Here is a 57,671-nt window from a genome sequence, read left to right as displayed (position 1 = left end):
CGGAGTGAGGGTGTAGGTGCGGCCGTCTTCGAGTTCGGTGTGCAGTTCGCCTTTGATGCACAACAGAATGTGGCCTTTGACGCACCAATGATCGGCCAGATAGCCCGGTGTGTATTCGACCATCCGCACGCGGATGCCGCCAAATGTGCAGGTGCGCCAATAAGCCATTCCGGTGTCGCCAGCGTGCTCGGTAGGCGTGATCTGCGACCAGTCGGTCGTGCCGAATGGAATGTCTGACATCTGCATGGTGTACGTTTCCCGGTGCGAAAAAGGCATCACATTCGCGGAGATTGGCGTGTGCGTCAAGCGCCGTCACGGGTTGCCATCTGGATGACGGTTCCAATCCGCCGCATTCGATCCATCGAAGTTCGACAATGCAGAACGGCATCCCGGGTGTACACGATTCGGTTGAGAACGCGCAACCGGGTGTAGTCAGAACGGCGTCACGCGTTGCAACGCTTGTGGGCGTACTCGGTCGTTTGCGGCATTATCGGGTGATGGACACTACACCTTCCGCAGTCGGCCCGATGGCGAAAGCGACAACCTGCTTCGTGTTGCTGGGTCCCATCCTTGCCGTACTCCCGATGATCGCGTCTGCGATCGGATCGGGCGAATGGGGCGCGGTGCCTCGCCTGGCGTTGATGGGCTATTTCCTGGGCGCCATCCCGGCTGTGCTGGCCGGCGGGGTCTTCGCCGGCACGTTGGCGGTGCTCAAGCGCCGCGGGTTTCTGCCGTCGATGGGCGGCGCGATGCTGGTGGGGGCCATTGCCGGCGTGGTGGGCGCTGCCGCCGTGACGGTCGTGATGATGGCACGGTTTGGTGGGCCCACGGGCGAGGGCGCCATCATGGGGCTCGTGCTGTTGATGCTGCCCGCCCTGTTTGCCGGTGCCCTGACTGCCATACCGGCCTGGATCGGCGTGCGTCGCAGCGCTTACTTCACCGATAACCCTTCCGCGGACGACGTGGACGCCGACGCGCGTGCTGTGGATGCGATCGCGGCCGGTATCTGGCGTCCGCCACCGCCGCCCGAACCCGGTCCGATCCCGCAACCTCGGCGGCGCACCGCGACGTCCGTGCGCGTGAACGATCCCGCGTCCGTTTGAGCGAATGAGGCGGCCGCTTTCAGTTGCGACCCGTCGCCCTGCAGGTGGCGGTTAGCGTCCCAGCATCTTTTTGACCAGCATTACGACTCCAAGAACGAGGCCGCCGGCCACGATGCCGAAAAGCGCATTGAGCAGGGTGGGTACGACGAATTGCACGACGGCGCCCATGCTGTCGGCGCCGCCCATCGAGGCGGTGATGCTTTCGATGGCGTGATGTACCGGTGGGATGCCGTGCGTGAGGATCGACCCGCCCACCATGAACATGGCGGCGGTCCCCACGATGGACAGCGTTTTCATCAGGTAAGGAGCGGCACCTACGATGCCGCGTCCGATACCGCGGGCGACCGAAGATGCTTTCGTCGTGAGATACAGACCCAGGTCGTCGAGTTTGACGATGCCGGCCACCAGGCCATATACGCCCACCGTCATCAACAGCGCGATGCCCGAGAGCACGATGGCCTGCTGCGAAAAAGGGGCGCCTGCCACGGCACCCAGAGTGATGGCGATGATCTCGCCCGAGAGAATGAAGTCGGTACGCACCGCCCCTTTGATCTTCGTCTTCTCGAATGCCACCATGTCGACTGCCGGATCTTGCAATGCCTGCGCCCGCTCGGCGTGCTTGTCGTCGTCTCGGTGCAGAAATTTATGCGCGACTTTTTCGAAGCCCTCATAGCAAAGGTAGGCACCGCCAACCATCAGCAATGGTGTGATGAGCCACGAGGCAAAGGCACTGATCAACAGGGCTGCGGGCACCAGGATCAGCTTGTTGATGAAAGACCCTTTGGCCACCGCCCAGACCACCGGAATCTCGCGGTTGACGGGCACTCCCGAGACTTGTTGCGCATTTAGCGCCAGATCGTCGCCAAGCACACCGGCGGTTTTCTTGACCGCCACTTTCGTCATGATCGAGACGTCGTCGAGCATCGTGGCGATGTCGTCGAAAAGTGCGAAAAAACTGCTGCCTGCCATGATGGGATCCCCGGGGGTTGGTCGTGCGTGGGCGCGAGTTTACGCCGTGTAGTGTTTCAAATAGGCCGCTGTACGGCTCTCGGTGTGATTGGCGATGAGGGTGGGGGCGCCGCAGGCGACGGTCGTGCCGCCCGCCTCACCTGCGCCCGGGCCGATATCGATGATCCAGTCGCTCTGCGCCGCGACGCGCATATCGTGTTCGACCACAATCACCGTGTTGCCCAGGTCCACCAGCCGCTGCAACTGCAGCATCAGGCGGTCGACGTCGGCCGGGTGCAGGCCGGTGGTGGGTTCATCCAGCACATACAACGATGCCCCGCGTTGCGGCCGTTGCAGTTCGGTGGCCAACTTGATGCGCTGGGCTTCGCCGCCCGAAAGCTCGGTGGCCGGTTGCCCAAGGCGCAAATAGCCGAGGCCGATATCGCGCAGCACATCCAGGGCGCGCATGACCTGCGGTTCGCCGGCAAAGAAGTCGCATGCGGCATCGACGGTCAAGGCCAGCACATCCGCGATGTTCTTGTTGCGCCAGATGATTTCCAGCGTTTGCGGGTTATAGCGCGTGCCGTGGCATGTGGAGCAGGGCGCATACACACTGGGCAGGAACAGCAGCTCGACGCTGACGAAGCCTTCGCCCTCGCAGGTGGGGCAGCGGCCTGCTGCCACGTTGAACGAAAAGCGGCCTGCGCTGTAGCGCCGCTTCTTCGCGGCGGGCGTGTCGGCGAACAGCTTGCGCACGTGATCGAAGAGGCCGGTGTAGGTGGCGAGGTTCGAGCGCGGCGTGCGCCCGATCGGCTTTTGATCCACGCGCACCAGGCGGCGGATGTCGTCCATGCCGCTTTCGATATGGCCCGACACGGTTTGCGGGCCCGCGGCGAACAAGGGATCGCGGTCTTCGTCGTCGTCGTTCTCGAGCGTGCGGCCCAGATGAGCGGCCACCAGTTCCGGCAGGGCCTGGCTCACCAACGACGATTTGCCGGACCCCGAGATACCGGTCACGGCGGTGAAACAGCCGAGCGGGAACGCTGCGGATTGTTTGTGCAGGTTATTGCGCGTCACATTGGCCAAGCGCAGCCATCCGGTGGGCGTGCGGGCGGCGTGCGCGATCGGCGCGTGCTCGGCGAATAGATGCCGCCGCGTTTGCGACGCCTCGATATCCGCCAGCCCTTGAGGCGGGCCGCTGTACAGCACGTACCCGCCGGCCTCGCCGGCTGCCGGGCCCACGTCCACAAGCCAATCGGCGCGCCGCATCGTTTCCAGATCGTGTTCGACCACGAAGAGCGAGTTGCCGTTGGCCTTCAATCGTTGCAGGGCCTCGAACAACGCTTCGCCATCCGCTGGATGCAGGCCGGCCGAGGGCTCGTCGAGCACGTACACCACGCCGAACAACTGCGACGCGAGTTGCGTGGCCAGACGCAGCCGTTGCAGTTCACCCGACGAGAGTGTTGGCGTGGCGCGATCGAGCGCCAGATAGCCCAGACCGAGATCGATCAAAGCGGCCAGACGGTCGAGCAGCTCCTGGGCCAGGCGTTGCGCGGCCAGCCGCTTTTCTTCGGACTGCACGGGTGTGCGCCGCACGTCAGGCGCGGCGGCATGCGCCGATCCGCCGGCGGCCACGCGTTTGTCGGTTGCCGCCTTGATATCGGCGCGGCTGAGCGTGGCCGAAGCGGTTTGGGCCGTGCGTTTCGCAGCGGCGCGCCCCGACGCGCCTTTGACCTTGGCGCTACGGTCGTCTTCAGACGCGGCCGGTTCGCCGCGCGCGATGGGGCGCAGCAGGTCGGCCAGACGCGCCATCGGCAACTGCAGGAATTCGCTGATGTCCAGACCCGCAAACGTGACCGACAAGGCTTCGCGCTTGAGCCGCTTGCCATGGCACTGCGGACAGTCGCTGGAAACCAGAAACTGCGACACGCGTTTTTTCATCAATGCGCTTTGCGACGTCGCGAACGTTTGCAGCACGTAACGCTTGGCGCCCGTAAACGTGCCTTGATAACTGGGGGCCAGTTTGCGCTTGAGCGCCGTGCGGGTTTCGGCCGGCGTGAACCCGGCGTAAACGGGTACGGTGGGTTGCTCGTCGGTGAATAGAATCCACTGGCGATCCTTCTTGGGCAGATCCTTCCACGGTGTATCGACGTCATAGCCGAGCGTGACCAGGATGTCGCGCAGGTTCTGGCCGTGCCATGCCGTGGGCCAGGCCGCCACGGCCCGTTCGCGGATGGTGAGGCTGGGATCGGGCACCATCGAGGCTTCGGTGGCGTCGTACACGCGGCCCAGGCCATGGCAGGTGGGGCAGGCACCCTGCACCGTGTTGGGCGAGAAGTCTTCGGCATACAGCATCGGCTGTTTCGCCGGATAGGTCCCCGTGCGTGAATACAGCATGCGCACCAGGCTCGACAGCGTGGTCACGCTGCCCACAGAGGACCGCGCGTTCGGGGTGCCACGTTGCTGCTGCAAGGCCACAGCGGGCGGCAAGCCTTCGATGCTGTCGACTTCGGGCGCACCCACCTGATCGATCAGGCGCCGTGCATAGGGCGCCACGGATTCGAAGTAACGGCGCTGCGCTTCGGCATACAGGGTGCCGAATGCCAGCGACGATTTGCCCGAACCCGATACGCCGGTGAACACCACCAACGCATCGCGTGGGATATCCACAGCGACGTTTTTCAGGTTGTGTTCGCGCGCACCCCGCACGGTGACGAAGCCCTCGCGGCTTTTTGCGTGGTGTTGCGGATGCGGTGCGGCAGGCTTGCTCACGACGCGGTCTCCCCGTTGATGATTGGCTAAGGGGCTGCCGATGCACGGCGCGTGCCCATCGCACGCCGCGTGTATTCCCCAATGACCCTCGCCCTGCGTTTGTCGATATTATTTGTTCATCCAGAATATTGGATCCATAGCGCCATACCGCTTCCCCTCTACAATCGATGTTGCGGGCAAGGGCCAAAGGTTGGCCTGCAGGCCTGGGGCGGCGCGGGCCGCTTCCTGAACGGCTGCACCGATATTTCCCGCCCGGCCACACCAATAAATAAGACGTCCACGAGACACGGAATCAACATGCCTGCCCTTCAGCCTGAAAGAGCCAGCCTGCGCATCAAGCGCAAAAGCCTACCTGAAACCCTGGCGGATTCCCTGCGCGAACGCATCCTTAACGGCGAGTTTCGCGAGGGCGATCAGCTGATTCAGGAAACCATCGCCGAAGAGTACGAAGTCAGCCGGATGCCGGTGCGCGAAGCCCTGCGGCAGCTCGAGGCGTCGGGTTTGATTCAATTGAAGGCGCACAAGGGTGCCGTGGTGACGTCGATCCCGCTGGCGCAGATCGAAGAGCTCTTCGAATTGCGGGCCCTGCTCGAATCCGACTTGCTGGGGCGTGCGATTCCGCATATGACCGAGGCCAGTCTGGCCGAGTCGGCCACGATCCTCAAGCAGCTTGAGGATGCCTATCACGCCAAGAATGTGGCCATGTGGGGTCAACTGAATTGGGCGTTCCACCGCAGCCTTTACCTCCCGGCCGGGCGTGTGCAGACCATGGCGGTCGTGCAGGGGATCAACCTGCAAACGGATCGCTATATTCGACTGCAGTTGCTGGTAACGGGCGACTTCGCCGATGCTGAAGGCGAGCACCGCGAAATCCTCAGGCTCTGTCACGCGGGTGATGTGCCGGCGGCCACGGCATTTCTCAACACCCATATCCTCACCGCGGCCGCACATCTGATCCAGGCGCTGGAAGCGCATCAGCAGGCGTAGCAGCTGCCCCACAGGTACCGAAACATGGGCATGCCGCGATAGGTGTGCCACTGACCAGTCGGGCATCCTCGGTCGCCCGGCTAGGGCAAACCCGTATTCAATGTATATTGGATCCAGGATAATGTGTCCCACATGAAACGCACCGCGACCTCGAGCGCCTCACCCCACGACGTCGTTGTCGTGGGTGCCGGCCTCATCGGCCTGGCCTGCGCACATGCGGCGCTGCGCGAGGGGCTGTCGGTGGCCATCATCGATCGAGATTTTGAGGGCGACCGGGCCTCGCACGGGAATGCCGGCGGCATCGCGGTCAGTGAAAGCACCCCGATTTCCGTACCGGGCCTGTATTTCAAGGCCGCCAAGTGGTTGATCGATCCGCTGGGGCCGTTGCGCCTGAGTCCGGCCCATTTGCCGCGCGCGCTGCCATGGTTTCTCGCCTTCAATCGGGTGAACCGGCCGCAGCACTATGCGGCCATCTCGCATGCGCTGGCCGCGTTGAACAATCGCGTTTATGACGATCTTTTGCCCGTGCTGGACGACCTTGGCATGCGGAACGCGCTCTACCGCCGCGGTGCGCTGACGGTGTACGAAACCGATGCGGCGTTTGCCGCCGACGCCCGCGAGTGGGCGTTCAAGCGCGAACTGGGCGTGCGCTGGCATGCGCTCGGGGTAGCCGATCTGCGCACGCTCGAGCCGGCCTTGGCGCCAGTGTTCAAGCACGCGGTGATGCTGGAGGATTGGGCGCACCTGAGCGATCCCCGAGCACTGGTTACGCAATGGCGTGCGCGCGTCGTGGCCTTGGGTGCCACCTTGATTCAGGGCGAGGCGGCACAGCTCGATGTGCTGGTGGGCGACGCACCTGCCGCCGTGCTCGCCGGCGGCCAGCGTGTTGCAGGCCGGCAGATTGTGGTGGCCGGCGGCGCATGGTCCGCCACGCTTGCACGCAGCCTGGGCGATCGCGTGCTGCTCGATAGCGAGCGCGGCTACAACACCACGTTGCCTGCGGCTACCGCCATGCTTGCGCGCGAAGTGATCTTCGCTGAGCGCAAGTTCGTGGCCACGCCGTTGGATATCGGCTTGCGTATCGGCGGCGCGGCCGAATTTGCCGGACTTCGTGCCCCACCCAACTATCGGCGCGCCGATGCGCTGTTGGCGTTGGGCCGCCGGTTCATTCCAGGGATGAACGAGCAGGGCGCTTCGCGTTGGATGGGGCACCGGCCCGCCACGCCGGATTCGCTGCCGGTGATTGGGCGCTCGCCTCGGGCCAACGCAGTGGTGTATGCCTTTGGCCATGGCCACCTGGGGCTGACGCAGTCGGCCACGACCGGGGCGCTCGTGGCGGACGTACTGATGCGCCGCACGCCCCGCGTCGACCTCGCGCCCTATGCCATATCCCGATTCTCACGATGACCGACGCCTCACCCGCAACGCCGTTCCTCGATGGACGACGTTTCCGATTCGATGTTTGCGCTTTTCTCATAGGACGATGCCATGAACGTTAACTGGAGCGGCGTGTTTCCCGCCGTCACGACCAAGATGAAGGCCGACGGCTCGCTGGATGAGGCGGCCATCAAAAAAGGCCTGCAACGCCTGCTCGACGGCGGTGTCGGCGGAGTAGTGATGATGGGGATGGTGGGCGAGAACGCCTCGCTCAGCCCGGAAGAAAAGCGCCGCGTGTTGACGATTGCACGCGACACCGTAGGCGGTCGTGTGCCCATCGTCTCAGGCTGCGCCGAGACGAGTACGGCAGCCGCGATGCAATTCGCGCGCGATGCCGAAGCGATCGGTATCGATGGGCTGATGGTGTTTCCCGGGCTCACCTATAAATCCGATGGCCGCGAAACGGTGGCCTTCTATCGCAGTGTGGCGCAGTCGACCAAGCTGGCGATCATGCTCTACAACAACCCGCGCGGCTATGGCGTCGATCTCACGCCTGCCTTGCTGGAAGAACTCAAAAGCGAACCCAACATCGTCTGCATCAAGGAAGAAACCTACGACACCACCCGCGTGACCGATCTGTTCAACCAATTCGGCGATCGCTTCATCGTGTTCTGCGGGGTGGACGACCTCGTGCTGGAAAGCGTGGCGCTGGGTGTGAAAGGGTGGGTGTCCGGCATGGCCAATGCGCTGCCTGAAGCGTCGGTCGAGTTGCTTAACCTGGCAGTGGCCGGAAAGTACGATGAGGCACGTAAGCTCTACCGCATTCTGACGCCGCTGTTCCACCTGGATACGCACGTCAAGCTCGTGCAGTACATCAAGCTGGCTGAGCAGGAATACGCCGGATTTTCCGAGACCGTGCGCGCGCCGCGCTTGCCGCTCGAAGGCGAGGAGCGGGCACGCGTGCTTGCGGTGATCAATAAAACGCAGGCGGATCTCGCGGCGCGCAGTCGCTGACCCGAGGCGCGCGACGGTGAGCCTGACGGCGCCGGTTGGAAGCAGCGGCGCTGAGTGGCGTCGTATTGCCTGAAACTGAAAACAGCGGCGCTGAGTGGCGTCGTGTTGCCTGAAACTGAAGCATCATTTCGGAGCAAAGATGGTCGACACGTTTTTCTGCATCGACGGACATACCTGCGGCAACCCCGTGCGTGTGGTGGCAGGGGGCGCACCGCGGCTCGAAGGCGCCGACATGATTGCGCGGCGCGCTCACTTCGAGCGCGAGTACGACTGGATCCGCACCGCGTTGATGTTCGAGCCGCGCGGCCACGACGTGATGTCGGGATCGATTCTGTATCCGCCCACTCGCGCCGACTGCGACGCCGCCATTTTGTTTATCGAAGTGAGCGGCTGCCTGCCCATGTGCGGGCACGGCACGATCGGCACGGTGACCGCCGCCATCGAGCACGGGCTGGTGCGCCCACGGGAGCCCGGTACGATCCGGCTCGATACACCCGCCGGTCTGGTGGTGGCGCGCTACAAGATGGACGGGCGTTTCGTGTCGTCGGTCACGCTCACCAACGTGGCCTCGTATCTGCACGATACCGACCTCGACGTGGAGGTGCCTGGTCTGGGGAACATCCGGTTCGATGTGGCCTACGGCGGCAATTTCTACGCCATCATCGAGCCGCAACCCGCGTACGTCGGTTTGCAGACGCTCACGCCCGCCGATATCCAGCGCCTGAGCCCCGAGATCCGCCGGCTTGCCAACGAGAAATACAGCTTCGTCCATCCCGAGCAACCCAGCATCAAGGGTCTGTCGCACGTGATGTGGACCGATCGCGCCACACTCCCCGAGGCCGATGCGCGCAACGCCGTTTTTTATGGCGACAAGGCCATCGATCGCTCGCCCTGCGGCACGGGTACGTCGGCAAGGCTGGCGCAACTGGTGGGCCGCGGCCGACTGGACATCGGCGTGCCGTTCGTGCACGAAAGCATTATTCATACGCTCTTTACCGGCACCGCGATCGAACGCACGACGGTCGGCGGGCGCGACGCCATCGTGCCCACCATCGAAGGATGGGCGCGCGTCACCGGGCACAACACGATCTTCGTCGACCCCCGCGATCCGCTCGCGATGGGCTTCGTCCTCAAATGATCGATCTCTCGCCTGCCGATATCGCGATGCGCGACGGGGCGCACGGCGACGCAGCTGCACTTGCGATGCGGGTGCTGATCCGGTCGGCCGCCGTGATGGGCGCTCCGCAACTGATCGACGTGAGCAGCGCGCATATCGACGGCTGCCTGTATCACGGGCAAGCCAGTCTCGATTTCGTCGATCGGCTCGTGGCGGGCCAAGGCCGCGTGGTGATTCCCACGACGCTCAATGTGGGCTCGATCGATCTGATTCATCCCGAGCTGTTTCGTGGCGACGACGCATTGCGCACCAACGGGCGGCGTCTGATGGAAGCGCATCTGGCGTTGGGCTGCGAATCGACGTTTACGTGCGCGCCTTATCAACTGGCGCATCGCCCTGTGCTCGGCCAACAGATCGCCTGGGCCGAATCGAACGCCATCGTGTTTGCCAATTCGGTGCTGGGCGCGCGCACCAATCGCTATGGCGATTTCCTCGACCTGTGCGCGGCCCTCACCGGCCGTGCGCCGCACTGCGGCTTGCATGTGACTGAAAACCGCTATGCCACAGTGCGCATCGATGTGTCCGGCATCGCGGTGGGACAAGCCGGTCGCGACATGCTGTACGCCGCGTTAGGCATGATCGTAGGCGCCCGCGCCGGCAGCCACGTCGCTGTCATCGTGGGGTTGCCGCTCGACACCACCGAGGACGAGTTGAAGGCACTGGGCGCGTCGGCCGCGTCCAGCGGCGCGGTCGGCTTGTTTCATGCCGTGGGCATCACGCCGGAAGCGCCTACCCTCGAGGTCGCGTGTGGCGGTCGCGCCCCGCGCACCGCATGGCAGGTCACGGCAGGCGATCTCGACGCGGTACGGCGCACGCTCAATACCGCCCAGGCCGGCGATCCGCTCGCGGCCGTGAGCGTTGGCACGCCCCATTTCTCCCTGGCCGAATTTGCAGCGCTCGAAGCGCTGCTGGGCGATGAGCCGACGCCATTGCGAACCGACTTTTACGTCAATACCAGCCGCTACATCCTTTGGGAGTTGGAGCAGGCGGGACGCGCAAGTGCATTGGCGCAGACAGGGGTGCAGATCGTGACCGATACCTGTACCTACATCACACCCATCATGAAACAGACGCGCGGCTTGGTGATGACCAACTCCGGCAAATGGGCGCACTACGCACCTGCCAATATCGGGGTCGAGGTGGCATACGGCAGTTTGCGCGAATGCGTGCGGTCGGCAGTGCTTGGGGAGGTCTGGTTCGATGCCGCGATCACCCACTGAATACGTGGCCACGACGATGGTCGCCGGCCATGGCCACGGGCCTGCCGCATCCATTGCGCCGCTCAGTTTCTGGGGCGGCTACGACGCCGCCACGGGATTGATCGTCGAGCAACGCCATCCGTCGTGCGGGCAATCGCTTGCCGGCCGCGTGATGGTGATGGCCACCGCCAAAGGTTCGAGTTCGAGCAGCAGCGTGTTGGCCGAAGCGATACGCAACGGGCAGGCGCCGGCTGCCGTGATCATGCGCGAGCGCGACATCATCGTCGCGCTCGGCTGCATCGTGGCCTCTGAGCTTTATGCGATCGACGTGCCGGTGGTCATTGTCGATGCGGCCGCATGGGATGCCATCGGCCAGGCGGGTGACGGCTGCGTGATCGCGGTCGACGCCGACAGCCGGGCCGCGCGGATCACGATCGATTTACCTTGAAGCAGGAGCGAAACGTGTCGAACATCACGGCTAGGCTCGAACGGCTGCCCTTCAGCGCCTTTCATTTCCGCATGCTCATCATGGGCGGGTTGGGCTTCGCGTTCGAAGCGCTGGACGCGGGCATCATCGCGTTCATCCTGCCGGTCATCCGCGAGCAGTGGGGAATGACCAGCCTGCAGACGGGGCTGGTGGCCAGCAGCACCTATATCGGCTTTCTGGTGGGCGCGTTGCTGTCGGGCCTCCTGGGCGACCGGTTTGGCCGGCGCGTGGTGATGATGTGGGCGCTCTTCATCTTCTGCGCGATGACGATGGCCAATGCCTTCGTGCATAACTGGCAGTTGTTCTTCTTCTTTCGTGTGCTGGCCGGCATCGGCATGGGGGCGGAAGGCGCCATCATCGCGCCGTATCTGTCCGAGTTCGTGGCGAGCCGCTACCGCGGCCGCTTTACCGGTGCGCTGGCGGGGTTCTTCTCGTTCGGCTTCGTGGCCGCAGCCTTGCTGGGCTATTTCATCATCCCCAATGGTGTCGATCACTGGCGCTGGGCATTGGTGATCACGGCGGTGCCCGTGGTGATTCTGCTGTGGTGGCGCCGTGCATTGCTCGAGTCGCCGCGCTGGCTGGATAACCAGGGCCGCCATCGCGAAGCCGATGCGGTGGTGAGCGCAATCGAGCGCGAGATCACCGATCGCGGCGTCACGCTCGAATCGGTGCCCGCATCGGCCGGACCGGGCGACGATGTGAGCAAACCCCGAGGATCTTTTCTGAGTAATCTGGGCGTGTTGTGGGCCAAGCCCCTGCGCCGTATTACCGCGATGACGTGGGTGTTCTGGCTATCGATCACGTTTTGCTCTTATGCATTCTTTACGTGGATCCCGGGCCTGCTCGTGCAGCAGGGCATGACGATCACGAAGAGCTTTTCGTACTCCATTGCAATCTACGTGGCGCAGATTCCGGGTTACTACTCCGCAGCCTACTTCAACGACAAGATCGGGCGGCGCGCCACCATCGTCACGTATATGTTTTTGGCATGCCTTTCGGCGATCGCATTGGTGTTCGTGAAAGAACCCATGTGGGTCATCGTGGCGAGCATTTGCCTGTCGTTTTCGATGAATGGCGTCAATGCCGGGCAGTACGCCTACACCCCCGAGCTGTATCCCACCGCCGTGCGCGCCACGGGCATGGGCGCGGCCTCGTCGTTTGCGCGCCTAGGCGCGATTGCATCGCCAACGCTGGTGGGCTTCATTTATCCGATCCTGGGCTTTGCCGGCGTGTTCGGCATGACCACGCTGGTGCTGTTGACCGGCGCGTTGGCGGTGCTGTTTTTCGGTGTGAACACCACCGGCCGCACCCTTGAAGACATCACCGGCGAGGGCGCCTCATCCGGCGCTGCCGCCGCACTTTCACCCTCCACTGCGCGGACCTCCCGATGAGCAACGATCTTTCGAATACCCTTGCCACCTTGGCCAAGACGCTCCAATCCGGCGCACCCGACGCGGCTTGGCCGGCGCTCGATCGCGCATTGGCCGCGACGTTTGGCCATACATTGTTTACCGTGCTGGCCTACGACGCGCATGCCCGGCTCATGTTGAGGCCGTATAGCAACCGTGCCGACATCAGCCCCACCGGCGGCGCTAAGCGCGTGACGCAAAGCGCGTGGGTCAAGCGCGTGCTGGAAGACGGCGAGCCCTATATCGGCTCGAACGCGGCGGATATCCGATCGGTATTTTCCGAGCATGCCTTGCTGATCGAGAAGGGGTGCGAGAGTGTGCTCAACATTCCGGTGCGCGCGGATGGCCATGTGGTGGGCGTGCTGAATCTGCTGGACGGCCCGGGCGCCTACGACACCGCCGATCTCGGCATTGCCGCGATCTTTGCGCAGTTGATGGCCGCGCCATTGCTTGCGGTGAAGGCGTCGATGCCGTCACCCGATGATCTGGGTGACGCGCTGGAAAGCGTGTAGCGACCGAGGCAACCGAGTCGCTCGCAACGGCGGGCGACCCACGATGCCCGGGCAGGCGTCGCGCCGTGCGCCAGCGCGACCGCGTGGCGGGTCAGTGCCCGCCACCCCCCAGATACGCCGCCACCACGGCCGGATCGTGCTTGAGTTTCTCGGCATCGCCATGCACCGAGATACGGCCGTTTTCCAGCACATAGCCGTAATCGGCCACGTTCAGCGCGGCAGCGGCAAACTGCTCCACCAGCAGCATCGTCACGCCTTCGCTCTTCAAGCGCGCGATGATGCGAAACACTTCTTCCACCAGGATCGGCGCCAGGCCCATCGACGGCTCGTCCAGCAGCACGAGATCGGGGTTCTGCATCACCGCGCGCGCCATCGCGAGCATCTGTTGCTCGCCGCCGGACAGGGTGCCGGCCAACTGCGTACGCCGTTCCTTCAAACGCGGAAACAGATCCATCGCCCGGTTCAGGTCGCCCGGCACGTCGCCACGCGCCCGTGCGCCGGTGAGACGCGGAAAGGCGCCCAACGTGAGGTTGTCCGTCACGGTCAGGGTGGGGAACACGCGCCGGCCTTCCGGCGAATGGGCCATGCCCAGGCGCGCGATGCGGTGCGACTCCAACCCGTCGATCCGTTTGCCGCTCAGGCTCACTTCGCCTGCGGTGGGGCGGATCATGCCCGAGATGGCGCGCATGGTGGTCGTCTTGCCGGCGCCGTTGGAGCCGATGAGGGTAACCACGCGTCCCTTGGGCACTTCGATATCGATGCCGTGCAGCACCTTGACCTTGCCGTAGCCTGCTTCCAGTTTCTTGATCGATAACATCGCAGATTTCCTTGATCAGACGGGCGCGCCGCCCAGATAGGCTTCGACGACTTTGGGATTGGCCTGCACTTCGGCGGGCCGGCCTTCGGCGATCTTCTGACCGAAGTCCAGGACCGAAACGGTATCGCATACGCCCATCACCACATCCATGTGATGCTCGATCAGGATGATCGTGAGATCGTGATCGCGCAGCTTGCGAATGATGGTGAGCAACTCGGCGATGTCGGGCGAAGTCAGGCCGGCTGCAGGTTCATCGAGCAGCAGGATCTTGGGGTCCAGTGCCAGTGCGCGGGCGATTTCGAGCAGGCGCTGTTTGCCGTACGGCAGGTTGCGGGCTTCTTCAGCCGCGACGTCTTCCAGGCCCACGAATTCGAGCAGTGCCAGCGCCCGTGCCCGCGCCCCGGCTTCTTCGTCCTTCCACCGCCTGGTGCGCAGCGCGATGCCGGCCAGACCCGTATTGAACGTGTGATGCAGCCCCACGAGCACGTTCTCGAGCGCGGTCATTTCGCCGAAGAGTTGCACGTTCTGGAACGTGCGTGCGACGCCGCTGGCCGCAATCTGCGCCGGTGCCAGACCCACCAACGATTTGTTGGCGAATTCGACCGTGCCGGCAGTCGGCACATAGATGCCGGTGAGCACGTTCATCATCGTGCTCTTGCCTGAGCCGTTCGGGCCGATCAAGCCGTGGATGGTGCCGCGGCGCACGATCAGGTCGACCTGGTTGAGCGCTTTCAGGCCGCCGAACTGCATCAGTACGCCGCGCGCCAGCAGCAATTCTTCTCCTGCCACGCGCTCGGTCTTGGCGATGACGGCCTCGTCTTCCGGCAGACGCTTCTTGACCGACAGCGCCGCGCGCTTGGTGGAAAAGAAGGTGTTGCGCACAAAGCCCACAATGCCATCGGGCAGGTAGTACACGACGAAGAGGATCATCACGCCGAAAATGCTCAACCGCCAATCGGTGACCGATTCGAGCCAGAACGAAAACAGCGCCAGCAGGATCGTGCCCACCACCGGGATCGCCATGCGCTGCGCCGTGGAACGGCCCTTCGAAATGGCGATGGCGGCGCCCACGGCGATCACGATGGCCACGGTGCTGGCGATCACGCGGAAGGTGCCGATATCGTCCAGCATCTTGGGCAGCAGCACGATGATGGAGGCGCCGAGGATGGCGCCGGTGCGCGTCTTGCGGCCGCCCATGATGATGGCCAGCAAGAACAGGATGGTGAGTTCGAAGTTGTACGTGTTGGGCGAGATGTACTGCTCGGAATAGGCGTACAGGCCGCCTGCGAGCCCGGCAAATCCCGCGCTGATCACGAAAGCGATCACTTTGTAGCGATAGACCGAGACGCCCATGCAATCGGAGGCGATGGGGCTGTCGCGCAGTGCTTCGAACGACCGGCCCAGATGCGATTTCAGTATCCGGTGCACGACGATCAGCGAGAGCACGAGCAGGATTGCCACCAGCCAGAAGTACTGCTGCTTGTCGAGCACGTAGCCTGCGATCGAAGGCTTGGCAATGCGGATGCCCATGGGCCCTTCGGTCAGAAACGTCATCTCGTTGATGAGAATCTGAATGATGGTGCCGAAGGCCAGCGTCACCATCGCCAGGTAAGGTCCGGTCACGCGCAACGCCGGCAGCGCCAGGATGGCGCCAAAGGCGGCCGCCACGAGGATGGCCGCAGGCAAGGTGAAATAGATCGGCACTTGCAGGTGAAAGAACAGCACGCCGGCCACATACGAGCCGATGCCGAACAGCCCGGCATGTCCCAGCGATACCTGCCCTGTGTAGCCCACCACGATGTCCAGCCCGAACAGCAGGATGGAATAGATCATGATGGTTTCGACGAGGTGCAGGTAGTAGGTGTTGGTGACCGCGACGGGGAAGAGCGCCAGGCACAGCAAGGCCACGGCGCCGAAAATCCAGGTACGTGTTTTCATACTCAAACCTTCTTGATAGCGGTCTTGCCGAACAGGCCGGCCGGTTTGAAGGTCAACACCAGCAGGAGCAGCACGAGTCCGGGCACGTCCTTGTAGCCGGTGGACAGATAGAAGCCGGTGGTGGTTTCGGCGATGCCGAGGATCAAGCCGCCCACCACGACACCCGTGCCGCTGGACAGCCCGCCGATGATCGCCACCGCAAACGCTTTCAAGCCCAGCACGGCGCCCATGGTGGCGCCGGTGAGCGTGAGCGGGGCGATGAGCACGCCGGCGAATGCGGCCGTCAACGACGACAGCGAATAGGAGAAGGTAATGACGAGGCCCGTGTTGATGCCCATCAGGCCCGCCGCGTCGCGGTCGTCAGACGTGGCGACGAACGCTTTGCCGTAGATGGATTTGCGGTTGAAGATTTCGACCAGCAGCATCATGCCCAGTGCACCCACCACGACGAGAATTTCCATCGGCAGCACGTTGGCACCGAACACGTCGATGGGCGATTCGGGCAGGGGCGAGGGAAAGCGCAGATCGTCGCGGCCCCAGACGTTTTCGGCGACGTTCTTGAAGATGATGCCCAGCGCGATCGTGGCCATGATCCAGCCGAACTCGGAACGCGTTTTCAACGCGGGCCGCACGCCGATGCGTTCGACGAAGGCACCTTGCAAGGCACCGAAGAGGCAGACCAGGGGGATCATCAGCCAGTAGTTCACGCCCATGCCCACCAGGGTGAGGCCCACCAGGGCGCCCAGCATGAGGGCGTCGCCTTGACCGAAGTTCAGGGTACCCGAGGTCGCGAACGTCAGCTGATAGCCGAAGGCGATGACGGCGTAGATCATGCCCAGCGCGATGCCGCTGTAGATGAGCTGTAGAAGAATCATGGAATTCCCGCGATAGAAAACCGGTCCCGCCCCGACGAAGCGGGGCGGGTCGTACGACTCAGGCTGCGGCGCGCATCACTTGGTGGTGACGGCTGCCGTCTCTTTCTTGCGGGCGGCACCGGCCGCCTTCTGATCTTCGGGGTAGGCGTAAACCACTTTGCCGCCCTTGACTTCGCCCATCACGACCATGTTGCCGGTGATGGCATCGTGGTCGTCCTTGGTGAAGGGTTTGTCGTACGTCATCACCACGCCGTCCACAGGCGTCTTGAGATCCTCGAGCGCTTCACGGATCTTCACGCCATCGGTCGAGCCGGCCTGCTTGATGGCGGCGGCCAGCAGGTAGATCGAGTCGTAGCCTTGGGCGGCCGACACCGGCGAATCGATGCGGTCGTTCTTGGGCTTGAACTTGGTCAGGTAGGCGTCGATGAACGCTTTGCGCTTGGGCGTGTTGGGATCTTGGATGAAGGTTTGCGGCATGCGCGCGCCTTCACCGTTGTTCCCGCTGTTGTCGATGTAGTTGGCCATCGACAGCGTCCAGCTGCCCACGATGGGCACCTTCCAGCCAAGCTTGGCCATGCCGTTGGCTATCTGGGCCAGTTCGGGGCCGATACCGTAGGTGAGCACCGCGTCTGCGCCGGCCGTTTTGGCTTTCAGCAGTTGCGGCGTCATGTCCACATCCTTGATGTTGAACTTCTCGACGGCGACGGCTTTCATCCCTTTCTTGTCGAGGGCTTTTTCCAGATCGTCACGACCCAGCTGACCGTAGTTGGTGGAGTCGGCCAGAATGGCGACTTTCTTGAAGCCGCGTTTGACCGCCTCATCCACGATCATCGGCGCCTGAATCGAATCGTGGGCGGCGTTGCGGAACACGTAGCTTTCTTTGAACTCGGGCGCATTGAATTGATGCGTGATCACGCTGCCCGTGGCGACGTTGTTGAAGACCGGGATCTTCGCGTCCTGGTAGAACCGTTGCGAGGCGAGCGCCACACCGGTGTTGATGTAGCCCACCGTGGCGACGACCTGCTCCTTGTTGATCAGCTCTTGCGAGATCTGGACGCCGCGTTCGTTCTTGGCTTCGTCGTCGCGTTCGACCAGTTGGATCTGCCGGCCGAGCACGCCGCCCGACTTGTTGATTTCTTCCGCCGCCAGACGCACGCCATCGCGCATGCTTACGCCCATGGAAGAAGACCCGCCGGTGTAGGGGCCGGTTACCCCGATTTTGATTGGCTCGGCGGCAAATGCGGCGCCAGCCGATATCGACAGCAGCAAGCTGGCCGTCAGCACTTTGAACTCGAATCTCATCATTGTCTCCGTTGTGTTTTGGACTGCTTTTGATGCGAGATTGGTCAAGCGAATGCGAATGCGACAAAACTGAAATAAGGTGAGGGAGCGTTCTCCATGAATCGTGCTTACCGGCACACATAATAGACACAGTATTTAACAGTCTCAATGTCGGAAACCCGCTCAGGGAAATCCCGTATGCTGTGCCGTAAAGCCTTTATCCATGCGGCTTTCGGGCCTGGGCGCTTACGTCATCCTTACGTTTGCCTGCGCTGTTTGCCGATCCTTCTTAAGAATGAGGTCCGTCTATGACATCCCCTAAGCTGCCCTCAACCTCGTCGCAGGCCGACATCATCGCGGCGCTTGACGTACAGCCGACCTTCAATGCGGCCGACGAAGCCGAGCGCCGCGTGGCGTTTCTGGCCAGCTACCTCGAACGCACCGGGTTGCGGGGCTATGTGCTGGGCATCAGCGGCGGCGTCGACTCGTCGACCGCCGGGCGCCTGGCGCAGCTGTCGGTGGAACGTCTGCGCGGCAAGGGTCATGACGCGACGTTTTATGCCATGCGCTTGCCCTATGGCAGCCAGCATGACGAGGAAGATGCGCAACTGGCCATGCGCTTCGTGGCGCCCGATCGCGCGCTTACCGTGGATATCAAGCCCGCTACCGATGCGCTGCGCCATGCGCTCAGCACCGACGCGGTGTATCGCGACGAGGCGCACCAGGATTTCGTGATCGGCAACGTGAAAGCACGCCAGCGGATGATTGCGCAGTACGCGATTGCCGGCGCACACGGTGCCTTGGTGATCGGTACCGATCATGCGGCCGAAGCGCTGATGGGGTTTTTCACCAAGCATGGCGACGGGGCGGCCGATGTGACACCGCTGGCCGGGTTGACCGAACGGCGGGTGCGCGCGTTGGCTCGGCATCTTGGTGCGCCTGCGGCGTTGATCGATAAGGTGCGCACTGCCGATCTCGAATCGTTGTCACCGCAGCGTGCCGACGAAGATGCCTTCGGGCTCCCCTATGACACCCTGGACGATTTTCTCGAGGGGCGAGAGGTGTCGCCCACGGCAGCCGAAACGATCGTGCGCGCCTATCGTGCCACTGCGCACAAGCGTGCGCTGCCGGTAAGCCCTGGCGAAAATCCTGCGATCTGAACGATGGAGGCCGATGCGCGCCCAAGCCATCGGCCCTGCGACGTCGATCGATATGGGTGCCGATCGATGAGAACGTTGATCGACACGCACCGAATCAATACAAGGCGTCGATCGGAAATACGCCGACCAACAGACGGACAGGTCGCTGTTCACTGGCTAGATGTAACTTAAATTTTCGAATTTACATTAAGTCTGACGTCTTTCGCCCGTTAATTCCTTACGTGGTGCTTGCGCAGTCGCAACGCGCGCGTCAAGTGTTCCAGGCTGCCGTGCATCGTGCGCGGGCCATGGCGAATACGGGTTTGCTGAGATGGTCATGTTCAAAAATTTGAGTATTCGCGCGATTCTGACGGCCGCGCTGGTCGCTTTCTTCGCCATCGTGCTGCTGATCGGCGCCGCCGGCTACAAGCTTCTGGACGGCAATCGTCATTCGATCGAACTGCTGCTGCAAAACAACCTGATGCGCACCGGCGCCGCCAACGGCATCGCCGCCGATCTGCTGCGTGCGCGCCTCGCGCTGATGAGCGCCGTGAACGAGCTCACGGCCAACAACCGCGCGGGCGCCGAGGCCGCTGCGAAGCGCATCCCGCCGTATGTGGTCAAGGCCAACCAGCAGGTTGACGCACTGAAGGCCAATCCCGATCTGGATCGCGAGGGCAAGCCGCTCTTCGACGAGATGCTGTCGGCCTACGAGATTTATCGCACGCAAGCATTCGAGCCGATCGTGGCTGCCGTGCAGGCGGGTGACAACGAAGCCGCAGGCCGGATCAATAACGAGAAGCTCGTGCCGCTGGGCAGCAAATTCACGCAGGCGATCGGTAAGTACACCGACTACACCGATCGCGTGGGCCAAGCCATTGCGCACGACACGTCGGACACGATCAGCCTCGCCATCAAGGCGATGGTGGGGGTGATGGCTGTGATGTTGGCGCTGCTGGTGGGCTTGTACGTGGTGTTTTCACGGGCGGTGTTTCGTCCGTTGACCGAAGCGGCGCGTTTGTTCGACAACATCGCTGCCGGCGATCTGACGCAGCGTGTGGTGCAACGCTCGACCAACGAAATCGGCCGCCTGTACGGTGCCGTGTCGCGCATGCAAAGCGGCCTGACGCACACCGTCACTACCGTGCGCAGCGGCGTGGACGAGATCCACACCGGCTCGCGTGAAATCTCGGCCGGCAATACCGACCTGTCGTCGCGCACCGAAGAGCAAGCGGCATCGCTGGAAGAAACGGCCGCCAGCATGGAAGAGTTGGCCGCAACGGTGAAACTCAATGCCGACAGTTCGCGTGAAGCCAGCGCGCTGGCCGTCGACGCCTCGCGCGTGGCGCAACGCGGCGGCGAAGTGGTGGGGCAGGTGGTGGGCACGATGCGCGCCATCTCGCAGAGCTCCAATCGCATTGCCGAGATCGTGAGCGTGATCGACGGGATCGCTTTTCAAACCAATATTCTGGCCTTGAACGCCGCCGTGGAAGCGGCACGGGCAGGCGAGCAAGGCAAGGGCTTTGCCGTGGTCGCAACCGAAGTGCGCTCATTGGCGCAGCGCAGCGCTCAGGCGGCCAAGGAAATCAAAACGTTGATCGATGAATCGGCCACCACGGTGTCGCTGGGATCGAACCAGGTCGAAGGTGCGGGCGCGACGATGCAGGAGATCGTGACGTCGGTTAAGCGTGTGGCCGATATCATTGCCGAAATCTCAGCGGCTTCCGCCGAGCAATCCGCCGGTATTCAGCAGGTGAATCAGGCCGTCTCGCAGATGGATTCGGTCACGCAGCAAAACGCCGCCCTGGTGGAAGAGGCTGCGGCATCGGCGGCTTCGCTGGAGCAGCAAGCCGAGCAGCTGCGCGCTGCGGTGGCCGTGTTCAAGCTCGCCGCCGACCATCAGGGATATCGCGGCGATGTCATGCAGCATGAGTCCCGGCCACTGGGTCTGGCGTTCGCCGGCGCGTGATCCCGCGCGGCACTGCAGTCTTGCTGCGGTGCCATCAAGGCTGGCGCTGATAGACCAGCAGCCGGCCTTTGTACGCCGGGACGTCGAGCAAAGCAGGCCGATCGAGATTTTCCTCGCGCAACCCGAAGCCGCCCGCGGCCATCTGCCGGCTGAAGGCGGCTCGATTGCCGCGGTTCGGATCGACGATCCAGATCTCGGCGGCCGGCGTGCTGTGCACGGCGATGAACGCCGCCAATGTGGCGTCGGCATCGCGCTCATACAGCAGGTCGCTGCCGATGATCAGATCGAACATGCCCGTGAGCGGCAACGCCCACGCCGTCACGTCGATCGGCAAGTCGGGCATTCCCGCCGGGCTCTCGGCGCGCCAGCGACCGTGCCGGTATTTCATCGGCGGCAGCGCGTTCAGCCGCAGGTTCTCCTGCAGAAAAGCGTTCGCCAGCGGGTGGCAGTCGCTGGCGGTGATATCGGCGCCACGACGGTGGGCCACGAGGCTGGCCAACGCCAGGCCGCACCCGATTTCCAGGATGCGTTCATCCGGAAGGACAGGGCGCACGGCCAGCCGGGCGGCCAGATGCGTGCCCGAAGGCCACGGCAATCCGAACAGGGGCCAGAATGCAGACGAAATGCCCATGCGTTCGGCATCGCCCAGGGGATCGGCAAATTGCTGCCGATCGCTCAATGAACGAATCGTGAGGTTGTCTACGCCCGCAACGGCGATGCTTTCGTGCTTGATGTCGTAGCCGGGCATCCGGGGGCACAGCGCAGGGTTGGCTACGCTGAAAAGAGGCAGAGTTACACAGTATCCGCTCGTATGGGAAAGCGCGTCGGTTTATCTCACAGAGCGCCAGTAGGAACACTGCATGAGATAACGCGCCAACGGCGCTTTTTCTTCTGTGTCGGTGTGTGATCGCGTGTTCCGGGATGGTATTGGCCAACGCCGGGGAAATCTCGGGCACGCGTGCCCCGGGCGGGCCAAATAACCGCACAGCGCTGCAAAAGACGGTAGTCAAAAGGATGAGGCGTCCCGCCAACGTATGAGGGGGCAGCCCGACGATCGCGGCTATGCTGGAAGGCCATGACCACAGCCAAACCTACTCCCGGTCAGGCATCGCGCTTTTTGGCGCAAGCCACCTTCGGAGCCACGCCCGCCACCCTCGATGCGGTGGTGGCGCAGGGCTATGCGCCGTGGCTTGATCGTCAGTTCGACCTGCCGCGCTCGCAGACGCATGTCGACTGGCTCGTGTCGATGAAGAAAAACACCGAAGCGTTCAAGGGCAATGGCGTGAATGCGCCGCTCGAAGCGACGCTGTGGCGGGCGATGATCGCGTCCGACGACGCCGTGCGGGTGCGTGTGGCCTTTGCCCTCTCCGAGATCTTCGTCGTCAACGTGGCCTCCATCACGGCGTCGTGGCCTTTGTTTGGCGCCGCGTCGTTCATGGATGTGCTGGCCGCCAACGCATTCGGCACGTATCGCGATCTGCTCGAAGGGGTGTCGCGCAATCTTTCGATGGCGTCGATGCTGACGTTTCGCGGTAACCGGCGCGCCGATCCGAAGACCGGGCGGCGACCGGATGAGAATTATGCGCGCGAAGTCATGCAGTTGTTCACGATCGGCCTTTACAAGCTCAAGCTCGACGGCACCCCGGAATTGCGTAACGGCAAACCCATCGAAACGTATTCGAATGCCGATGTGGAAGGGTTGGCGAAGGTATTTACCGGCTGGGATTTGAATGGCGCCGAGACGGATGTGTGGTTTCACACCCGGCCGATGGCGCTGACGCCGGCGCACCACGACATGAGCGAAAAGCGCTTTCTGGGGGCCGTTATCCCAGCGGGCACGGGCGGCCAGGATTCGCTGGCTCGTGCGCTGGACGTACTGAGCAATCATCCCAATGTGGGCCCGTTCATCAGCCGGCAACTCATTCAGCGCCTGGTCACCAGCAACCCACGTCCTGAGTACGTGGCGCGTGTAGCGGCGGTGTTCGCCAATGACGGGCATGGCGTTCGCGGCAGCATGCGTGCGGTGATCCGCGCCATCCTGCTCGACGACGATGCACGCCAACCCGATCTGCAATCGCCCACCTGGGGCAAGGTGCGCGAACCGATCGTGCGCTTTGCCGCTTGGGCGCGGGCCTTCGAAGCCACCTCGACCAACGGTCAATGGGAAATGCCCGACACCAGCGATCCCACGGTGCGCCTGGCGCAAAGCCCCATGCGCGCGCCGTCGGTGTTCAACTTCTTCCGGCCCACGTTTGCACCGCCCGCCAGTCCGGTCGCGGAACGCGGACTGGTGGCGCCCGAGCTGCAGATCACCGACGAAACCAGCGTGGCGGGCTATCTCAATTTCCTTTCGATCTATGTGGATCGCGGCTGGGAAGATGTGCAGACCCCTTACGCGCGCGAGGTGGCGATCGCTGGCGACGTGAGCGCGCTGGTCGATCGCGTGGTGCTGCTGCTGGCCGGCGACGCGTTCACGGCGGCCACGGCTGGTGCGATCAAGCAGGCCGTGAGCACCATCCCCGCTGCACGGCCGCAGGATCGGGTGCGTGCCGCCATCACGCTGGTTGCCGCAGCGCCCGAATACCTGATTCAAAAATAGGGAGCCGAACGATGCATCGACGATCCCGCCGCACGTTTCTCAAGCAAGCCACCGCCTTGGGGTTGACAGGCGTGGCGGCGCCGCTGGCACTCAATCTGAGCGCGATGAGCGAAGCGGCCGCACAGTCGGCGTCCGACTACAAAGCGATCGTTTGCGTGTTTTTGTATGGCGGCAACGATCCCTACAACACGCTCATTCCCTATGATGCCGAGCGCTTTGCCCGCTACGCGGCCTTGCGCACCGATATCGGTCTGGCGCGCGATGCGCTGGCCGCCACCGCCTTGCGCCCCAAAACGCCGCATGCCAGCGGTGAGTACGCGCTGGCGCCGTCGCTGGCCGCACTCAAGCCCTTGTTCGATGCCGGTCAACTGGCAGTGCAACTGAATACCGGGCCGCTGATCCAGCCCACCACCAAAGCGCAATACATCGCCGCCAGTGTGCCGCTGCCGCCCAAGCTCTTTTCGCATAACGATCAGCAGGCGTACTGGCAGGCGTTGGCGCAGGAAGGCTCGGCCACGGGGTGGGCTGGGCGATTATCCGATCTGTTTGCTGCCAACAACGGGGCGAGCACATTCACAGCGGTCACGGCAGGCGGCAGCACGCAATTGCTGGCCGGCCGCCATGTGGGCTCCTATCGCGTGACGCCGCAGGGCTCCACCCGCATCGAATTGTTGGGTCGCGATCTGTATGGATCGCCCGAATGCACCGCCTTGCTGCGCGAGCTGACGACGGCCTCGCGCACGCATCTACTGGAACATCAGCTCGCGCAAACCGTGACGCGATCGATCAAGGCGGACACGCAGTTGAGCGCCGCCCTCGAAGGGGTGAAAGCGCCTGGCACCTTTGAATCGCCGCTCGCGCGCCAGCTCGAAATCGTCGCGCGCATGATCGCTGCGCGGGACAAGTTGAGCGTGAAACGGCAGGTGTTTTTCGTGTCGCAGAATGGGTATGACAACCATGACGGCCTGCGCACCATTCATCCCGCGTTGTTGCGGGAATTGGGCGATGCGATGGCCGTGTTTCAGGGGTCGCTCGGTTCGCTTGGCGTGGCCGATCAGGTCACCACCTTCACCGCCTCGGAGTTCGGCCGCACGATTACTTCCAACGGCAATGGTTCGGACCACGGTTGGGGTGGGCATCATTTCATCATGGGGGGCGCCGTGCGCGGCGGGCGTTTTTATGGCGAGCATCCCGAGCTGAATATCGAAGGCCCGGGCTTCGTCGATCATGGCCGCATGTTGCCGTCCACATCGGTCGAACAATTGGCGAGCACGCTGGGCGCCTGGTTTGGCGCGTCGGCCGGCGATCTCGATACCGTGTTCCCGAACCTGCGTGGGTTTTCAGACAAGCGGCTGGCGTTCATCTGACCGACCGGCATGTGCCGGGCCGGCCATGGGCACGGCATGCCGGGCCCACGGGTTGAACGCGGGGAGTGAGGCGCTACGCGCGGCGGGCCAGCACCACGCCGCCGATGGCCAGCGCGAAACCGGCGATCTGCAGGGAGGTCAGCGTTTCGCCAAACAAAAAATACGCTTCGATCGCAGCCAACGGCGGCACGAGCAGCATGAGCGAGGTGGTGCGGGTGGCTTCGCCATGGCGCACCATCCAGATCAGCAAGGTGGCGCCGCCGAGCGACAGCACGCCTACCGACCACGCCAACGACGCCCACACGGCGGGATGGTTGTCCCAGTGCCAGGTGCCAACGGCGCTGAAGAGCACCAGTGCGACCAGGGCAGCCGCGCCATTCTGAATCGCGCCTGCGCTGCGCAGGTCACCCCCTGAAATCGACGATTTCTGGATCATCGTGCCGGCCGTGAGCGCGAAGATGCTGCCCACGGCCACCGCGACCGGCCAGGGTGCAAGCTCGCCCAAACCGGTCGCCGCGAGTTTGGGAATGATCACCAGGGCCACGCCCACGATGCCGATGCCCAGTCCAATCCAGGTGCGCAAGCTCAATCGGGCGCGCAGCCAGATCACGGCAACGAGCGCGGTCAAGAGGGGCTGTAATGCGCCGAGCAGCGCCATCACGCCGGCCGCCACGCCATGGGCGATCGACCACCATGCGCCGCTGAGATAAAGGCCGTTCATCAGCATGCCGGCGACGGCGTGCAGCAGGGCTTGCCGGCCAGTGGGCCACGGGATGCGGCGCGCGAGTACGGCAAAGCACAACGCCGTGAGTGCGAAGCGAAAGATCAGAAAAAGATTGGGGTCGGCATAGGGTGCCGCGGCGCGTGCGGCGATGAAGCCGGTCGACCAGATGACGACGAAAATGAGGGGGGCAAAGGTGAGCACAGCGTGATTGTAGGCTCAGGCGGCGCGGTTGCGCGGCAATCAGGCACCGCCCACCGGCGGTTGCCGGTGGGCGGTGGTCCGGACGCGTTCGGGGATCGACCCGAACGTTCGCTCAATGCGCCGCGCTCGACGCACGCTGTGCGTGTACCCGCTTAGACCAACGTCAGCGTGACGTCGATGTTGCCTTGGGTGGCGTTCGAGTACGGGCACACCACGTGGGCACGGTCGACGAGGCTCTGGGCCTGGGCGCGGTCCATGCCGGGCAACGAGATTTGCAGTTCAGCTTCGATGCCGAAACCGGTGGGGATGGGGCCGATGCCCACGACGCCGGTGATCGATACATCGGCGGGCAGCGTGATTTTTTCCTTGCCGGCCACAAACTTCAGCGCGCCCAGGAAGCATGCCGAGTAGCCCGCAGCAAACAGTTGCTCGGGATTGGTGCCTTCGCCACCGGCGCCGCCCAATTCTTTCGGGGTCGTCAGCTTGACGTCCAGATGGCTGTCGCTGGAGGTGGCACGGCCATCGCGCCCGCCCGTTGCAGTGGCGGTGGCGCGATAGGCAACTTTTTCGATAGACATGGATGATGCTCCTGAGGAAAAGGCTGGTAAGGCCGTTGGTTTTTGTGCGATTTAATCGTGCACGATTTAAAGGGTAGGCGGAGCGTTCGCGGTTTACACCGCTAAGCCGAAAAACGTTTAAAGCGAATTCATAAGGCGGCCGCCAGTCGGGTACGCAAGGCGGCCAATTGCGCGGTGATCTCAACCAGTTCGGCAGTCGAACAGCTCGTGGCGCACTGCACACCTTCCGGAATCGACTCGGCCCTCTGACGCAAGCGTTTGCCGGCTGCGGTCAACGACACGATCACTTGGCGCTCATCCTGCGCCGAACGCTCGCGGACGAGATGCCCGGCGGTTTCGAGACGCTTGAGCAGCGGCGTGAGGGTGGCCGAATCCAGAAAGAGCCTCGTGCCGATCTCCGACACCGTCAACCCATCCCCCTCCCACAGCACCAGCATCACCAGATACTGCGGATAAGTCAGGCCCAGATCGGTCAACAGCCCGCGATAGACTTTCGTCATCGCCAGCGTGGTCGAGTGCAGCGCAAAGCAGAGCTGGTTGTCCAGCAACAACTGCGGCGGGGTGGAGGAAGGTTTGCGCGAAGACATGACCGAATATTAGATCGTGCACGATCTAATTGCAAGCGATGTTTATGAATGTATTTTTTCGGTGACCGCCGTTGCGTGAGCGTCTGCGGCTCAGTTGATCGACGGGGTGCGATTCGCGGGCGCAGGCTCGGCCCAGGCGGCCCACAGCACGACCAGCACCGTCATCAGCGCCGGGCCGATGAAAAGGCCCACGAGACCGAAGGTCTTCGCTCCCCCCAGGATGCCGAAGAGCACCAGCAAAAAGGGCAGGCGCGTCGTGCTGCCGATCAGCATCGGCCGCACGAAATGCTCGGCGATGAACACCACCACGCAGCCCACCGCAAAGACGGCAATGGCCGCCACGGTGGCGCCGGCGCCAAAAAGCCAGAGTGCCACCGCCGCGAATACCAGCGGGGCGCAAAACGGCAGCATGGCGGCGATGGCGGTCACAAGCCCCAGCAGGGCGCCGTGCGGCACGCCCGCCACAACATAAGCGATACCGAGCAGCACGCCTTCGCCCAGACCGACCAGCACCAGGCCCGCCACCGTGCCGCGAACGGCATCGGCCATCCGACGCAACAGACTGGTGCCGGCAGCGCCGAACACCCGGCTGCTGGCGTCCAGCAGTTGCTGCCCCAATCGGGCGCCGCTGCGAAACACGAAAAACAACGTGAGCAACATGAAGCTGACGATGAGCAGCCCATGTACGACATGGCCGCCGATGCTGCGCGTGGCGGCGAGAAACGACACGCCGCGCAGACTTTGCGTCACTGGGGAATCGGCCAGCGGACCCGTCAGATTGTTTTGCCACCAGGCGGTGGCCTGTTCACCGCCCCAAGGGAGCCGCTGCAACAGATCGGGCACGGGGAATCCCTCGGCCATGACGCGATGGACCCAATGCGATAGCTCGCGCGCTTCGGCCGCAGCCTGCATGGCAACGAGCAAGAACGGGACGGCCAGCACCACCCCTACGCCCACCGCCATCAGCAACGCGAGCAGGGCGCGTTGCCGCGCCAGCAGCGGGCGGCGTTCGAGAAGATGCAGGAGCGGCCACAACGCGATGGCGATGACACCGGTCCAGATCAATGCGGGAATGAAGTCGCGCAGCGTCCAGATCGACACCGCCACGAGCGCTGTATAGAGTGCGGCACGTGCCTGCCGCTGGCGGCTGTTGGGGCCGGCAGTGGCGTCGTCGAACAAGGAATCGTGATCGGAGGGCATCTGCTCAGTCTACTGCGGGAACGCGGTTAAAAGCAGCGGCGCATGGGCCGCCGGTCGCGGCCGCATGCAACCGTTACGGCACCGGGGCGTGCTGGGTCTCGCTCACGCGATAACGCAGCCACACCGCACCGTCCGGTTGCGGTTCGGCCGAGCTGAGCGTCAGATAGGCGGGCTTCTTCCACGCCTGCATGGGGATCTCGAACGACCCCGGATGATCGCTTCGGCCATCGACCAGCGGCAGGATCAGTACGCTGACTTCGTCGACCAGTCCCGCATTGACGAACGCACCGCTCACGTGCGGGCCACCCTCGACGATCAGGCGCTCGGTGCCCAGTTCGCGTTGGAGCACATCGATCACGTGCGCCAGGTCGATCTCGCTTTTGCCGCCGAAAATGTACGACACCTGAATCGACTGCAGATAGGCGAGATAGTCGTCCGGCACGCCTTCGGTCAGCACTTCGACCACATGTGAGTCGAGGGCCGTATTCTTTTTCCAGGCGACCTTACCGTGCGGATCGATCGATACGGCATATTGATCGGCGTCTCGCACGGCGAAATGATCGGTACGAGGGATCGGTGCCTTGGCCAGGCCCTTCGGATAATCGTCGCCGTGGGCGATCTCCTGCATCGTGACGCGGCCGCAGATCCAGGCATCGCCTTTGAAATCCTTGGCCGTTTTTTCATACAGCTCGCCAGCCGCTTTTTTCAGCGGACGATCCCAGTTGTCGGTCAGGCTGCGACCGTCGAGCGCGGACATCATGTGGCAAATCACGTAAGGTTTCATGCGGGTTCCATGGCTGATGGGGCAGAGCACCTCAAGCGAGCAAGCTGGATGCCTATCGGGTATTTCGCACGCGCCGACGTCTCAAGCCGGCGCGTGCGAGAGTGTGCGGCGGCTGCGCAGCAGCGACACCACGAACAGGACGAATCCGCCCGCCGCCAATGCGGCGCCGATGTATCCGGTGGACGTCCAGCCCCAGCCGGCCTCGATGGCGCGTCCGCCCAGCCAGGCACCCAATGCGTTCGCGATATTGAACGCCGAATGATTGAGCGATGCCGCCAGCGTTTGCGCGTCGGCCGCCACGTCCATCAGGCGAATCTGCAGTGCAGGCACCAGCGCCACGCCGGTGCCGATCAGCAGGATGCTCAGGAACGCCGACCAGGGTTGCGTGGCCATCAGGGGAAAGAGCGCCAGCACCAGTACGCTCCACACCAATACGCCACCGATGGTGGCCGTGAGCGCGCGATCCGCCAGCGCACCGCCCACGATATTGCCGACGATCATGCCCAATCCAAACACGGCCAACGCGATCGGCACGGCATGGGTCGACAGACCCGTCACTTCGGTCAGCGTGGGCGCGATATAGCTGAATACGGCAAACAAGCCGCCGAATCCGACGGCCCCGATACCCAGCGTGAGCCAGACCTGTTCGCGCTTGAGGGCACCCAATTCGGCGAGGGGACTGCTCGATGAGCCGGCCGCTGCAGCGGGAAGAAAGCGATGCAGCAGCACCAATGTGAGCACGGCGATGCCGCCGACGGCGGCGAACGCATAGCGCCAGCCCAGCCATTGCCCCAGGCCCGTCGCGAGCGGGTTGCCGATCAATGCCGCGACCGTGAGCCCCAGCATGACGCGGCCGATCGCCTGCCCCCGCTTGTTGGGCGCCACCATCGAGGCGGCAACCAGGGCGGCGACGCCGAAGTACGCGCCGTGCGGCAAACCTGCAATGAAGCGGAACGCCATCAGGCTGTCGTAACCCGGGGCCAGTGCGCTGGCAAAGTTGCCCAGTGCAAACAAGGTCATCAAGGCAAAGAGCAGGGCGCGACGCGACCAGCGTGCGGCAATGACCGCGATCAGCGGCGCGCCGACGACCACGCCGATGGCATAGGCGCTGATGAGATGTCCCACCTCGGGGGCGGAGACCTGAAGATTTGCCGCCACATCGGGCAGCAGGCCCATGATGGCGAATTCGCCGGTGCCAATGCCAAAGCCGCCGACGGCCAAGGCCAATGCGGCCCAGCGGGTGGAGGGTGCAGATGAAGTCATGTGTGGGGCTGCTGCGCGTATGCCGTTTTCCGGGTCTTCTGGCAGCAGCCGCACAGTGTAACGTTCGCGCCTTGCAGGCAATTGAACGCGCGCCGTGCCGGCGCCCGGCCGGCGTCCGGCTGCTGCGCCGCCGTACGTCTTGCGCGCAACGGCGAGTGCCGCTTTGCCAAGGCTTGGCATGCACGCGAATGCACTACACTCGACCATCGATTCCCTTCATTTTTTTGAGACGTTCGACGCATGACGACCCCGCTCGCGCGCGAAATGCGCATCCTCAATCGCATCACCGCCATCCCCGCTTTGCTGAAAGTGGTCAGCACCCTGACGGGGATCCGCTTCGTCACCATCACGCGCTGGGACGGCGCGGCCTGGGCCGCGTGTGCCATTCATGACGGTGCTGCCGTCGCCCTCGAGGGCAGCGGCGAACTCGATGCCGTCACCGCCATCAGCACGCATGTGCGGGCCATGGGCGTGGCGCTCTACGCCTGGGAGCCGCAGGATGCATCGAGCGGTGCCCCGTTTACGGCGCCCGGTTTCAAGAATTTCTTTGCGGTGCCGATTCACCGCAAGGACGGCAGTTTCTTCGGCGCCCTGTGCGGGCTCGATCGCCGGGCATCGCGCGAAGCCAATCCGGCCTCGCAAGAGGCGCTGGGCGTGTTTGCCGATCTGATCGGTGCGCAACTCGAAGCGGAGCAACGCCACGAAGACGGCGTCAATGCACTGACCGCGAAAAACAACGAGGCGCGTCAGCGGGATCGCTTCATCGGCATGCTGGGACACGATCTGCGCAATCCCTTGCACGCCACGTTGGCAGCCGTTGAAATGCTGCAGCGTAAGCAGATGGAACCCAAGGCCTACAACCTGGCCAAAATGGTCGAGACCAGCACGTTGCGGATGTCCAAGCTCGTCGAAGACCTGCTCGATTTCGCGCGCGGCCAACTCACCGGCGGCATTCCGGTGCGATTGGAACGCCATCACGATCTGCGTTTCGAACTCGAGAATATCGTTCAGGAACTGCGCAACGCCAATCCCGAACGCACGATTGTGGCCGAGATCGCCGACTGCGGGCATGTGGTGGCCGACAAGGCACGGTTGGCGCAGTTGGCCTCCAATCTGTTGGGCAACGCGATTCAGCACGGCGCACCGGATGAGCCGGTGGGGATCCGCGTCGAGTGCAGCAACGGCACCTTTGTGCTGTCGGTGTCGAATTCCGGTCCGCAGATCGCGCCTGAAGTGCTGCGAAACCTTTTCACGCCTTATTTCCGTTCCAGTGAAGAGGACACAGGCCGCCGCATGGGACACGGCCTTGGGCTGTACATCTGCGCCGAAATCGCCAAGGCGCATGGCGGCACGTTGGTGGCTTCGTCCTTACCGGATGGCGGGACAACGGTGACGTTGACGTTTCCCGAGCAGCCTGCGGCGCAAGCTGCGGCCGCCTGATCGAAGACGCCGACGGCGCATGAACAACGGCCGCATCTGCGGCCGTTTGTTTGTGTACGCGACGCCCAAAAAATGGGCAGTTTCGTGCCCGATATATGCCCTACACGCCGGTATGCCCTTCGAACACGATGCGCACCCGGCGCGCCAGATCGGTCTGGCGGTAGGGCTTGTGCAGCACGTCGAAACGTTCGCCTGCCGCGTCGGTACGCTCGATCGACTCATCGGCGTAACCCGTGGTCAACAGCACTTTGATTTCCGGATGGCGCTTGATCGCCTCGCGCGCCAGCATCACGCCGTTCATATTGCCCGGCATGATGACGTCGGAAAACAGCAGATCCACGCCACCCAACACCGCCATCTTTGCCAGCGCATCGCCTGGGCTGTACGACACATGCACGGTGTAGCCCGCTTCTTCGAGCATGGCTTGCGCCAGATCGGCCACTTCGGGACGGTCGTCGACCACCATCACCGTTTCCGCACCGGGTTGATCGATTGCCCGCGGGGCAACGGGTGCGGCTTCGATGGCGCCTTCGGCGACGGGAAAGTACAACGCGATCGTGGTGCCGGCGCCTGGCTCGGAAGCCACGGTAACGGTGCCACAGGATTGCTTGGCAAAGCCGTACACCATCGACAGGCCCAAGCCGGTGCCCTGGCCTTCTTCTTTCGTCGAGAAAAACGGGTCGAGCACGCGGCCGATAATGTCGGGATCGATGCCGGATCCGTTATCGGTGATTGAAAGCTGCACATAGCGCCCCTGGCGCAGATCGTTGATGCCGTCGCTTGCCTCGTCGATCACGCAGGTGGCCGTGGCAATCTCCACCCGCCGCGCCCCGCGTCCGGCAAGGGCATCGCGCGAATTGGCCAGCACGTTGAGCAACGCCACTTCGATCTGCGTGGGATCCAGCTTCGCATTGGGCAAGTCGGGCTCGCGCGCAACGATCAACTCGACGTCGGCGCCCACCGTGCGCTGCATCAGATCCGACATTTTCTCCAGCACGGCATTCAGGTTTACCGTGCGGCCATCCAGGCGTTGCTTGCGCGAGAAGGCCAGCAACTGCTGCGTGAGCGTGGAGGCACGGGATACCGCTTGCTTCACACTATCGATGGTCTGCTGCGTGCGCTCGGGCGTGAAAGGGCGGCGCGTGCCCTTGAGGGACATTTCCATCAGGTCCAGGTGGCCCACCATCACTTGCAGCAGATTGTTGAAGTCGTGCGCGATACCGCCGGTGAGCTGGCCCAACGCTTCCATTTTCTGCGCCTGGCGCAGCGCATCCTCGGCATCGCGCCGCCGGCTCACGTCCAGCTGCGACGCGAAAAAATAGATCAACTCGCCCGAAGGCGCGTACACAGGCGAGATGAACAGGGCGTTCCAGAATGTGGATCCGTCCTTGCGGTAGTTCAGGATCTCGGTCGCCATCTCGCGGTTTTCCGACAGCGCCGATCGAATCACCTGCACGCTGCGCCGATCGGTTTCGGGCCCCTGCAGGAAACGGCAGTTGCGTCCGATCACCTCATGCTCGCTGTATCCGGTCATTTCCAGAAACGCGTCATTGGCGAAAATGATGGGATAGTCGACCTGCCGCGCGTCCACGATGGTCATGGGCATGCGGGTTTTTTCAACGGCGGCGAAAAAAACGCCATCCCGGTGGGCGCTCATATCCGCCAAAGCAGCGTGGTGAGCCGCGACGTCGTCGCGGAGGATATCGTCAGGACTCATGGGAAACCGGCGGAAAACAATGCATTTATAACGTCTCGCAAATAGCAAGTTTCACGCCTGAAGGCGCGCCGCCGGGCGCGCGCTGCGGCGCGCTACGGCACGTTGCGCCGCGCGGTGGCGGCGCAACCGGCAGAGGCGGCAACGATGCAGCCGATCGCGCCCCATTGTGTGGCACTGAGCTGCTCGTGCAAGACCACCAGACCGGCCAGCGCGCCCATGGCCGGCTCCAGGCTCAGCAATACCCCGAACGTCTTGCGCGGCAAGTGCCGCAGCGCCACCATCTCCAGCGAGTACGGGATGGCGCTCGACAACACGCCCACGGCGATGCCGCTCACGATCAATGCCGGTGTCAGCAAGGCGCTGCCCGCCTCGGCCACCCCGAACGGCAGCGCCACCAATGCCGCCACGGTCAACCCCAGCGAAGTGGCCTGGCCGCCGTGCATGTGCCCCGCCCGCTTGCCGAAGATGATGTAGAACGCCCAGCAGACGCCGGCGCCCAAGGCATAGGCCACGCCGGTGGGGTCGAGCGTGTCCATGCTCTGCCCGGAGGGGATGAGGAGCAGCAGGCCGCCCAACGCCAGCGCGATCCAGACGAAATCGAGTGCACGGCGCGAGGCCAGCAGCGCCAGCGTGAGGGGCCCGGTGAATTCGAGCGCGATCGCGATGCCGAGCGGCAACGTGCGCAACGACATATAAAACAGCAGGTTGAGGCAGGCCAACGTGATGCCGTACAGCACGACGCGGCCGGCATCGGCGCGCGAAAGCGGCATCCGCCAGGGCCGCCAGATCACGAGCAGAATCAGGGCGGCGACGGTAATGCGATAGGCCGTCGTCCCTTGTGCGCCGACGGCAGGAAACAAGGTTTTGCCGAACGAGGTGCCAATGCACAGCGACGCCATCGAACCGATCAGCGCAAGGATGGGCAACCACAACGGTTTGGCAGTGGGGGCGGAAGAAGCGGGGGAAGCGGAGGTCATCGGACAACAACAGGGAAGGATTGCTGCGCCCTGCTCGGGGGCAGCGCGCCGAGCATTGTAGTGGGTGCGACCGGTCCGGTTGTAGGCCGGTGAGTTGTCAGTCATGTGAAAGAGTGCGCTACAGTGCTGCGGTCTTCCACTTACGAGAATGCGGATCATGAACGGCGCTGACAGCCTATGCGACACCTTGCTCGCCAATGACGTCGATGTGTGTTTTGCCAACCCCGGCACCTCCGAAATGCACTTTGTGGCCGCGTTGGATCGCAAGCCGCGACTGCGTTGCGTGCTGGGGCTGTTCGAAGGCGTGGTGACGGGCGCCGCCGATGGCTATGCGCGCATGGCCGATCGGCCTGCGGCCACGCTGCTGCATCTGGGGCCCGGGTTGGGCAACGGTCTGGCCAATCTGCACAATGCCAAACGGGCGCGTACCCCGGTGGTCAATATCGTGGGCGATCACGCAACCTATCACGTGGGCTTCGATGCGCCGCTCACCAGCGACATCGAGGGCGTGGCCCGGCCGATGTCGCACTGGGTCAAGCGCAGCGAACATGCCACCGCGATCGGCCGGGACGCGGCTGACGCGATTGCCACCGCCCGCCGGGCGCCAGGCAATATCGCCACGCTGATCCTGCCGGCCGATACGGCCTGGACGGAATTGTCGGCGGCGCAGGCCGCGCCCGTGATGGCCCAAGTGCCCGACGCGCCCAAGACGACCCCCGACTGCGTGCGGGCTGCTGCCGCGGCGATTCGCTCGGGCGAATCGACCACGCTGATGCTGGGAGGCGCGGCGTTGCGCGAAGACGCGTTGGAAATCGCCGGACGCATCGCCCAGGCGACCGGCGTCCGGTTGATCAGCGAGACGTCGAACAAGCGGGTGTCGCGTGGGGGCGCACGTACCCCCGTGGGCCGGCTGCCTTACCCCATCGACCTGGCGCTGAAAATGCTCTCGGAGGTGCGTCATCTGGTGCTGGTGGGCGCGGCTGATCCTGTGGCTTTTTTCGCCTATCCCGGCAAGCCCAGCCGCATCATGCCGGAGACGGGCGAGGTCGTGACCTTGGCCACGCCCGATCAGGATCTGGTGCAGGCGCTGTCGTGGTTGGCCGATGAATTGGGTATTGCCGCCACGGCACCCCGGCTGCAGAGTGTGGCCGAACTGCCGCCGCTGCCCGCCGATGGCAAGCTGGACGGGCCCGCCATCAATCGCATCGTGGCGCGCTTGTTGCCCGAGAACGCCATCGTCTGCGACGAATCGATCACCCAAGGCCGCGAGTTTGCCCAGCTGGCCGAAGCGTCGGCTCCGCACGATTGGCTGCAACTCACGGGCGGCGCCATCGGTATCGGCTTGCCGCTCTCCACCGGCGCGGCCGTCGCCTGCCCGGATCGCAAGGTCGTCACCCTGCAAGCAGACGGCAGCGGCATGTATACGCTGCAGGCGCTGTGGACGCAGGCGCGCGAAGGCCTGAACTGCCTGACGGTGATCCTCGCCAATCGCACCTACGCCACTTTGCACGGTGAAATGATCAAAGTGGGCGTGACCGAACCTGGCCACAACGCGCGCCGCATGCTGGATCTGAACGCGCCGCCGCTGGATTGGGTGGCGTTGTCGAAAGGCATGGGCGTAGAGGCGGTGAGCGTCGATTCGACGGGTGACTTCATCCGGGCCTTCGAAGCCGGGCTCAATCACAAGGGCCCGTTCGTGATCGAAGCGCTGATTTAAGCGCCAGTCGAACGAGATGACGGTCGACGCGTTGCTGCGTCGACCGTCATTTGCATTTGATTGCCGTCTGCGCTCAAGTGGCGGGCACGGTCAAGCGCCGCTTACGTTCAGGCGGCGAATTGCGCCACCGCCGCGCGCAATGCGGGTGCGATGCGCTCGCGCAGCAAGGCCTCAGGGAGCAGTGCCGCGGGGCCGCCGCAACTGATGACGAAGCGCTCCTCGCCGGTGGGCGAGGCAAAGGGAGTGGCCACCGCATTGATGTCCGACTGCCATTCGCCGATGGCAAAGCAGCAGCCGGTGAGTGCCAGGTCGCGGCAGGCGCTGTCGACGACGTTGGGGGTGGGCGCATCGGCGCCCAGTTGCGCCAACAGCGCGTGACGGTCGGCCGGCGCAAGCTGCGCGAGGTGGGCGCGGCCCATGGCACTGCGCATATCCACGCGATAACCCACCGGCAGGCGCAGATAAAGTTGCGGCGACCCGTGCACGGCTTCGAGATAAGTCATTGCATCGCGATCGAACACGCCCAATGCGACCGCGCCACCGCATGCCGCAGCCAGTTGTTCCATCGCGGGCCGCGCCACATGCCGAATGTCCAACCCGGCCAGCGCGCCAAACCCCAGCGCCAATACGCCGTAGCCCGGCGAGTACCGGCCCGTATCGCCGTCATAGCGTAGATAGCCCAGTGACTTGAGCGTGAACGTGATGCGGCTGATCGTGGGTTTGGGCAAGCCGGTAAGGGCGGCCAGTTCAAGGTTGCCCAGTGCACTTACGCCGGGTTTAAAGCAACGCAGTACGTCCAGCCCACGGGCGAGCGCCGTGATGAAATCCGACGATCGCATGGGGTCGGCGGGGGATGCACCGCGTTTACGGCGAGCGATGGGACGTGCCGGTACGTCGTCCGAAAAAGGTTGCATTTTGACGCACGCCTTCCTATAGTTAATTTTGCTGCACAAGACAAAATTTCGTACAGCGGAATTAACCGCAAGGTTACACCGCTCAAGCTAACAAGGGGAAGTCATGTTTCGCAGTTCTTATCGCCGTATCGCCGCGGCCTTGGTGGGTGCATCACTATTGGGCGCCTCGTTGATCGGTGCCGCCCAGGCGCAAACCTTCCCGAGCCGTCCGATCAAAGTGGTCTCGCCGTTTCCGGCAGGGGGCGCCACCGATGCGCTCACGCGGATCCTGGCCGAGCAAATGGCCAAAACGTTGGCGACGCCCATGATCGTCGAGAACAAGGCGGGTGCGGGCACGTCCATCGGCGCCGCTTACGTCGCCAAAGAGCAGCCCGATGGCTACACCATCCTGATGGCCACCAACTCCACGCTGGTCACAAACCGCTTCCTGTACGAGGAATTGCCGTACGACCCGGATGGCTTCGAACCCATTGGCATGGTGGGAATCGGTCCGCTCGTCTTGCTGGCGAGCCCGAAGCAGCCGTTCAAAAGCACCAAGGATGTGGTCGATTTCGCCAAGAAGAATCCTGGCAAATTGACGTTCGCCACGTTCGGCCCGGGCACGTCATCGCATCTTGCGGGTGAGTTGTTCAAGTCGCAAGCGGGGATCGATCTGCTGCACGTGCCGTACAAGGGTGCAACCCAAGCCTTGCCGGCCCTCATCGGCGGCGACGTCGATCTGTTCTTCGACATGGTCGCCACCGGCATGCCGCAGGCCGACGCCGGCAAGGTCAATGTGTTTGCCATCACCAGCCCGCAGCGCCTCGAAAGCGAAGCGCAGATTCCGACGCTTGCCGAGCAGGGCTATCCCAAGTTCGACATGACCGCGTGGTTCAGCTTCGTGGCACCCAAAGGCACCCCGCCCGACGTGACGCAAAAGTTGAGTGCTGCGCTCACGACCGCGCTGCAGGACGAAACGGTCAAGAAGCGCTTGCTCGATATGGGCATCGCCCCGCGTAGCGGCACGGCTGACGAACTGCGCACGCAGATCAAGAACGAACAGCCGGTCGTCGAAAGCCTGGTGAAAAACGCCAACATCGTGCTGCAGTAACGCGGCGCTTCACGCCGCGTCGATGGCGTGGCCGGCATTCACGGCTTGGTGGGCAGCTTTTGCATTCTGCCGGGGCACGTTCGCGCGGCCGGGCACACCGCGCCACGGCGGCGTGCTTGCTTCTCGCCAAGCCTGCTCGCGCGTGAGGCCGACGTCGCGCAATTGCGCTTCGGTCAGATTCAGCAATTGCGCGCGCGTGCGCGCCAATTGCAAACGGATGCGCACACTTCCAAGCCAGGTGTTCATGTCAACTCTCCAATAAGAGCTTGCATGGTGCGCCTGCACCGGAATATCGTACAGATTCAAAAACCGGATATTAAAACCATACAGAATAGCGAAAGCCGCGCTGAATGGTCTGTTTTCCGTCAATCTGTATGGTTTGTGTGCCGTTTGGGTGGGATCTGTCATGACGCGTTATGGAGAATTGGCCGCGGTGCTCGGCGAGCGCATTCGCAACGGGCTTTATCTGCCTGGCGATCGGCTCCCGTCGGTGCGCATCCTGAGCACCGAGCACGGCGTGAGCTTGAGTACGGTGCAGCAGGCCTACCGCCTGCTCGAAGATGAAGGCTTGGCGGTGCCACGTGCCAAGTCTGGTTACTACGTGCGCGCGGCGCGGCCCGCGCTGGCATTGCCCGAAATGGGGCGTCGCACGCAGCGGCCGGTCGACGTGTCGCAGTGGGGTCAAGTGCTGGAGATGGTGAAGACGGCACCGCAGGAAGGCGTGGTGCAACTGGCGCGCGGCATGCCCGACGTCACCTCGCCCACGTTGCGTGCCTTGAGCAAAGCGATCGCGCGCCAAGCCCTGCGCACCGACTCGCGCGGCATGTATTACGACTCGATCTATGGCGTACCGGCGTTGCGCGCGGAAGTCGCGCGTTTGATGGTGGACTCGGGCTGCCGGTTGTCGCCGGACGACATCATCATCACCACCGGATGCCACGAAGCGTTGGCCATCGCGATTCGCACCGTGTGTGCGCCGGGCGATGTGGTGGCCGTGGACTCGCCCAGTTTTCACGGCGTGACCCAGATCCTCAAAGGCCACGGTATCCAGGCGCTCGAAATCCCGACCGATCCGTTGACCGGCATCAGCATTCCGGCGCTCGCGTTGGCACTCGAGAAATGGCCGATCAAAGCCATCCAGCTCACACCCAACTGCAATAATCCCCTGGGCTACATCATGCCCGAGGCACACAAGCGGCAACTGCTCACGTTGGCCCAGCAACACGATATCGCCATCATCGAAGACGATGTGTATGGCGATCTCGCCTTTCACTATCCGCGACCGTGCACGATCAAGTCGCTCGACGACGACGGCCGCGTCCTGCTGTGCAGCTCGTTTTCGAAAACGCTTGCGCCCGGGTTGCGCATCGGCTGGATCGCGCCGGGCCGTTATCTCGACACCGTGCTGCATCACAAATACATCGGCACCGGTACGACGGCGACCGGCACGCAGATGGCGATTGCCGACTTTGTGGCCGGCGGCCATTACGGCCCGCACGTGCGCCGCATGCGCGCGCAGTATCAGCGCAATCGCGATGTGATGATGGACTGGGTAGCCGATGCGTTTCCTGCGGGCACACGCATGAGCCGCCCGGAAGGGGGCTTTATGTTGTGGGTGGTGCTCGATCCCGCGATCGATGTACAAAAGCTTAACCGGCAGCTCATGCCTGAAGGCATTCAGATCGCAGCCGGCAGCATTTTTTCCGCCACCGGAAAATTCCGCAATTGCATGCGACTGAATTACGCCACCCCGGCGTCGCCGGTGATCGAACGCGCCGTGCGCCGCGTGGGGGCGCTCGCCCAGGCCGCGATGGCAGAGGCTTCGGCGCAATCGACTGCGGCGCAGGCGATGCCTGCGTAGCCGCTTGGCCCTTACTGCCGCGGTGCGCCACGCCTTGTGTGCGCCAGACCATCATTCGCTGCGGCTGACAACGGCGTCGGCACGGCGCAGCTCACGTCTCTCGGGCCAGTTCCACCGAACGCGTATCGGCCTTGCCATTGAAGTAGCGCGCAAGGCACGCGTCATAGACCGCAGCAGCCGGATCGGCCAACGCGAACAGCGTCATCGATGAATGAAATTTCAGATCGTCGGGTGAGCCGAACAAGGTATGCGCATCGCGCACCTTCGCATCCAGCGCCAGCGCGGCGCACTGCATCAGCCGCGGTCCCAGCACGGGATGCGCGGCATAGGCGCGCGCCTCAGCCAGCGACGAGATCGCGAAATGCTGCGCCGTGGCGCTGCGACCCAGCCCCGCGATTTGCGGAAAGATGAACCACATCCAATGGGTGCGTTTGCGGCCGGCCGTGAGCTCGGCCACCACGTCGGCGTACACGGCGGCTTGTGCCTGCACGAAGCGTTCAAGGCGGTAGGGATCGGACATTTCGAGCTCCAACAATTCGATCCAGCGTAGTCCTGCATTAGGGAAATTCCCAACAGTGATTCGATTGCGTCATGCACCCCCAAAGCGCAGAATATCTTTATGAGATATCCAGGTATTGCAGAGCAATACTTAACTGATGAGGAATCACGCTTCAGATGCAACGCGACGACTACACCGCACTTGATGGCCTGGCGATGGCTGCCATGCTGGATAACAAGCAAACGACGTCGGCCGAACTCATGTCCTGCGCGATCGCGCAGGCCAAGGTATGGGGGCCGGCGTTGAATGCCCTGCGCTACGAGCGCTATGAGGAATCGCAGGCACTGGCCAGCGCGTGGCAACCCACTGGCGTGTTCCGCGGCATCCCATTCCTGCTGAAAGATTCGTCGATGGCGTCAAAGCGGTTTCCGTCGAGTTTTGGGTCGAAGTTGTTCACCGATATCAGCGCCGGCTACAACGGCACTGTCGTTGATCGATTCGATGCGGCCGGCTTGATTTCGTTTGCGCGAACGACGGTGTCGGAGTTGTGCATGGGACCTTCCACGGAGGCGTTGAACAATCAGGGTCCTACCCTTAATCCACGGCATGCGTCGCTGTCGGTGGGCGGATCCAGCGGCGGGGCAGCCGCCGCCGTGGCCGCGCGCATCGTGCCCATCGCGCACGGCAGCGATGGCGGCGGATCGATCCGCATTCCTGCAGCATGCTGCGGCGTTTACGGTTTGAAGCCCTCGCGTGGCCGCGTCCCTATCGGGCCGGCACGCGGTGAAGGCTGGGGAGGGATGGCGTCGGACGGTGTATTGAGCATGACGGTGCGTGACACAGCGGCCGCAATGGACGCGATCAGCGGGTACGAGGCGGGCGCGCCGTACGCGGCTCCGCCCAAGAACGGGTCTTACCTCGATGCGATCAAGGTGGGTTTTACGAAACCCTTGAAGATCGGGATCTGGCGGGCCGGCTGGAACGGCATCGGCATCGTGCCGGAATGCCTGGAGGCGCTGGAAAATACCGCGCAACTCTGCCGCGATCTGGGTCACGAGGTGATCGACATCGCCTTGGCCGAGATCGACTACGACGCGTACGTGCGCGCTCACGGCACGGTCCTGGCCACGAACATCGTGCTATCGGTTGACGCTCGCGCCAAGGCGTTGGGCCGCGCCTGGCGCGAAGACGATCTGGAAGAAGTCATCCGCGATGGCTATGAGGTGGGAAAAACCTTGGGGGCTGGGCAGTACGTGGAGGCGATCAATCGGTTTCACGCAACCGGTCGTGCAATCGAACAGGCGATGGTTGGCGTCGACTTGATCCTGACGCCCACACTCACTACGCTGCCCGCCCGCAAAGGCGAGTTGGCACTGCAAGGCAAGTTCTGGGACTTCCGGTTCAAGGTCGCACGCTACGCCACGTTCCTGGCGGTGATCAACGGTTCGGGGCAGCCAGCAGCCAGCCTTCCGCTGCATTGGACCGCCGAGGGCATTCCCGTGGCGACGCAATTGATCGGTCACTTCGGCCGCGAAGATCAGATCCTCGCGCTCTCGGCGCAACTGGAACAGGCCGCACCGTGGGCGCAACGCGCGCCTGTTCTGCCGGCGTCGTTGCCGATGTAGTGGCTGGGTGGAATCGCCTTCGTACACCCATCGCACACAGTCGAATTCACGCAGTCCCTTCATAACCACATTCCGGGGTTCACGATGAAGCAATTGAAATTACTGGCAGGCGTCATGCTCTCCGTGGCAGCGTTGCTGACCACGCCTGCGGCAAGCGCTGCCGACGCGACCACGGCAAGGATCGTCCTGCATGCGCCACTGCGTGTGCTCGATCCGGTGCTGACCAACGGCTATATCACGCGCAATCACGGCTACCTGATCTACGACACGTTGTTTGCGATGGATGCGAAAGGACAGCCGCAACCGCAGATGGTCGATACCTGGAAGGTTTCCGACGACAAGCTCACGTATACGTTCACGCTGCGCCCGGAACTGAAGTTTCATGACGGTGCGGTCGTGACGGCCGAAGACGTCGTGGCGTCGCTTCAACGCTGGGCACAGCGCGACCCAATGGGAATGCGGCTGGCTGCCAACACGGCGGCGATGACCGCCGACGATGCCAACACATTCACGATCAAGCTCAAACAACCGTATGGGCTCATCATCGAATCGCTCGGCAAGCCCGGATCGCCCGTGCCGTTCATCATGCCCAAGCGTGTGGCGGCCACACCGCCCAGCCAGGCCATTACCGAGATCATTGGCTCAGGGCCATACAGATTCGTGCCTGCTGATTTTCAGGCGGGCGTGAAGGCCACCTATCTGAAGTTCGCCGATTACGTGCCGCGCAAAGAGCCCGCCAGCAATTTCGCGGGCGGCAAGGTCGCGCGGCTGGAGCGTCTCGAGCTGGTGACGATTACCGACACGCAGACGGCCGTGAATGCCTTGCGCAGCGGCGAAATCGACTTCATGGAAGACGTGCCGGCCGATCTGATGTCGCAGCTCGAGGGCGTCAAAGGCATCACCACGCAAACGTACGGCCCCAGCACCAATTTCTTTACGCTGCGCATGAACTGGCTGCAGCCGCCGTTCGACAACGTCAAGGTGCGTCAGGCTGCGTTGGCGGCGTTGAATCAGGTGGATTATCTGGACGCACAGATCGGCGATCCCAAGCGTTATCAGGTCTGCGGCGCCATGCTCACCTGCATCTCGCCTTACAAGACCGAGGTTGGCGCCACACAAACCAAAGCGCCGGATCTGGCGCGCGCGAAGGCCTTGCTGAAAGCCAGTGGCTACAAGGGTGAGAAGGTGGTGATTCTGCATCCGACCGATTTGCCGATTCTCTCCAGCTTCGCCTCTGTGACGGCGCAAGCCTTGCGCGATATCGGCATGACAGTCGATATCCAATCGATGGACTGGACGACGCTGCTCTCACGTCGCACCAAGAAGGAGCCCGTCGATCAAGGCGGCTGGAGCATCGTGCACTCAGCCTTCACAAGCCTGGATCTGATGAGCCCCGTGGTAAATCCCAACTTGGACGGGCGTGGCGACGTGGGATACGTGGGCTGGTCGAAAGACGATGAGATGGAGAAGTTGCGCGATCAATTCGCAGCCGAAGGCGATTTCGACAAACGCCGCGCCATCGCCGAAGCGATCCAGAAACGTGGCTATGACCAAGTCATTTTCGTGCCGCTGGGCGGCTACGAAAAATTCAAGGGCTACAACGCCAAATTCGCCGACATGGTGGACGCCCAATTGCCCCTGTTCTGGACGAGCGGAAAATAATGTTCGGCATCGTCATCCGCCGGCTGCTGTCCGCCATTCCCGTGGTCCTGATCGTGGCCACCGTCGTGTTCCTGTTATTGCGGATGGCGCCCGGCGATCCGGCACGTGTGATCGCCGGCGACATGGCCTCCGAGGAAGCGGTGGCTGAGATCCGCCGCGATATGGGACTCGACCGGTCGCTACCCGCACAGTATCTGCTGTCCATGACCGCACTGGTCAAGGGCGATCTGGGTCACTCCATCATTTCCAAGGATCCCGTCACCAAGATGATCGGCCAGCGGTTGGGTCCCACGCTGTCGCTGGCCACGGCGGCCTTGTTGCTGACTGTGTTCATCGCCGTGCCGCTGGGTGTGCTCTCGGCCTGGTGGCATAAGCGGGCGATCGATCGGGTGATCATGGCGAGCGCCGTGCTGGCGTTCTCCATCCCGGCCTTCGTGGTGGGGTATCTGCTCATCCTGGTGTTCTCGGTGCAACTTAACTGGTTGCCGGTACAGGGCTATGCGCCACTGGCCGACGGGCTCGGACGTTATCTCTATCACCTGGTGCTACCCGCCATCACGTTGTCGTTGATCTTCGTGGCCTTGATCACACGTATTACCCGCGCCAGCATGCTCGACACGCTGGGTGAAGACTTCATTCGAACGGCGCGCGCCAAGGGCGTACCCGAGCGCTATGTGCTGGGGCGGCATGCGTTGCGCAACGCCGCCGTGCCTATCGTGACCATCATCGGCGTGGCGATCACCACATTGATCAGTGGTGTGGTGGTAACCGAAACCATCTTCAATATTCCGGGCGTGGGACGGCTCATCGTCGATGCCGTGCTGGCGCGCGATTATCCGGTGGTACAGGGCACGATCCTGTTCTTCTCGTTCATATACGTGTTCGTCAATCTTGCAATCGACTTGATCTATGTCTGGCTCGACCCCCGCATCCGGTACTGAAACAGGAGTGTTTATGACGCCTGCTCGATCCTCCCGCGTCGGCACTGCCGTGTCCGCCGTCGCGCGCGATCCCGTCATGTTGACGGCGCTGATACTCCTGTTGTTGCTGATCGTCGTGTCAGTGGGAGCGCCCTGGCTGGCCGCGCACGATCCGGCATCGCTCACACCCCGCATGCGCCTTAAGCCCAGCACAGCCGAGTACTGGCTGGGCACCGATTCGCTTGGGCGCGATTTGTTTGCCCGCGTCTTGTATGGCGGCCGCTTGTCGATCACGCTCGCGCTATTGGTGAGTGCGATTTCGGTGCTGCTGGGGATGGCGATCGGCCTGGTGGCAGGGTATTTTCGCCGCCTCGACGCCGTGATCATGCGGCTGATGGACGGCATCATGGCCATTCCCGGGTTGTTGCTCGCCATTGCGATGGTGGCGTTGGGCGGCGCCAATATCGTCACGATGGTCGCCGCCATCTCGATTCCGGAGATTCCCCGCATCGCACGCCTGGTACGCAGTGTGGTGCTCTCGGTGCGCGAGGAACCTTACGTCGAAGCTTCGGTGGGCATGGGTACCCCCACCTGGAAGGTTATCGTGCGGCATATTTTGCCCAGCACGATCAATCCGTTGGTGGTGCAAGCCACGTTCGTCTGCGCGGCGGCCATTCTGACCGAAGCGGTGCTGGGTTTTCTCGGCCTGGGCTTCCCGCCCGAGATCCCGAGCCTCGGCAGCATCATCGCCGAGGGCCGGCCGTTCTTTCAGCGCGCGCCTTGGATCGTGTTGTATCCGGGGCTCTTTCTGGCCCTGCTCATTCTTGCGGTAAACATGTTCGGTGACGCCTTGCGCGATCGGCTGGACGTGCGTCAATCGCGCAAAACCAAAGGCTGAAGGCGTATGACATCAACACAGGCGCCCATCCTCGATATCCAGAATCTGAACGTGCGATTGCCCGGCAAGGGTGATCGTCAGTATGCCGCCGAAGGCATTGCGCTTACCGTTGCGCCACGTGAAGTCGTGTGCATCGTCGGCGAATCCGGATCGGGTAAATCCGTCACGGCCAGTGCGGTGATGGGGCTGTTGCCGCGCGATGTGCTCACCCTCGAAAGTGGCCAGATCCGGTTGGCAGGCGAGGACATCACGCATGCGTCGCGCGCCACGCTGCGTACGCTGCGTGGCAATCGCATGGCGATGATCTTTCAAGAGCCAATGACGGCGTTGAATCCATTGATGAAGGTGGGCGATCAAATCGCCGAGCTTTTCGAATTTCATGGAAAACGCCTCTCCGGCGCTGACGTGAATGCACGGGTGTTGGCGCTGCTGGTGGATGTGAAGTTGCCCAACCCCGCAACGCTGCAGCATGCGTTTCCGCATCAGCTGTCTGGCGGGCAGCGCCAGCGCGTGATGATCGCAATGGCCCTGGCAATGGAACCCGCGCTCATCATTGCCGACGAGCCCACCACGGCATTGGATGTAACGTCGCAGGCGCAGGTGCTACGGTTGCTCAACGAGCTGCGCGAGAAGCATGGCAACGGCGTGCTGTTCATCACCCACGATTTCGACGTGGTGGCCGAAATCGCCGATCGCGTCATCGTGATGCAGCATGGCCGCATTGTCGAGACTGGCACGGCGCAAGAAATCCTGGCCAATCCCCAGCATCCGTACACGCAGAAGTTGCTGGCGGCAGTGCCCAAGGGCGAGTTCAACGCGCAGCGGCATCCCGCGAAAGACGAGGTGGTTCTTTCGGTCGAAAATCTCTCCATGCGTTTCGAAACCAAGAGCGTGTTCAAGGCGAAGCGGCGTGTGGTGCATGCGCTGGACGGCGTGTCGTTGCAACTGCATCGCGGCGAAACGTTGGGCATCGTTGGCGAGTCCGGGTCCGGCAAGACCACACTGGGCCGTCTCATCGCGCACATGGCGCGGCCGACTTCGGGCCGCATCATGTTCGACGGGCAGGACATTGCCGCCCTGACCGCCGCCGAATGGCGCCGCCGCTGCAAGCGTATTCAAATGATCTTTCAGGATCCATACCGCTCCTTCAATCCACGGCGCACCATTGCGGATGCCCTGGCCGAAGGACCCTTGAATTTCGGCGAGGCTCACAGCGATGTGCGGCGCCGGATGCACGACATGCTCGCGATGGTGAGCCTGGACGAGACTGCTTTGCAGCGTTATCCGCACGAGTTCTCAGGCGGTCAGCGGCAGCGGCTGTCGATCGCGCGGGCGCTCATGATGGAGCCGGAGATACTGGTGGCTGACGAGGCCGTATCGGCGCTGGACGTATCCGTGCAGGCGCAGATCCTGGACCTCTTCGAGTCGATCCGCGAACGCCTGAACTTGAGCATGGTGTTCGTCACTCACGATTTGCGAGTGGCCGCGCAGCTGTGTCATCGCATCGTGGTCATGCAGCAGGGCAAGATCATGGAAGTCGGCAGTGCCGAGCAAGTGTTTCGTCAACCCCAGGCGGCCTACACCCGGGAACTGCTTGCGGCGATTCCGGGCAAGAAGGGGTTCGCATGACACGCGTGGCTTTGTTGAGTCAATCGGCAGACCTGTCGTATTTCAAGCCGCTTTTGCTCACTGCAGATCCGTCGCTTGACGTGACGGTGTGGCCCGATCCCCGGACGCGCGATGCGGAGGTGGCGGTGTGCTGGAATCCGCCGCGCGGCGTGTACGACGAGATGCCCGCGTTGCGCTTGATCCACAGCATCGCGGCGGGCGTGGACAACGTCGTGGACCGGCAGAACCTGCGCGGCTTGCCGGTGTGCCGGGTGGTCGATCCGGCATTGGCCGACGGCATGGTGCAGTACGTGTTGTGGTCGGTGCTGCACTTTCATCGCAAGCTCGATATCGCGGTTGCCAATCAACGTGCGCATACCTGGAAACGGCCCGTCCAGCAGCCCGCGTCGGCCTGCCGGGTAGGCCTGATGGGATTGGGCAATCTGGGTAGCGCGATCGCCGAGGTATTGCCGCGCCTGGGATACCCGGTCAACGGCTGGTCGCGCACGCCGCGCGAAATGTCGGGCGTAACGGTCTATAGCGGGGCGCCGGGCTTCAAGGATTTTCTGGCAAACACCGATGTGCTTGTGTGCCTCTTGCCGTTGACCGAACACACACGCGGCATTCTGGGCAGCGCCACGTTCGATGCTTTGCCGCGAGGCGCGGCGGTCGTCAATTGCGGTCGGGGCGAGCATCTCGTTACCGATGACCTGATCGATGCCCTGGCCAGCGGTCAACTACGCGGCGCGGTGCTCGATGTGTTTACCCAGGAGCCGCTACCCATCGATCACGCGTTATGGGATACGCCTGGCGTGGTGGTCACGCCGCATATGGCGACGATGGCATCCTCGGCAGTCGTGGCGCGTCAAGTGGCGGACAACATTGCGCGCTTGCGCCGCGGCGACGCGCTTCATCACACCGTGGATCCGCATCGCGGCTACTGAGGCGCGATACGCGCTCGCACAACACCGTCTTTTCTTAGGACCCGAGACATGTACATCGAAGATCCCGCTTTCACGATTCCGACAGGCGCGCCGGCGCCGGTCGATCCCCAAATCGCGCAGTTCGTCAAAACGATGGCGGCCGATGCGTCGCAGTATCCGCGCCGCGACACGATCTCGATCGAAGAGGGGCGGGCGATTGCCGAGAAAGTGCGCGCGCCTTGGGCGCAAGGCGGACCGGTCATGGCGCGCACGGTGGAACATGTGGTGCCCACGCGCTATGGCACCGTACAAGTGCGGGCGCATTACCCCAGCGAACGCCGGTTGCCGGGCGCGTTCATCTATATTCATGGCGGCGGCTTCGTGCTGTTCAGCAACGATACGCATGACCGGGTGATGCGCGAGTACGCCGAGCGTACCGGCATCGCGGTCTTCGGTATCAACTACACGCGCGCGCCCGAAGCGAAATTCCCGCAGCCACTCGAAGAGTGCGTGGATACCGTGCGTTGGGTAGTGTCGCAGGCGGCCGAACTGGACATCGATGCAACTCAACTTTTCCTCGGCGGTGACTCGGCGGGCGCCAATCTCTCGATGGGTGCGTGCCTTACGCTGCGCGACGAACAAACGCCGCTCGTGCAGGGCGTGGTGCTCAACTACGGCGGCTTCGGCAGTAATCTGTTTCGCAATTCGGTGGTGCGCTACGGCGCTGGCGACTACGGTTTGTCGTTGCACATGATGATCTGGTTTCGCGGCATGCATATCCGCCGTGGGGAAGACTTCATCAATCCGCGCGTGGATATTTTGCGCGCCGATCTATCGAATCTGCCACCGGCCTATATCGTGGTCACCGAGTGCGATCCGCTACATGACGACAGCATCGAACTTGAACGTCGTTGGCTTGCGGCCGGCGGGCAGGTGCAGTCGAAAATCTATCCCGGCACGGTGCACAGCTTTCTCGAAGCCGTATCGATCGCCGACGTTGCCGTCGAAGCGTTCAACGACACGGCCAAATGGTTGCACCGCACCGCGGCGCGCAAGTAATCAACGGCTCAGGAACCCTCACATGTACACCCCGCCGGCCTATGCCGAAAACGACATCGCGGCGTTGCATGATGGCATGCGCGCCTGGAGCTTTGCCACGCTGATCACCGTGGGGACGGCGGGCGCGCGCGCCACGCATCTGCCGTTTTTGCTCGATCCCGATGCCGATGCATGCGGGCGCTTGACCACGCATCTGGCGCGTGCGAATCCGCAATTGGACGACCTGCGGCAAGGTGCGCCGGCGCTGGTGATCTTTCAGGGCCCGCATGCGTTTATTTCGCCGAGCTGGTATCGCAACCGCATGACGTTTCCCACCTGGAACTACACCGCGATCCACGCGCGCGGCTTGCCCCGGCTGATCGAGGATACGGCTGCGATAAATGACGTGTTGCGTCGAACGGTGGCGGTATACGACACGCCCATGGGGGGCGAATGGGATTTCGAAGCGATTCCCGACGCGTTCACGGCAACGCGACTGGGCGCTATCGTGGCAGTGGAGATTCCGATCGACAGTCTGGAGGGCAAGATGAAGCTGAACCAGGATAAGTCGGTGGAGGATCGCCAAGGGGTGATTGCCGCACTCGAACGCATGGGCGACCCGCAAGGTGTGGCCGTCGCGGATATGATCCGGCATCAGCCCGATATGCTTGCCGCCGCCTCGGCCGCCTCCGCCTCTGCCTCGCCCGTTTGATCACTCTATTTGGATACCCGCCATGGAACTGCTTCACACGCCGCTGCACCACGCCGCCATGAGTACGGCGGAAAGCGACACCCGCCGCGATCTCGCCACGCTGTACAGGCTGATTGCGCATTTCCGCATGACGGATCTCATCGATACGCACATCAGTGCGCGTATTCCCGGCACACCCAACCATTTCCTGATCAACCGATACGGCGTGCTGTTTCATGAGATGCGGCCGCAGGATCTGGTCAAGATCGACGTGTCGGGTTTACCGGTGGATGCCGGTGATGAGGAGAGCAACCGCGTCAACGCGGCGGGTTTCACGATCCATTCGGCCGTGCATATGGCGCGGCACGAGTTGGCATGCGTGATCCACACGCACACGGCCGACGGTATCGCGGTGGCGTGCCAGCAGGATGGGCTATTGCCTATCAGCCAGCATGCGCTGCGTTTCTATAACCGCCTGGGCTATCACGACTATGAAGGCATCGCGCTCGACTTGGCCGAACGCGATCGGCTGGTGGCCGATCTGGGCGAACATCGCGCGATGATCCTGCGCAATCATGGCTTGCTGGCTGCTGGCCGCACCATCGCGGAGGCCTTCGTCAACATTTACTATCTTGAACGCGCATGTCAGTCGCAGATCAAGGCCATGAGCGGCGGCGCCCGCCTGAATCTGCCGCCGCCCGAGGTGTGCGAACACACGGCCCGGCAGTTCGAGCGGCCCACGAGCCTCGCGTACTGCGATCGGATGTGGGCGTCTGCATCGAGGTTGCTGGACGCGCCTGGCGGTTAGGACAAGCCGCGCTTCCCGCTCAAAGCGCGCGCGGCGCCCAGGATCAGCGGTGAAAACCGCTTGGCGAAGTCTTCCATCGTCCATTCGGCGAGCGATCCAGATATGTGGATGGCGGCGATGGGGCGCTCTTCATGATCCGTGACCGCACAGGCGAGGTTGATCTCGCCCAGCATGCTTTCTTCGGCCGCCATCGCGTACCCGTGTGCGCGGGCCTCCTCGATGAGCTCGCGGATGCGCGCCGGATCCTTGATGGCCTTGGGTGTCATCGGTAACACCGGCGTATCGGCTGCGCGCGCAAGGATGTCGTCGTTTTGCGCGTCAGTGAGATGGGCCATGATGGCGCGTCCGCCGGCCGTGTGCAGCGTGGCCAGCCGCCGGCCGATCAAGGTGGTGGTGTACGTCTGGCGCTTGGTTTGGCGCCGTAACGCGAAGACGATGGTGAGGTCGTCGAACAAGCTGAGTTCGACGCGTTCGCCCGAATCTTTCTGGAGTTCGACGATCAGCGGGGTGGCGCGCTCCAGGAGCGGCACGCTGCGCAGGTAATCGAATGCGCAATCCAGGATTTTCTTGCCCGGCACGTAACCGCGGCCGTTGGATCCCCGTTCGAGATAGCCGAGCGCCACGAGGGTGTGGGCCATCCGTTGTGTGGTGCTGCGGTCCAGCCCGCTCTGTTCGCTCAAGTCGTTGAGGGTGAGTGGTGCCGGTTGGCCGCGAAAGGCTTCAAGCAGTCCCAAGCCTTTCGCCAGTGACTGGATGAAAAGGGGATCGGTGCGCGCCATGGGTGAAAGGACTCCGAGTACCGGTTTAACAACGCCATCCTTGAATCCCGCTTCCCGGACTGGCAAAATATCGTCCTTAAATAATACGGTAGTGCATAGCAATACTCAATAGCGGTCGCTGTCGTCATCCCTACACTGCGGTTCTTAACACGCAGGGCCTTGGTGCTAGCACTCGCAATATTCCTGCGCCCTACTATCGCCATTTTCGTAAATGGCTCTCATTTCTACTATCACTTCACCCGCGCCATGACCCGATCCTTTACTTATCCTTCCCGCCGGCCGTTTGCGCGTCATGCGATCGCGATCGCGATCGCGTTGGCTTGGCCCGCGATCGGCGCGGCCCAGACCGCCGTATCCACTGACGCCACGACGCTGGCGCCGATCACGGTCACAGGCGCAGGCGTGCCGGTATCGCAACCGCTCCCGCCGGTGTTTGCTGGCGGCCAGGTCGCGCGCGGCGGTCAACTCGGCATCCTGGGCAATCAGGACATCATGGACGTCCCGTTCTCGGTCTCAAGCTACACCGCTGAACTGATCGACAATCAGCAGGCGCGCACGCTGGGCGATGTGATGAAAAACGATGCCTCTGTGCAGGTAAGCAAGGGCTTTGGAAATCAGGCGGAGGTCTTTGTCGTGCGGGGCTTTGCGCTGGGTGGCGAGGATCTCTCGTTCAACGGGTTGTATGGCGTGTTGCCACGGCAAATCCTGTCCACGCCGATGATGGATCGGGTGGAGGTGTTCCGTGGCGCCAGTGCGTTTCTGAACGGCGTATCGCCCACCGGAACCGGCATCGGTGGAATGATCAATATCGTGCCCAAGCGCGCCGGTGAGCAACCGTTGAATCGGGTGTCGTTGGACTACACCAGCCGTTCGCAAACGGGCGGCGCAGTCGATATCGGCCGGCGTTGGGGGGCGAGCAATCAGTTTGGCATTCGAGTGAACGCGGCCACGCGCGATGGTGAGGCGGAACCGGACGACGAGGTTCGCCGCTCGACCTTCGGCTCGCTTGGGCTGGACTACCGCGGCGACCGCCTGCGTGCGTCGCTGGATGTAGGCTATCAAAAGCAGTACGCGCGGCAACCGCGGCCGACGGTGCAGATCGAACCCGGCACGTTGCAGGTGCCGGATGCGCCCAGCGGCCGCGTCAACTATGGTCAGCCCTGGACCTTTACCGATCTCGAGACGACGTTCGGCATGGCGCGTGTCGAATACGACCTTACAGATGACTGGACCACGTATGCCGCATTCGGCGGCAATCACAATCGCGAAAGTGGCTCGTACAGCACGCCGCGCGTGAATGCCGCCGGCGTGGGCACCTCGGGGCGTCTGGATGTGCCGTACAACAGCGATACATGGACCGGCGAGATCGGCGTTCGCGGGCGCGTGGCGACCGGGCCGCTCAAGCACACCCTCAACGTGAGTGCGAACCGCATCGACTTTCAGAAGGCCAGCGCCTCAGAAACCGGCCTGCGCCTGCCGATCAACCTGAACGATCCGGTGTATGGGCCGCGCACGGCAAGAGCCGGCGCCACGCAGCCGGTGGGCAATCTGGCCGATCCATTCACCACGGAGCACACGCGACTGGCCAGCCTTGCGATCTCGGACACTGTCTCGTTCTGGGATGATCGCGTGGCATTGACTGCCGGCATCCGGCATCAGGAAATACGCACCAAGGCCTATGCCGCCGCCAACGGCAAGCTCAACGCGTATTACGATGAATCGGCCACCACGCCGGTGTTCGGCGCGGTGTTCAAGGCAAGCGACAAGGTGTCGCTCTACGCCAACCACATCGAGGGATTGGCCAAAGGGCCAATCGCGCCGGGCGGGGTGACCAACGCCAACGAGGCGTTTCCGCCCGGGCGATCGAAGCAGACCGAAGCCGGTGTAAAGGTCGACATGGGCACCTATGGTGCCACGTTGGGCGTGTTCCAGATCGAGCAACCGGCGACGTCGGGATACACCGATCCGGGCACCAACACATTCAGCGTTGTCGGCGAGCAGCGCAATCGCGGTATTGAACTCAATCTGTTCGGCGAGCCAGTGCGCGGGTTGCGGCTGCTGAGCGGTGTCACGTTCATCGATGCCGAACTGACGCGCACGAACGGCGGCTTGAACGACGGCAATACGGCCGTTGGCGTGCCGGACTATTACTGGACAATGGGCGTGGACTGGGATCTGCCGATGGCGAGCGGCGTGTCGCTGCAAGCGCAACTGCTGCGCGCCGGCACGCAGTACGTTGATCCGGCCAACAACCTCAAACTGCCGACGTGGACGCGAATCGATCTGGGCGCACGCTACGCGACGCGTATCGACGGGCACAACGTGGTCTGGCGGGCGGGCGTGGAAAACGTGGCTGACCGCGCCTATTGGGCTTCCGCCAATGGTGGCTACCTGACGCAAGGCGCCCCGCGTACCTACAAGCTATCGATGAGCGTCGATTTCTGACGTCACTTCTTGCAGTGCGGCTCGAGAATTTCGGTGCGCAGATAATCCGCTTTCGTCCGGCCCCAGATCTCGACGTACTGCGCCTTCACGTTGTATGCCTTCACGTCGGCAGCCGCCGCGGGCGCGGTGGCCGACGCGCCGCCCGCCATGTAGGCCACGCCGGCCGGGCTCACGGCAAAAGGCTCGAATGCGCCGGTGGCGCCGGCTTCGTTCACCCCGGCGACCTCGCCGCACAGATAGCCGCCCACGATACGTTCGTTGCGAAACTGCGGCGCAGGACGATCGCTGCGCGAGAGCGCCGCCACCAATGGCGCGCGCAAGCTGGCAAGCTGCGCGTCGCGTGCGGCATCCCGCGAGGCCGAGCCGTTCATGTACCAGTACACGCCGCCTGCGGCCACGGCCAAAATCACGGCAACGGTGCCCAGCCCCATCATGCCCTTCGATGCCATCTCGATTCCTTGTTCCACTGCGGCTGATTTTATGCATTGTTGCCGGTTTCGTTTAGGCGTATATTTGTCCATACAAAGTGCCATAGCGAACAAATGAGTGCGCACGGTGCAGGGCAGGGCTACGCACGCGCATCGCAGTGGGCCTCGCGCAGTGCACGCCAACCGGTCGATGTGGACGCCCCAGCAGGGCGCTCACGAGCATGCCGGGCACGCGCAGGGTGCGAAAAAGACCTTGCGCAACCAAAGAGGGCGAGCGATCGCCACTCGACTGATGGAGAGATCGTGACCGAGTCCGTACAAAACACCGAGCGTGCGCAACACCTTGGCGACCCGCAGGCGCTGCCGGCAGCGGGCAGGGAAGCATTGGCCGAGTGGTTGCCGCCCCTGGCCGGTGCGCCGCTCAACGAGGCCAGTCGCGACGAGGCGGTCGACGGGGCAATACGGGTGATTGCCGCCGTGCATGAGGCCGCACATCGCGACTTGCATTGGAACACTGTGGCGGTGCCGTTCGATCGCATCGATGAACCGGCGGCGGGCGGGCCTGGCGACGTATTCCAGCCGTCGTCGACCTCTGCGGAAACGGTCACGCCAATGTCTGTCGCCGAATCCGTGCCGCATTCGAATGCGGAGGCCATAGCGGCTGCAAACGCTCCTGCAACCTCTGGCGATGCCTTGCAGGCAACGCGTGCGCGGCTTGCCGCAGCGGCTGCATACGGCGGCACAGCCTTTGTGCGGTTGCGTGAGACGCAAGCGATGCGGGCCGCCGCCGACGTCGATCTTCGTGGGGACGGCATCTTGCCGCTTGCCGGCATGCCGATCGCCCATAAAGATATGTTTGCTCGCGCCGGTGAGCTCAGCGAATGCGGCAGCCGGGTGCGTGCCGGACACATCGCGCCCACGACGGCGACCGTGCTCACACGACTGGATGCGGCGGGTGCGATCGACCTCGGGGCGTTGCATATGGCTGAATTCGCAATGAGTCCGACCGGCTTCAACGCGCAATTGGGGCATGGCCGCAATCCGTGGTCGCAAGCGCACGTATCGGGCGGATCGTCCAGCGGTAGCGGCGTCGCGGTGGCCGCACGTTTGGTGGCTGCCGCGCTGGGATCGGACACGGGCGGATCGGTGCGACTGCCCGCGGCGATCTGCGGTGTGACAGGCATCAAGCCCACGCAGCATCTGGTGTCTGTGGCGGGTGTGATGCCGCTTTCTCCCAGTCTGGATTGCGTCGGCTTTCTCGCGGCAACGGCGCACGATTGCGCCCGGCTGCTATCGGTCGCGGCAGGTGCCGATGCGCACGATCCGCTGTGCCGTCAGACGCCCGCGCGTGACTACGTCGCCGGGATCGAACGGCCCGTGCAGGATCTGGTCGTGGCCGTGCCGGCCTTCGGAAAAGACGATCCCGTGTCCGACGAAGTGCTTCAGCTGTTGAACGCGGCCAGCCGGACGTTGGCCGAAGCCGGTGCGCGGGTGGTGCAGGTGCCCATGCCCGATCTCACCGAGTTGGGTCTCCTGGCCAATGTCGTGTTGGGAGCCGAAGCTGCCTCGCTGCACGCCAGTGGTCTGGCGTCGTATCCGGATGCGTACGGCGCGCAGGTGCGACGACGCATCGAGCGCGGACTGCTGTATCCCGCCACGCGCTACCTCGATGCCTTGCGCCTGCGACCCATCCTGCTGCAGCAGTTTCTGGCCGCCTATCTGCCGCAGGCCGACGCACTCTTCCTGCCGGTGCTCCCCTATGCCGTGCCCACGATTGCAGACACCACCCGCGGCACTGAACTGGAGATCGAACAGCGCTTTGGCGGCATGTCTTACTGGACGCGCGCCATCAACTATCTCGGCTTGCCCGCACTGGCGTTGCCGATGGGCTTCACCGATAACGGGCTGCCCAACGGATTTCAGTTGGTGGGCCGGATCAACGGCGAGGCCGCGCTGTTTCGGCTGGGACACCGCTATCAACAACTGGCCGATTGGCATACACGCACGCCGCCACCGCTACCGCCAGGCGTTTGACGTCAGGAGCGTCTGAGCATGTTCAGGCGCCAGGACGGAACTGAGTACTGCAGCACGCGACGATCCGATCGCGTCGTACGACCCGAAAATAATAACGAGGAGACTGAAATCATGACACCGTCAGTGGTGAATGCCGGCCCACGTCTGGACCGCCTGCCGATTGCCCGTTTTCACTGGAAGATTCTGTTTTTCATCGGTGCGGGGGCGTTGCTCGACGCCTTCGACGTTTACCTCGCTGCCGGGGTATTGGCGGCCACATTGGCCGAGGGATTTTCCACGCTCGAAACCAACGCCACCTTCATCTCGATCACGTTCTTCGGCATGCTGATCGGCGCCGGACTCGCCGGCTACATGGGGGATCGTTTCGGGCGACGATATTCCTATCAAACCAACCTTGCGCTCTTCGGCGCCGCATCGCTTCTGGCGATCTTCGCGCCCAATATGGAAACGCTGATCTTCTTGCGGTTTCTGATGGGTGTGGGCCTGGGCGCCGAGCTGGTGGTGGCTGCCGGTACGCTGGGCGAGTTCATCCCGCCGCGCTATCGCGGGCGCTGGATTTCGCTGCTGGGCCTCATCATCAATTCGGGCTTGCTGCTGGCCACGGCCGTGGGTTATGTGGTGATCCCCAACCTGGGCTGGCGCTGGATGTTCGGCATTGCGGGTGTGGGCGCGCTCATCATCTGGGCCATGCGCAAGCGCATGCCCGAGTCGCCGCGATGGCTCGAATCGGTGGGTCGGCATGCCGAAGCGGAAGCCACGTTGCAGGATATCGAGAAGGAAGTTGCCCAACACCGCGGGGCCTTGCCGCCGGTTGAAAGCGTGCGCGAGGTCGCCGTTGAAAAGACGCCGATCTCGGCATTGTTCTCACGCCGTATGCTGGCGCGCACCATCGTGGCATCGATCGTCTGCATTGGCATCAATGTGTCGATCTATGGCTTTGTGGCCTGGTTGCCCACGTTCTTCGTGGGGCAGGGGCTCACGGTAGTGAAGTCGCTGGGTTTCACCACGTTGATGGCGTTCGGTGCGCCGGGTGGTGCCCTGGTCGGATTCTTTCTTGGCGACCGGATCGGGCGCCGCAAAGGCATCATCGTGTTTGCGCTGGCCGGTATCGTGCTGGGCCTGATCTATCCGCATCTGCGGGACGTGACCGCCATCACGGTGGTGGGCTTCTCGCTGATCACCTGCCTCTACACCATCGTCACGCTGGGGATGTACGGCTATATTCCCGAGCTCTTTCCCACCCAGTACCGCTTGCGCGGCACCGGCATCTCGGGAATGTGTGGCCGCGCG

The 57,671-nt window shown here is 63.2% G+C and carries 50 protein-coding genes (2 of these 50 only partly in view); 29 read left to right on the top strand and 21 right to left on the bottom strand.

The features are described 5' to 3' along the window. Positions 1-246: the 5' portion of a DHCW motif cupin fold protein gene (locus EYW45_RS01240; protein ID WP_161133560.1), read on the bottom strand. The gene continues 84 nt to the left of window position 1, outside the view; 246 of the gene's 330 nt are visible here — the first part of the coding sequence; the start codon lies at positions 244-246; the stop codon falls past the left edge of the window. Between the two features lie 281 nt (positions 247-527). On the opposite strand from EYW45_RS01240, the gene EYW45_RS01235 reads away from it, so the two are divergent. Then, positions 528-1,103: a hypothetical protein gene (locus EYW45_RS01235; RefSeq protein WP_161133559.1), complete on the top strand. Its 576-nt coding sequence runs from the start codon at positions 528-530 to the stop codon at positions 1,101-1,103. A 51-nt stretch (positions 1,104-1,154) separates the two neighbouring features. Here the strand turns inward: EYW45_RS01235 and EYW45_RS01230 are convergent, their stop codons facing one another. Further along, on the bottom strand, positions 1,155-2,072 hold the full coding sequence (locus EYW45_RS01230) for a DUF808 domain-containing protein (protein ID WP_161133558.1): 918 nt from the start codon (positions 2,070-2,072) through the stop codon (positions 1,155-1,157). Between the two features lie 39 nt (positions 2,073-2,111). Beyond that, a complete protein-coding gene (locus tag EYW45_RS01225; RefSeq protein WP_161133557.1) occupies positions 2,112-4,823 on the bottom strand; it encodes an excinuclease ABC subunit UvrA in 2,712 nt (903 codons plus the stop codon). An 81-nt stretch (positions 4,824-4,904) separates the two neighbouring features. Between EYW45_RS01225 and EYW45_RS01220 the strand changes: the two genes are divergently transcribed. From EYW45_RS01220 to EYW45_RS01185, 8 genes are all read left to right on the top strand, one after another. Beyond that, positions 4,905-5,810 carry a GntR family transcriptional regulator gene (locus tag EYW45_RS01220; RefSeq protein ID WP_202444529.1) on the top strand — a complete coding sequence of 302 codons (906 nt, stop codon included), beginning with the start codon at positions 4,905-4,907 and terminating at the stop codon, positions 5,808-5,810. Positions 5,811-5,942: 132 nt separating this feature from the next. Then, on the top strand, positions 5,943-7,217 hold the full coding sequence (locus EYW45_RS01215) for an NAD(P)/FAD-dependent oxidoreductase (protein ID WP_161133556.1): 1,275 nt from the start codon (positions 5,943-5,945) through the stop codon (positions 7,215-7,217). Between the two features lie 81 nt (positions 7,218-7,298). Next, complete coding sequence (locus EYW45_RS01210; protein WP_161133555.1) at positions 7,299-8,201, top strand: dihydrodipicolinate synthase family protein; 903 nt, start codon at positions 7,299-7,301, stop codon at positions 8,199-8,201. Between the two features lie 139 nt (positions 8,202-8,340). Next, entirely contained in the window at positions 8,341-9,339 is a 999-nt protein-coding gene (locus EYW45_RS01205) for a 4-hydroxyproline epimerase (RefSeq protein ID WP_161133554.1), read from the top strand. After that, positions 9,336-10,598, top strand: coding sequence for an aconitase X (locus EYW45_RS01200; RefSeq protein WP_161133553.1), 1,263 nt, complete (start codon positions 9,336-9,338; stop codon positions 10,596-10,598). The genes EYW45_RS01205 and EYW45_RS01200 overlap by 4 nt, the downstream gene beginning before the upstream one ends. Next, positions 10,579-11,025, top strand: a complete 447-nt coding sequence (locus tag EYW45_RS01195; protein ID WP_161133552.1) for an aconitase X swivel domain-containing protein — start codon at positions 10,579-10,581, stop codon at positions 11,023-11,025. The genes EYW45_RS01200 and EYW45_RS01195 overlap by 20 nt, the downstream gene beginning before the upstream one ends. A gap of 14 nt (positions 11,026-11,039) precedes the next feature. Further along, on the top strand, positions 11,040-12,455 hold the full coding sequence (locus EYW45_RS01190; protein ID WP_161133551.1) for an MFS transporter: 1,416 nt from the start codon (positions 11,040-11,042) through the stop codon (positions 12,453-12,455). Beyond that, positions 12,452-12,985, top strand: a complete 534-nt coding sequence (locus EYW45_RS01185) for a GAF domain-containing protein (protein ID WP_161133550.1) — start codon at positions 12,452-12,454, stop codon at positions 12,983-12,985. The genes EYW45_RS01190 and EYW45_RS01185 overlap by 4 nt, the downstream gene beginning before the upstream one ends. A 91-nt stretch (positions 12,986-13,076) precedes the next feature. Here the strand turns inward: EYW45_RS01185 and EYW45_RS01180 are convergent, their stop codons facing one another. The 4 genes from EYW45_RS01180 to EYW45_RS01165 form a co-directional block, all read right to left on the bottom strand. Next, entirely contained in the window at positions 13,077-13,802 is a 726-nt protein-coding gene (locus tag EYW45_RS01180) for an ABC transporter ATP-binding protein (RefSeq protein WP_161133549.1), read from the bottom strand. Between the two features lie 15 nt (positions 13,803-13,817). Further along, positions 13,818-15,740: a branched-chain amino acid ABC transporter ATP-binding protein/permease gene (locus EYW45_RS01175; RefSeq protein WP_161133548.1), complete on the bottom strand. Its 1,923-nt coding sequence runs from the start codon at positions 15,738-15,740 to the stop codon at positions 13,818-13,820. 2 nt (positions 15,741-15,742) lie between these two features. After that, entirely contained in the window at positions 15,743-16,615 is an 873-nt protein-coding gene (locus tag EYW45_RS01170) for a branched-chain amino acid ABC transporter permease (protein WP_161133547.1), read from the bottom strand. A 75-nt stretch (positions 16,616-16,690) separates the two neighbouring features. Next, positions 16,691-17,917 carry an ABC transporter substrate-binding protein gene (locus tag EYW45_RS01165; RefSeq protein ID WP_161133546.1) on the bottom strand — a complete coding sequence of 409 codons (1,227 nt, stop codon included), beginning with the start codon at positions 17,915-17,917 and terminating at the stop codon, positions 16,691-16,693. 287 nt (positions 17,918-18,204) lie between these two features. Here EYW45_RS01165 and nadE point away from each other — a divergent pair, with 287 nt between their 5' ends. Together nadE and EYW45_RS01155 are read left to right on the top strand one after the other, a co-directional pair. After that, the gene (nadE, locus tag EYW45_RS01160) at positions 18,205-19,056 is read left to right on the top strand and encodes an ammonia-dependent NAD(+) synthetase (RefSeq protein ID WP_161133545.1); all 852 of its coding nucleotides are present in this window, start codon (positions 18,205-18,207) and stop codon (positions 19,054-19,056) included. Between the two features lie 316 nt (positions 19,057-19,372). After that, on the top strand, positions 19,373-21,004 hold the full coding sequence (locus EYW45_RS01155; RefSeq protein WP_161133544.1) for a methyl-accepting chemotaxis protein: 1,632 nt from the start codon (positions 19,373-19,375) through the stop codon (positions 21,002-21,004). Positions 21,005-21,038: 34 nt separating this feature from the next. Here the strand turns inward: EYW45_RS01155 and EYW45_RS01150 are convergent, their stop codons facing one another. Continuing rightward, positions 21,039-21,752 (bottom strand): class I SAM-dependent methyltransferase, encoded by a 714-nt coding sequence (locus EYW45_RS01150; protein WP_161133543.1) that lies wholly within the window; start codon positions 21,750-21,752, stop codon positions 21,039-21,041. A 327-nt stretch (positions 21,753-22,079) separates the two neighbouring features. Here EYW45_RS01150 and EYW45_RS01145 point away from each other — a divergent pair, with 327 nt between their 5' ends. Beyond that, positions 22,080-23,603, top strand: a complete 1,524-nt coding sequence (locus EYW45_RS01145) for a DUF1800 domain-containing protein (RefSeq protein ID WP_161133542.1) — start codon at positions 22,080-22,082, stop codon at positions 23,601-23,603. Positions 23,604-23,614: 11 nt separating this feature from the next. Further along, positions 23,615-24,970 carry a DUF1501 domain-containing protein gene (locus tag EYW45_RS01140; RefSeq protein WP_161133541.1) on the top strand — a complete coding sequence of 452 codons (1,356 nt, stop codon included), beginning with the start codon at positions 23,615-23,617 and terminating at the stop codon, positions 24,968-24,970. Positions 24,971-25,043: 73 nt separating this feature from the next. Here EYW45_RS01140 and EYW45_RS01135 read toward each other — a convergent pair whose 3' ends face one another. The 6 genes from EYW45_RS01135 to EYW45_RS01110 form a co-directional block, all read right to left on the bottom strand. Next, a complete protein-coding gene (locus EYW45_RS01135) occupies positions 25,044-25,895 on the bottom strand; it encodes a DMT family transporter (protein WP_161133540.1) in 852 nt (283 codons plus the stop codon). 152 nt (positions 25,896-26,047) lie between these two features. Continuing rightward, positions 26,048-26,473, bottom strand: a complete 426-nt coding sequence (locus EYW45_RS01130; RefSeq protein ID WP_161133539.1) for an organic hydroperoxide resistance protein — start codon at positions 26,471-26,473, stop codon at positions 26,048-26,050. Between the two features lie 128 nt (positions 26,474-26,601). Continuing rightward, positions 26,602-27,060 (bottom strand): MarR family winged helix-turn-helix transcriptional regulator, encoded by a 459-nt coding sequence (locus EYW45_RS01125; protein ID WP_161133538.1) that lies wholly within the window; start codon positions 27,058-27,060, stop codon positions 26,602-26,604. A gap of 90 nt (positions 27,061-27,150) precedes the next feature. Beyond that, positions 27,151-28,260 carry an AI-2E family transporter gene (locus EYW45_RS01120; RefSeq protein ID WP_161133537.1) on the bottom strand — a complete coding sequence of 370 codons (1,110 nt, stop codon included), beginning with the start codon at positions 28,258-28,260 and terminating at the stop codon, positions 27,151-27,153. Between the two features lie 73 nt (positions 28,261-28,333). Next, entirely contained in the window at positions 28,334-29,044 is a 711-nt protein-coding gene (locus EYW45_RS01115) for a dihydrofolate reductase family protein (protein ID WP_161133536.1), read from the bottom strand. 81 nt (positions 29,045-29,125) lie between these two features. Then, entirely contained in the window at positions 29,126-30,307 is a 1,182-nt protein-coding gene (locus EYW45_RS01110) for an MFS transporter (RefSeq protein ID WP_161133535.1), read from the bottom strand. 240 nt (positions 30,308-30,547) lie between these two features. On the opposite strand from EYW45_RS01110, the gene EYW45_RS01105 reads away from it, so the two are divergent. Beyond that, a complete protein-coding gene (locus EYW45_RS01105; RefSeq protein WP_161133534.1) occupies positions 30,548-31,747 on the top strand; it encodes a sensor histidine kinase in 1,200 nt (399 codons plus the stop codon). A gap of 100 nt (positions 31,748-31,847) precedes the next feature. On the opposite strand, the gene EYW45_RS01100 is transcribed toward EYW45_RS01105, so the two are convergent. After that, positions 31,848-33,464: a histidine kinase famiy protein gene (locus EYW45_RS01100; protein WP_161133533.1), complete on the bottom strand. Its 1,617-nt coding sequence runs from the start codon at positions 33,462-33,464 to the stop codon at positions 31,848-31,850. Positions 33,465-33,556: 92 nt separating this feature from the next. Next, positions 33,557-34,441, bottom strand: coding sequence for an EamA family transporter (locus tag EYW45_RS01095; protein ID WP_161133532.1), 885 nt, complete (start codon positions 34,439-34,441; stop codon positions 33,557-33,559). 157 nt (positions 34,442-34,598) lie between these two features. Here EYW45_RS01095 and EYW45_RS01090 point away from each other — a divergent pair, with 157 nt between their 5' ends. Next, on the top strand, positions 34,599-36,158 hold the full coding sequence (locus EYW45_RS01090; RefSeq protein WP_161133531.1) for an acetolactate synthase large subunit: 1,560 nt from the start codon (positions 34,599-34,601) through the stop codon (positions 36,156-36,158). A 107-nt stretch (positions 36,159-36,265) separates the two neighbouring features. On the opposite strand, the gene EYW45_RS01085 is transcribed toward EYW45_RS01090, so the two are convergent. Continuing rightward, positions 36,266-37,072, bottom strand: coding sequence for an IclR family transcriptional regulator (locus tag EYW45_RS01085; protein WP_161133530.1), 807 nt, complete (start codon positions 37,070-37,072; stop codon positions 36,266-36,268). A gap of 103 nt (positions 37,073-37,175) precedes the next feature. Here EYW45_RS01085 and EYW45_RS01080 point away from each other — a divergent pair, with 103 nt between their 5' ends. Next, a complete protein-coding gene (locus EYW45_RS01080; RefSeq protein ID WP_161133529.1) occupies positions 37,176-38,162 on the top strand; it encodes a Bug family tripartite tricarboxylate transporter substrate binding protein in 987 nt (328 codons plus the stop codon). A gap of 9 nt (positions 38,163-38,171) precedes the next feature. Here EYW45_RS01080 and EYW45_RS24260 read toward each other — a convergent pair whose 3' ends face one another. Further along, positions 38,172-38,570 (bottom strand): DUF1127 domain-containing protein, encoded by a 399-nt coding sequence (locus tag EYW45_RS24260; protein ID WP_202444528.1) that lies wholly within the window; start codon positions 38,568-38,570, stop codon positions 38,172-38,174. Between EYW45_RS24260 and EYW45_RS01070 the strand changes: the two genes are divergently transcribed. Continuing rightward, complete coding sequence (locus EYW45_RS01070) at positions 38,569-40,023, top strand: aminotransferase-like domain-containing protein (RefSeq protein ID WP_161133528.1); 1,455 nt, start codon at positions 38,569-38,571, stop codon at positions 40,021-40,023. The genes EYW45_RS24260 and EYW45_RS01070 overlap by 2 nt on opposite strands. A 91-nt stretch (positions 40,024-40,114) precedes the next feature. On the opposite strand, the gene EYW45_RS01065 is transcribed toward EYW45_RS01070, so the two are convergent. Then, positions 40,115-40,543: a DUF1810 domain-containing protein gene (locus EYW45_RS01065; RefSeq protein ID WP_161133527.1), complete on the bottom strand. Its 429-nt coding sequence runs from the start codon at positions 40,541-40,543 to the stop codon at positions 40,115-40,117. 155 nt (positions 40,544-40,698) lie between these two features. Between EYW45_RS01065 and EYW45_RS01060 the strand changes: the two genes are divergently transcribed. The 9 genes from EYW45_RS01060 to EYW45_RS01020 all read left to right on the top strand — a co-directional run bounded on the left by EYW45_RS01060 (position 40,699) and on the right by EYW45_RS01020 (position 50,695). Beyond that, positions 40,699-42,147 carry an amidase gene (locus tag EYW45_RS01060; protein ID WP_161133526.1) on the top strand — a complete coding sequence of 483 codons (1,449 nt, stop codon included), beginning with the start codon at positions 40,699-40,701 and terminating at the stop codon, positions 42,145-42,147. An 84-nt stretch (positions 42,148-42,231) separates the two neighbouring features. Then, a complete protein-coding gene (locus EYW45_RS01055; RefSeq protein ID WP_161133525.1) occupies positions 42,232-43,809 on the top strand; it encodes an ABC transporter substrate-binding protein in 1,578 nt (525 codons plus the stop codon). Then, positions 43,809-44,750, top strand: coding sequence for an ABC transporter permease (locus EYW45_RS01050; RefSeq protein WP_161133524.1), 942 nt, complete (start codon positions 43,809-43,811; stop codon positions 44,748-44,750). Before EYW45_RS01055 ends, EYW45_RS01050 begins: the two co-directional genes overlap by 1 nt. A 13-nt stretch (positions 44,751-44,763) precedes the next feature. Next, positions 44,764-45,627 (top strand): ABC transporter permease, encoded by an 864-nt coding sequence (locus EYW45_RS01045; protein ID WP_161133523.1) that lies wholly within the window; start codon positions 44,764-44,766, stop codon positions 45,625-45,627. 6 nt (positions 45,628-45,633) lie between these two features. Then, the gene (locus EYW45_RS01040) at positions 45,634-47,256 is read left to right on the top strand and encodes an ABC transporter ATP-binding protein (protein WP_161133522.1); all 1,623 of its coding nucleotides are present in this window, start codon (positions 45,634-45,636) and stop codon (positions 47,254-47,256) included. Next, a complete protein-coding gene (locus tag EYW45_RS01035; protein WP_161133521.1) occupies positions 47,253-48,179 on the top strand; it encodes a 2-hydroxyacid dehydrogenase in 927 nt (308 codons plus the stop codon). The genes EYW45_RS01040 and EYW45_RS01035 overlap by 4 nt, the downstream gene beginning before the upstream one ends. A 48-nt stretch (positions 48,180-48,227) precedes the next feature. Next, positions 48,228-49,217, top strand: a complete 990-nt coding sequence (locus EYW45_RS01030; RefSeq protein ID WP_161133520.1) for an alpha/beta hydrolase fold domain-containing protein — start codon at positions 48,228-48,230, stop codon at positions 49,215-49,217. A gap of 22 nt (positions 49,218-49,239) precedes the next feature. Then, positions 49,240-49,908: an FMN-binding negative transcriptional regulator gene (locus EYW45_RS01025; protein WP_161133519.1), complete on the top strand. Its 669-nt coding sequence runs from the start codon at positions 49,240-49,242 to the stop codon at positions 49,906-49,908. A gap of 22 nt (positions 49,909-49,930) precedes the next feature. Next, complete coding sequence (locus EYW45_RS01020; protein ID WP_161133518.1) at positions 49,931-50,695, top strand: class II aldolase/adducin family protein; 765 nt, start codon at positions 49,931-49,933, stop codon at positions 50,693-50,695. On the opposite strand, the gene EYW45_RS01015 is transcribed toward EYW45_RS01020, so the two are convergent. After that, positions 50,692-51,474 carry an IclR family transcriptional regulator gene (locus tag EYW45_RS01015; protein WP_161133517.1) on the bottom strand — a complete coding sequence of 261 codons (783 nt, stop codon included), beginning with the start codon at positions 51,472-51,474 and terminating at the stop codon, positions 50,692-50,694. The genes EYW45_RS01020 and EYW45_RS01015 overlap by 4 nt on opposite strands. A gap of 246 nt (positions 51,475-51,720) precedes the next feature. Between EYW45_RS01015 and EYW45_RS01010 the strand changes: the two genes are divergently transcribed. After that, positions 51,721-53,919: a TonB-dependent receptor gene (locus tag EYW45_RS01010; RefSeq protein WP_161133516.1), complete on the top strand. Its 2,199-nt coding sequence runs from the start codon at positions 51,721-51,723 to the stop codon at positions 53,917-53,919. A gap of 2 nt (positions 53,920-53,921) precedes the next feature. Here the strand turns inward: EYW45_RS01010 and EYW45_RS01005 are convergent, their stop codons facing one another. Next, the gene (locus tag EYW45_RS01005; protein WP_161133515.1) at positions 53,922-54,368 is read right to left on the bottom strand and encodes a hypothetical protein; all 447 of its coding nucleotides are present in this window, start codon (positions 54,366-54,368) and stop codon (positions 53,922-53,924) included. Between the two features lie 282 nt (positions 54,369-54,650). Between EYW45_RS01005 and EYW45_RS01000 the strand changes: the two genes are divergently transcribed. Both EYW45_RS01000 and EYW45_RS00995 read left to right on the top strand, forming a co-directional pair. After that, a complete protein-coding gene (locus EYW45_RS01000; RefSeq protein WP_161133514.1) occupies positions 54,651-56,381 on the top strand; it encodes an amidase in 1,731 nt (576 codons plus the stop codon). A gap of 111 nt (positions 56,382-56,492) precedes the next feature. Beyond that, on the top strand, positions 56,493-57,671 hold the 5' portion of the coding sequence (locus tag EYW45_RS00995; RefSeq protein WP_161133513.1) for an MFS transporter. The gene runs 234 nt beyond the window's last position; the window shows 1,179 of its 1,413 coding nt (coding positions 1-1,179); the start codon lies at positions 56,493-56,495; the stop codon falls past the right edge of the window.

The sequence above is a fragment of the Schauerella aestuarii genome, from assembly GCF_009866805.1.
GTDB lineage: Bacteria > Pseudomonadota > Gammaproteobacteria > Burkholderiales > Burkholderiaceae_B > Schauerella > Schauerella aestuarii.
This window is presented reverse-complemented; position numbering and strand designations above follow the sequence as displayed.

What these genes read in the sequence shown, in the direction of transcription:
- EYW45_RS01235 (WP_161133559.1), top strand. Translation starts at nt 528, where the DNA reads ATGGCGAAAGCGACAACCTGCTTCGTGTTGCTGGGTCCCATCCTTGCC.
- EYW45_RS01230 (WP_161133558.1), bottom strand. Translation starts at nt 2,072, where the DNA reads ATGGCAGGCAGCAGTTTTTTCGCACTTTTCGACGACATCGCCACGATG.
- EYW45_RS01220 (WP_202444529.1), top strand. Translation starts at nt 4,905, where the DNA reads ATGACCCTCGCCCTGCGTTTGTCGATATTATTTGTTCATCCAGAATAT.
- EYW45_RS01215 (WP_161133556.1), top strand. Translation starts at nt 5,943, where the DNA reads ATGAAACGCACCGCGACCTCGAGCGCCTCACCCCACGACGTCGTTGTC.
- EYW45_RS01210 (WP_161133555.1), top strand. Translation starts at nt 7,299, where the DNA reads ATGAACGTTAACTGGAGCGGCGTGTTTCCCGCCGTCACGACCAAGATG.
- EYW45_RS01205 (WP_161133554.1), top strand. Translation starts at nt 8,341, where the DNA reads ATGGTCGACACGTTTTTCTGCATCGACGGACATACCTGCGGCAACCCC.
- EYW45_RS01200 (WP_161133553.1), top strand. Translation starts at nt 9,336, where the DNA reads ATGATCGATCTCTCGCCTGCCGATATCGCGATGCGCGACGGGGCGCAC.
- EYW45_RS01195 (WP_161133552.1), top strand. Translation starts at nt 10,579, where the DNA reads ATGCCGCGATCACCCACTGAATACGTGGCCACGACGATGGTCGCCGGC.
- EYW45_RS01185 (WP_161133550.1), top strand. Translation starts at nt 12,452, where the DNA reads ATGAGCAACGATCTTTCGAATACCCTTGCCACCTTGGCCAAGACGCTC.
- EYW45_RS01180 (WP_161133549.1), bottom strand. Translation starts at nt 13,802, where the DNA reads ATGTTATCGATCAAGAAACTGGAAGCAGGCTACGGCAAGGTCAAGGTG.
- EYW45_RS01175 (WP_161133548.1), bottom strand. Translation starts at nt 15,740, where the DNA reads ATGAAAACACGTACCTGGATTTTCGGCGCCGTGGCCTTGCTGTGCCTG.
- EYW45_RS01170 (WP_161133547.1), bottom strand. Translation starts at nt 16,615, where the DNA reads ATGATTCTTCTACAGCTCATCTACAGCGGCATCGCGCTGGGCATGATC.
- EYW45_RS01165 (WP_161133546.1), bottom strand. Translation starts at nt 17,917, where the DNA reads ATGAGATTCGAGTTCAAAGTGCTGACGGCCAGCTTGCTGCTGTCGATA.
- nadE (WP_161133545.1), top strand. Translation starts at nt 18,205, where the DNA reads ATGACATCCCCTAAGCTGCCCTCAACCTCGTCGCAGGCCGACATCATC.
- EYW45_RS01155 (WP_161133544.1), top strand. Translation starts at nt 19,373, where the DNA reads ATGTTCAAAAATTTGAGTATTCGCGCGATTCTGACGGCCGCGCTGGTC.
- EYW45_RS01150 (WP_161133543.1), bottom strand. Translation starts at nt 21,752, where the DNA reads ATGCCCGGCTACGACATCAAGCACGAAAGCATCGCCGTTGCGGGCGTA.
- EYW45_RS01145 (WP_161133542.1), top strand. Translation starts at nt 22,080, where the DNA reads ATGACCACAGCCAAACCTACTCCCGGTCAGGCATCGCGCTTTTTGGCG.
- EYW45_RS01140 (WP_161133541.1), top strand. Translation starts at nt 23,615, where the DNA reads ATGCATCGACGATCCCGCCGCACGTTTCTCAAGCAAGCCACCGCCTTG.
- EYW45_RS01130 (WP_161133539.1), bottom strand. Translation starts at nt 26,473, where the DNA reads ATGTCTATCGAAAAAGTTGCCTATCGCGCCACCGCCACTGCAACGGGC.
- EYW45_RS01125 (WP_161133538.1), bottom strand. Translation starts at nt 27,060, where the DNA reads ATGTCTTCGCGCAAACCTTCCTCCACCCCGCCGCAGTTGTTGCTGGAC.
- EYW45_RS01120 (WP_161133537.1), bottom strand. Translation starts at nt 28,260, where the DNA reads ATGCCCTCCGATCACGATTCCTTGTTCGACGACGCCACTGCCGGCCCC.
- EYW45_RS01115 (WP_161133536.1), bottom strand. Translation starts at nt 29,044, where the DNA reads ATGAAACCTTACGTGATTTGCCACATGATGTCCGCGCTCGACGGTCGC.
- EYW45_RS01110 (WP_161133535.1), bottom strand. Translation starts at nt 30,307, where the DNA reads ATGACTTCATCTGCACCCTCCACCCGCTGGGCCGCATTGGCCTTGGCC.
- EYW45_RS01105 (WP_161133534.1), top strand. Translation starts at nt 30,548, where the DNA reads ATGACGACCCCGCTCGCGCGCGAAATGCGCATCCTCAATCGCATCACC.
- EYW45_RS01100 (WP_161133533.1), bottom strand. Translation starts at nt 33,464, where the DNA reads ATGAGTCCTGACGATATCCTCCGCGACGACGTCGCGGCTCACCACGCT.
- EYW45_RS01095 (WP_161133532.1), bottom strand. Translation starts at nt 34,441, where the DNA reads ATGACCTCCGCTTCCCCCGCTTCTTCCGCCCCCACTGCCAAACCGTTG.
- EYW45_RS01090 (WP_161133531.1), top strand. Translation starts at nt 34,599, where the DNA reads ATGAACGGCGCTGACAGCCTATGCGACACCTTGCTCGCCAATGACGTC.
- EYW45_RS01085 (WP_161133530.1), bottom strand. Translation starts at nt 37,072, where the DNA reads ATGCAACCTTTTTCGGACGACGTACCGGCACGTCCCATCGCTCGCCGT.
- EYW45_RS01080 (WP_161133529.1), top strand. Translation starts at nt 37,176, where the DNA reads ATGTTTCGCAGTTCTTATCGCCGTATCGCCGCGGCCTTGGTGGGTGCA.
- EYW45_RS01070 (WP_161133528.1), top strand. Translation starts at nt 38,569, where the DNA reads ATGACGCGTTATGGAGAATTGGCCGCGGTGCTCGGCGAGCGCATTCGC.
- EYW45_RS24260 (WP_202444528.1), bottom strand. Translation starts at nt 38,570, where the DNA reads ATGACAGATCCCACCCAAACGGCACACAAACCATACAGATTGACGGAA.
- EYW45_RS01065 (WP_161133527.1), bottom strand. Translation starts at nt 40,543, where the DNA reads ATGTCCGATCCCTACCGCCTTGAACGCTTCGTGCAGGCACAAGCCGCC.
- EYW45_RS01060 (WP_161133526.1), top strand. Translation starts at nt 40,699, where the DNA reads ATGCAACGCGACGACTACACCGCACTTGATGGCCTGGCGATGGCTGCC.
- EYW45_RS01055 (WP_161133525.1), top strand. Translation starts at nt 42,232, where the DNA reads ATGAAGCAATTGAAATTACTGGCAGGCGTCATGCTCTCCGTGGCAGCG.
- EYW45_RS01050 (WP_161133524.1), top strand. Translation starts at nt 43,809, where the DNA reads ATGTTCGGCATCGTCATCCGCCGGCTGCTGTCCGCCATTCCCGTGGTC.
- EYW45_RS01045 (WP_161133523.1), top strand. Translation starts at nt 44,764, where the DNA reads ATGACGCCTGCTCGATCCTCCCGCGTCGGCACTGCCGTGTCCGCCGTC.
- EYW45_RS01040 (WP_161133522.1), top strand. Translation starts at nt 45,634, where the DNA reads ATGACATCAACACAGGCGCCCATCCTCGATATCCAGAATCTGAACGTG.
- EYW45_RS01035 (WP_161133521.1), top strand. Translation starts at nt 47,253, where the DNA reads ATGACACGCGTGGCTTTGTTGAGTCAATCGGCAGACCTGTCGTATTTC.
- EYW45_RS01030 (WP_161133520.1), top strand. Translation starts at nt 48,228, where the DNA reads ATGTACATCGAAGATCCCGCTTTCACGATTCCGACAGGCGCGCCGGCG.
- EYW45_RS01025 (WP_161133519.1), top strand. Translation starts at nt 49,240, where the DNA reads ATGTACACCCCGCCGGCCTATGCCGAAAACGACATCGCGGCGTTGCAT.
- EYW45_RS01020 (WP_161133518.1), top strand. Translation starts at nt 49,931, where the DNA reads ATGGAACTGCTTCACACGCCGCTGCACCACGCCGCCATGAGTACGGCG.
- EYW45_RS01015 (WP_161133517.1), bottom strand. Translation starts at nt 51,474, where the DNA reads ATGGCGCGCACCGATCCCCTTTTCATCCAGTCACTGGCGAAAGGCTTG.
- EYW45_RS01010 (WP_161133516.1), top strand. Translation starts at nt 51,721, where the DNA reads ATGACCCGATCCTTTACTTATCCTTCCCGCCGGCCGTTTGCGCGTCAT.
- EYW45_RS01005 (WP_161133515.1), bottom strand. Translation starts at nt 54,368, where the DNA reads ATGGCATCGAAGGGCATGATGGGGCTGGGCACCGTTGCCGTGATTTTG.